This window comes from Pristimantibacillus sp. Z349TD_6 (genome assembly GCF_056173205.1).
Window position 1 is genome coordinate 130,343 of the sequence record NZ_CM149662.1, and the last position, 57,671, is coordinate 188,013.

General features: G+C 45.9%; 53 protein-coding genes and 1 riboswitch (1 of these 54 cut by a window edge). Of the genes, 30 read left to right on the forward strand and 23 right to left on the reverse strand.

What is annotated here, in order from left to right:
- A protein-coding gene (locus AC0VYE_RS00640; protein WP_076271553.1) for an organic hydroperoxide resistance protein crosses the window boundary here: on the forward strand, positions 1 to 207 show its 3' portion. Its footprint begins 207 nt before the window's first position; the window shows 207 of its 414 coding nt (coding positions 208–414); its start codon lies off the left edge, out of view; the stop codon is at positions 205 to 207.
- Between the two features lie 68 nt (positions 208 to 275).
- Here AC0VYE_RS00640 and AC0VYE_RS00645 read toward each other — a convergent pair whose 3' ends face one another.
- From AC0VYE_RS00645 to AC0VYE_RS00665, 5 genes are all read right to left on the reverse strand, one after another.
- On the reverse strand, positions 276 to 989 hold the full coding sequence (locus AC0VYE_RS00645; protein WP_339205949.1) for an aspartate/glutamate racemase family protein: 714 nt from the start codon (positions 987 to 989) through the stop codon (positions 276 to 278).
- A gap of 45 nt (positions 990 to 1,034) precedes the next feature.
- Positions 1,035 to 2,099, reverse strand: coding sequence for a C39 family peptidase (locus AC0VYE_RS00650; RefSeq protein WP_076271555.1), 1,065 nt, complete (start codon positions 2,097 to 2,099; stop codon positions 1,035 to 1,037).
- Between the two features lie 82 nt (positions 2,100 to 2,181).
- Positions 2,182 to 4,029 (reverse strand): asparagine synthase (glutamine-hydrolyzing), encoded by a 1,848-nt coding sequence (gene asnB, locus AC0VYE_RS00655; protein ID WP_475445418.1) that lies wholly within the window; start codon positions 4,027 to 4,029, stop codon positions 2,182 to 2,184.
- A gap of 39 nt (positions 4,030 to 4,068) precedes the next feature.
- Positions 4,069 to 5,538, reverse strand: a complete 1,470-nt coding sequence (locus AC0VYE_RS00660; RefSeq protein WP_475445420.1) for a UDP-N-acetylmuramoyl-L-alanyl-D-glutamate--2,6-diaminopimelate ligase — start codon at positions 5,536 to 5,538, stop codon at positions 4,069 to 4,071.
- Between the two features lie 41 nt (positions 5,539 to 5,579).
- Complete coding sequence (locus AC0VYE_RS00665) at positions 5,580 to 6,767, reverse strand: carboxylate--amine ligase (RefSeq protein WP_076271558.1); 1,188 nt, start codon at positions 6,765 to 6,767, stop codon at positions 5,580 to 5,582.
- Between the two features lie 550 nt (positions 6,768 to 7,317).
- Between AC0VYE_RS00665 and AC0VYE_RS00670 the strand changes: the two genes are divergently transcribed.
- Positions 7,318 to 7,512, forward strand: a complete 195-nt coding sequence (locus AC0VYE_RS00670; RefSeq protein WP_076271559.1) for an aspartyl-phosphate phosphatase Spo0E family protein — start codon at positions 7,318 to 7,320, stop codon at positions 7,510 to 7,512.
- A 6-nt stretch (positions 7,513 to 7,518) separates the two neighbouring features.
- On the opposite strand, the gene tadA is transcribed toward AC0VYE_RS00670, so the two are convergent.
- The gene (tadA, locus tag AC0VYE_RS00675) at positions 7,519 to 7,983 is read right to left on the reverse strand and encodes a tRNA adenosine(34) deaminase TadA (RefSeq protein WP_076271560.1); all 465 of its coding nucleotides are present in this window, start codon (positions 7,981 to 7,983) and stop codon (positions 7,519 to 7,521) included.
- A 200-nt stretch (positions 7,984 to 8,183) separates the two neighbouring features.
- Between tadA and AC0VYE_RS00680 the strand changes: the two genes are divergently transcribed.
- The 3 genes from AC0VYE_RS00680 to rluF are packed head-to-tail and all read left to right on the forward strand — an operon-like array spanning position 8,184 to position 11,541.
- Positions 8,184 to 10,010: an ATP-binding protein gene (locus AC0VYE_RS00680; RefSeq protein ID WP_475445423.1), complete on the forward strand. Its 1,827-nt coding sequence runs from the start codon at positions 8,184 to 8,186 to the stop codon at positions 10,008 to 10,010.
- A gap of 45 nt (positions 10,011 to 10,055) precedes the next feature.
- Complete coding sequence (locus AC0VYE_RS00685) at positions 10,056 to 10,832, forward strand: NAD(P)H-binding protein (protein WP_475445425.1); 777 nt, start codon at positions 10,056 to 10,058, stop codon at positions 10,830 to 10,832.
- 7 nt (positions 10,833 to 10,839) lie between these two features.
- Positions 10,840 to 11,541, forward strand: a complete 702-nt coding sequence (gene rluF, locus AC0VYE_RS00690; RefSeq protein WP_076271562.1) for a 23S rRNA pseudouridine(2604) synthase RluF — start codon at positions 10,840 to 10,842, stop codon at positions 11,539 to 11,541.
- A gap of 76 nt (positions 11,542 to 11,617) precedes the next feature.
- Here rluF and AC0VYE_RS00695 read toward each other — a convergent pair whose 3' ends face one another.
- A complete protein-coding gene (locus tag AC0VYE_RS00695) occupies positions 11,618 to 12,451 on the reverse strand; it encodes a flagellar motor protein MotB (RefSeq protein WP_076271563.1) in 834 nt (277 codons plus the stop codon).
- Positions 12,435 to 13,235 carry a flagellar motor stator protein MotA gene (gene motA, locus AC0VYE_RS00700; RefSeq protein WP_054027115.1) on the reverse strand — a complete coding sequence of 267 codons (801 nt, stop codon included), beginning with the start codon at positions 13,233 to 13,235 and terminating at the stop codon, positions 12,435 to 12,437. Before motA ends, AC0VYE_RS00695 begins: the two co-directional genes overlap by 17 nt.
- A 181-nt stretch (positions 13,236 to 13,416) precedes the next feature.
- Between motA and AC0VYE_RS00705 the strand changes: the two genes are divergently transcribed.
- Together AC0VYE_RS00705 and AC0VYE_RS00710 are read left to right on the forward strand one after the other, a co-directional pair.
- On the forward strand, positions 13,417 to 13,710 hold the full coding sequence (locus tag AC0VYE_RS00705) for a hypothetical protein (protein WP_076271564.1): 294 nt from the start codon (positions 13,417 to 13,419) through the stop codon (positions 13,708 to 13,710).
- A 131-nt stretch (positions 13,711 to 13,841) separates the two neighbouring features.
- The gene (locus AC0VYE_RS00710) at positions 13,842 to 15,080 is read left to right on the forward strand and encodes an EAL domain-containing protein (protein WP_475445427.1); all 1,239 of its coding nucleotides are present in this window, start codon (positions 13,842 to 13,844) and stop codon (positions 15,078 to 15,080) included.
- Here AC0VYE_RS00710 and AC0VYE_RS00715 read toward each other — a convergent pair.
- Complete coding sequence (locus AC0VYE_RS00715; RefSeq protein WP_475445429.1) at positions 15,077 to 15,601, reverse strand: GNAT family N-acetyltransferase; 525 nt, start codon at positions 15,599 to 15,601, stop codon at positions 15,077 to 15,079. The two genes, AC0VYE_RS00710 and AC0VYE_RS00715, sit on opposite strands and share 4 nt — an antisense overlap.
- A 116-nt stretch (positions 15,602 to 15,717) precedes the next feature.
- Between AC0VYE_RS00715 and AC0VYE_RS00720 the strand changes: the two genes are divergently transcribed.
- Positions 15,718 to 16,953: an MFS transporter gene (locus tag AC0VYE_RS00720; protein WP_475445431.1), complete on the forward strand. Its 1,236-nt coding sequence runs from the start codon at positions 15,718 to 15,720 to the stop codon at positions 16,951 to 16,953.
- Between the two features lie 99 nt (positions 16,954 to 17,052).
- On the opposite strand, the gene AC0VYE_RS00725 is transcribed toward AC0VYE_RS00720, so the two are convergent.
- From AC0VYE_RS00725 to AC0VYE_RS00750, 6 genes are all read right to left on the reverse strand, one after another.
- On the reverse strand, positions 17,053 to 18,396 hold the full coding sequence (locus tag AC0VYE_RS00725) for an FAD-binding domain-containing protein (RefSeq protein ID WP_475445433.1): 1,344 nt from the start codon (positions 18,394 to 18,396) through the stop codon (positions 17,053 to 17,055).
- A 158-nt stretch (positions 18,397 to 18,554) separates the two neighbouring features.
- Positions 18,555 to 19,031, reverse strand: a complete 477-nt coding sequence (locus AC0VYE_RS00730; protein ID WP_076271568.1) for a C40 family peptidase — start codon at positions 19,029 to 19,031, stop codon at positions 18,555 to 18,557.
- Between the two features lie 3 nt (positions 19,032 to 19,034).
- A riboswitch (cyclic di-AMP (ydaO/yuaA leader) is annotated at positions 19,035 to 19,188 on the reverse strand.
- Between the two features lie 232 nt (positions 19,189 to 19,420).
- Positions 19,421 to 19,570 carry a hypothetical protein gene (locus tag AC0VYE_RS00735; RefSeq protein WP_179089944.1) on the reverse strand — a complete coding sequence of 50 codons (150 nt, stop codon included), beginning with the start codon at positions 19,568 to 19,570 and terminating at the stop codon, positions 19,421 to 19,423.
- Positions 19,571 to 19,604: 34 nt separating this feature from the next.
- The gene (locus AC0VYE_RS00740) at positions 19,605 to 20,189 is read right to left on the reverse strand and encodes a hypothetical protein (protein ID WP_076271569.1); all 585 of its coding nucleotides are present in this window, start codon (positions 20,187 to 20,189) and stop codon (positions 19,605 to 19,607) included.
- A gap of 166 nt (positions 20,190 to 20,355) precedes the next feature.
- Positions 20,356 to 21,171 carry a hypothetical protein gene (locus AC0VYE_RS00745; protein WP_076271570.1) on the reverse strand — a complete coding sequence of 272 codons (816 nt, stop codon included), beginning with the start codon at positions 21,169 to 21,171 and terminating at the stop codon, positions 20,356 to 20,358.
- 27 nt (positions 21,172 to 21,198) lie between these two features.
- Positions 21,199 to 23,214: a M1 family metallopeptidase gene (locus AC0VYE_RS00750; RefSeq protein ID WP_475445436.1), complete on the reverse strand. Its 2,016-nt coding sequence runs from the start codon at positions 23,212 to 23,214 to the stop codon at positions 21,199 to 21,201.
- 106 nt (positions 23,215 to 23,320) lie between these two features.
- Between AC0VYE_RS00750 and AC0VYE_RS00755 the strand changes: the two genes are divergently transcribed.
- The 5 genes from AC0VYE_RS00755 (at position 23,321) to AC0VYE_RS00775 (ending at position 27,060) form a co-directional block, all read left to right on the forward strand.
- Positions 23,321 to 23,845 carry a YwhD family protein gene (locus AC0VYE_RS00755; protein ID WP_076271572.1) on the forward strand — a complete coding sequence of 175 codons (525 nt, stop codon included), beginning with the start codon at positions 23,321 to 23,323 and terminating at the stop codon, positions 23,843 to 23,845.
- A 306-nt stretch (positions 23,846 to 24,151) separates the two neighbouring features.
- Positions 24,152 to 24,604 (forward strand): sigma-70 family RNA polymerase sigma factor, encoded by a 453-nt coding sequence (locus AC0VYE_RS00760; RefSeq protein WP_475445438.1) that lies wholly within the window; start codon positions 24,152 to 24,154, stop codon positions 24,602 to 24,604.
- Positions 24,601 to 25,164, forward strand: a complete 564-nt coding sequence (locus AC0VYE_RS00765; RefSeq protein WP_076271574.1) for a hypothetical protein — start codon at positions 24,601 to 24,603, stop codon at positions 25,162 to 25,164. The genes AC0VYE_RS00760 and AC0VYE_RS00765 overlap by 4 nt, the downstream gene beginning before the upstream one ends.
- 31 nt (positions 25,165 to 25,195) lie before the next feature.
- Positions 25,196 to 26,374 carry a hypothetical protein gene (locus AC0VYE_RS00770; protein ID WP_076271575.1) on the forward strand — a complete coding sequence of 393 codons (1,179 nt, stop codon included), beginning with the start codon at positions 25,196 to 25,198 and terminating at the stop codon, positions 26,372 to 26,374.
- Complete coding sequence (locus AC0VYE_RS00775) at positions 26,371 to 27,060, forward strand: hypothetical protein (protein ID WP_475445441.1); 690 nt, start codon at positions 26,371 to 26,373, stop codon at positions 27,058 to 27,060. Before AC0VYE_RS00770 ends, AC0VYE_RS00775 begins: the two co-directional genes overlap by 4 nt.
- 88 nt (positions 27,061 to 27,148) lie before the next feature.
- On the opposite strand, the gene AC0VYE_RS00780 is transcribed toward AC0VYE_RS00775, so the two are convergent.
- The 7 genes from AC0VYE_RS00780 to AC0VYE_RS00810 all read right to left on the reverse strand — a co-directional run bounded on the left by AC0VYE_RS00780 (position 27,149) and on the right by AC0VYE_RS00810 (position 35,210).
- Positions 27,149 to 28,165 carry a GNAT family N-acetyltransferase gene (locus tag AC0VYE_RS00780; RefSeq protein ID WP_475445442.1) on the reverse strand — a complete coding sequence of 339 codons (1,017 nt, stop codon included), beginning with the start codon at positions 28,163 to 28,165 and terminating at the stop codon, positions 27,149 to 27,151.
- 170 nt (positions 28,166 to 28,335) lie between these two features.
- Positions 28,336 to 28,674: a cytochrome o ubiquinol oxidase subunit IV gene (gene cyoD / locus AC0VYE_RS00785; protein ID WP_076271578.1), complete on the reverse strand. Its 339-nt coding sequence runs from the start codon at positions 28,672 to 28,674 to the stop codon at positions 28,336 to 28,338.
- A 1-nt stretch (position 28,675) separates the two neighbouring features.
- Positions 28,676 to 29,317 carry a cytochrome o ubiquinol oxidase subunit III gene (cyoC, locus tag AC0VYE_RS00790; protein WP_076271579.1) on the reverse strand — a complete coding sequence of 214 codons (642 nt, stop codon included), beginning with the start codon at positions 29,315 to 29,317 and terminating at the stop codon, positions 28,676 to 28,678.
- Positions 29,317 to 31,287 carry a cbb3-type cytochrome c oxidase subunit I gene (locus AC0VYE_RS00795; protein ID WP_076271580.1) on the reverse strand — a complete coding sequence of 657 codons (1,971 nt, stop codon included), beginning with the start codon at positions 31,285 to 31,287 and terminating at the stop codon, positions 29,317 to 29,319. Before AC0VYE_RS00795 ends, cyoC begins: the two co-directional genes overlap by 1 nt.
- Before the next feature lie 62 nt (positions 31,288 to 31,349).
- Entirely contained in the window at positions 31,350 to 32,348 is a 999-nt protein-coding gene (cyoA, locus tag AC0VYE_RS00800) for a ubiquinol oxidase subunit II (RefSeq protein WP_372239037.1), read from the reverse strand.
- Positions 32,349 to 32,635: 287 nt separating this feature from the next.
- A complete protein-coding gene (locus AC0VYE_RS00805) occupies positions 32,636 to 32,920 on the reverse strand; it encodes a hypothetical protein (protein WP_076271581.1) in 285 nt (94 codons plus the stop codon).
- Between the two features lie 181 nt (positions 32,921 to 33,101).
- Positions 33,102 to 35,210 carry a transglycosylase domain-containing protein gene (locus AC0VYE_RS00810; protein ID WP_475445446.1) on the reverse strand — a complete coding sequence of 703 codons (2,109 nt, stop codon included), beginning with the start codon at positions 35,208 to 35,210 and terminating at the stop codon, positions 33,102 to 33,104.
- A 510-nt stretch (positions 35,211 to 35,720) separates the two neighbouring features.
- Between AC0VYE_RS00810 and AC0VYE_RS00815 the strand changes: the two genes are divergently transcribed.
- The 8 genes from AC0VYE_RS00815 (at position 35,721) to argS (ending at position 47,212) form a co-directional block, all read left to right on the forward strand.
- The gene (locus tag AC0VYE_RS00815; protein WP_475445448.1) at positions 35,721 to 38,684 is read left to right on the forward strand and encodes a carbohydrate-binding protein; all 2,964 of its coding nucleotides are present in this window, start codon (positions 35,721 to 35,723) and stop codon (positions 38,682 to 38,684) included.
- A 164-nt stretch (positions 38,685 to 38,848) separates the two neighbouring features.
- A complete protein-coding gene (locus AC0VYE_RS00820; RefSeq protein WP_076271605.1) occupies positions 38,849 to 39,892 on the forward strand; it encodes a LacI family DNA-binding transcriptional regulator in 1,044 nt (347 codons plus the stop codon).
- 242 nt (positions 39,893 to 40,134) lie between these two features.
- Positions 40,135 to 40,962: a polyamine aminopropyltransferase gene (gene speE / locus AC0VYE_RS00825; RefSeq protein ID WP_054025894.1), complete on the forward strand. Its 828-nt coding sequence runs from the start codon at positions 40,135 to 40,137 to the stop codon at positions 40,960 to 40,962.
- A 38-nt stretch (positions 40,963 to 41,000) separates the two neighbouring features.
- Positions 41,001 to 41,870, forward strand: a complete 870-nt coding sequence (speB, locus tag AC0VYE_RS00830) for an agmatinase (protein ID WP_076271583.1) — start codon at positions 41,001 to 41,003, stop codon at positions 41,868 to 41,870.
- Positions 41,871 to 42,080: 210 nt separating this feature from the next.
- Positions 42,081 to 44,315: a bifunctional 2',3'-cyclic-nucleotide 2'-phosphodiesterase/3'-nucleotidase gene (locus AC0VYE_RS00835; protein ID WP_475445451.1), complete on the forward strand. Its 2,235-nt coding sequence runs from the start codon at positions 42,081 to 42,083 to the stop codon at positions 44,313 to 44,315.
- A gap of 158 nt (positions 44,316 to 44,473) precedes the next feature.
- Positions 44,474 to 44,983: a DNA-deoxyinosine glycosylase gene (locus tag AC0VYE_RS00840; RefSeq protein WP_076271584.1), complete on the forward strand. Its 510-nt coding sequence runs from the start codon at positions 44,474 to 44,476 to the stop codon at positions 44,981 to 44,983.
- Between the two features lie 79 nt (positions 44,984 to 45,062).
- Positions 45,063 to 45,533 (forward strand): YwiB family protein, encoded by a 471-nt coding sequence (locus AC0VYE_RS00845; protein WP_475445453.1) that lies wholly within the window; start codon positions 45,063 to 45,065, stop codon positions 45,531 to 45,533.
- On the forward strand, positions 45,533 to 47,212 hold the full coding sequence (gene argS / locus AC0VYE_RS00850; protein WP_076271586.1) for an arginine--tRNA ligase: 1,680 nt from the start codon (positions 45,533 to 45,535) through the stop codon (positions 47,210 to 47,212). The genes AC0VYE_RS00845 and argS overlap by 1 nt, the downstream gene beginning before the upstream one ends.
- A gap of 29 nt (positions 47,213 to 47,241) precedes the next feature.
- On the opposite strand, the gene AC0VYE_RS00855 is transcribed toward argS, so the two are convergent.
- Positions 47,242 to 48,378, reverse strand: coding sequence for a S8 family peptidase (locus AC0VYE_RS00855; RefSeq protein ID WP_076271587.1), 1,137 nt, complete (start codon positions 48,376 to 48,378; stop codon positions 47,242 to 47,244).
- 460 nt (positions 48,379 to 48,838) lie between these two features.
- Between AC0VYE_RS00855 and rpoE the strand changes: the two genes are divergently transcribed.
- The 9 genes from rpoE to AC0VYE_RS00900 all read left to right on the forward strand — a co-directional run bounded on the left by rpoE (position 48,839) and on the right by AC0VYE_RS00900 (position 57,625).
- Positions 48,839 to 49,411 (forward strand): DNA-directed RNA polymerase subunit delta, encoded by a 573-nt coding sequence (gene rpoE / locus AC0VYE_RS00860; RefSeq protein WP_076271588.1) that lies wholly within the window; start codon positions 48,839 to 48,841, stop codon positions 49,409 to 49,411.
- A gap of 489 nt (positions 49,412 to 49,900) precedes the next feature.
- Positions 49,901 to 51,502, forward strand: a complete 1,602-nt coding sequence (locus tag AC0VYE_RS00865) for a CTP synthase (RefSeq protein WP_076271589.1) — start codon at positions 49,901 to 49,903, stop codon at positions 51,500 to 51,502.
- A 156-nt stretch (positions 51,503 to 51,658) separates the two neighbouring features.
- Complete coding sequence (locus tag AC0VYE_RS00870; protein WP_076271590.1) at positions 51,659 to 52,057, forward strand: response regulator; 399 nt, start codon at positions 51,659 to 51,661, stop codon at positions 52,055 to 52,057.
- Between the two features lie 198 nt (positions 52,058 to 52,255).
- Positions 52,256 to 52,468 carry a class II fructose-bisphosphate aldolase gene (locus AC0VYE_RS00875; RefSeq protein ID WP_076271591.1) on the forward strand — a complete coding sequence of 71 codons (213 nt, stop codon included), beginning with the start codon at positions 52,256 to 52,258 and terminating at the stop codon, positions 52,466 to 52,468.
- A gap of 307 nt (positions 52,469 to 52,775) precedes the next feature.
- Positions 52,776 to 54,038, forward strand: coding sequence for a UDP-N-acetylglucosamine 1-carboxyvinyltransferase (locus tag AC0VYE_RS00880; RefSeq protein WP_076271592.1), 1,263 nt, complete (start codon positions 52,776 to 52,778; stop codon positions 54,036 to 54,038).
- A gap of 123 nt (positions 54,039 to 54,161) precedes the next feature.
- Entirely contained in the window at positions 54,162 to 55,496 is a 1,335-nt protein-coding gene (gene rho / locus AC0VYE_RS00885; RefSeq protein WP_339205993.1) for a transcription termination factor Rho, read from the forward strand.
- A 21-nt stretch (positions 55,497 to 55,517) separates the two neighbouring features.
- Positions 55,518 to 56,771, forward strand: coding sequence for a radical SAM family protein (locus AC0VYE_RS00890; RefSeq protein WP_076271594.1), 1,254 nt, complete (start codon positions 55,518 to 55,520; stop codon positions 56,769 to 56,771).
- A 144-nt stretch (positions 56,772 to 56,915) separates the two neighbouring features.
- A complete protein-coding gene (rpmE, locus tag AC0VYE_RS00895; protein WP_076271595.1) occupies positions 56,916 to 57,113 on the forward strand; it encodes a 50S ribosomal protein L31 in 198 nt (65 codons plus the stop codon).
- 83 nt (positions 57,114 to 57,196) lie between these two features.
- Positions 57,197 to 57,625, forward strand: a complete 429-nt coding sequence (locus AC0VYE_RS00900; protein WP_475445459.1) for a hypothetical protein — start codon at positions 57,197 to 57,199, stop codon at positions 57,623 to 57,625.
- The last annotated feature ends 46 nt before the right edge of the window (positions 57,626 to 57,671 follow it).

Sequence of the window (57,671 nt, forward strand, 5' to 3'; positions counted from 1 at the left end):
ATTAAAGTGGAGAAAACCGAAGTAACCGCTCATGTTACGCTTGGCAAGGATGCAGACGGCGGATATGAGCTGGCTGTGAAGCTGGATATTGCGCTTGAGGGCGTTGAAGCAGACGTTGCGAAGGAATTGGTCGAAGCCGCTCATCAGGTATGTCCGTATTCTAGAGCCACTAGAGGCAACATTAATGTAGAACTCAATCTTCTTTAATCTAAAATAATACAAGCCCAAAGCACAAAAAAATCCGGAGAATGATCTCCGGATTTTTTGTGATGCTCTTATTTCGCGATGGTTTGTTTGCCCGACAGCTCGATAGATCTTTGTACAAGCACCGTCATTGCATCTACACAAAAAGCTGCGACGTCTTTTTGGATCGGTATGCAGGATAATTCCGTGCATGCGATGATCACACACTGGCACTCATCCTGCACGAGCAAGTGGTTAATGATGCCTTCAAACTCGGAAGGCTCAACAGGCAAATTGCGTTTGACCTTGTTGTAGATAATGTCCATCACATGCTCCTGAATGGCTTCTTCAGGCTCGTGAAGGTGCATATTATACTGATTGCAGCCATGACGATACACGCCGCTGCTAACCGTTCCGTTTGTAGCCAGAATACCAATCTTGCAGTGTTCTCCAAAGGTGTCATGGATCTTTTTCAGCGTCTCATCCACCATGTTGATTATATTTATGCTTGTCATTTGCTGCATATCATTATAGAAATAATGCGACGTATTGCAAGGAATCGCAATATTAGATACGCCTGCTGCCTCAAGGATTTTAAAATCTTTAGCAACCGCTTTGAGAAACAACTCGCCTTTGTTTTCTAATATGACACCTGTTCGATCTGGCAAAGTGGCATGATTGAGAATGACGATATCAATATGCTCTTGATCACGGTCTGCTGCCGTTTGCTCGATAATCATATCGAAAAATACGGATGTTGCTTTTGGGCCCATCCCGCCTATGATGCCTAAGCTTTTAGCTTCCATTGCCTCAACCTACTTTTGATGAAGTGTTTAATTGAAATGATTTAGTTATTCAACGATCATAGCATGGCTTCCCATTGCGTCATAGCTGTTAAAAAAAGTGTCTGCATCGTAAGTAACTTGTCCTTTTAACGGATTCATTACATGTACTTTACCATCCTCATATCCATTTAGGACAACCACGTGCAAATTAATAGGTGCTGAATAATATTCACCAGTATCACTGAAATACCAAGCGTAATTCATTTTTGGCGGCGTGAGATCCAGCGTGATCCAAGTTACGACAGGAATCCCTTTATTAAGCTGCTCGATAATTTCCTCTCGCGTGCTGCCGCTAATATCTGAAGTACTGTTGCTGCGCCCTGCGACATCAAAATACAAGTTAGCCGCCTCCACGATAGGAGGAGCAAAGCTGAAAAATCCGCCCTTTAATGACCTAGGTTCGCCAGCGTATGATTTATAGGGATCAGGCCCATATAATTTATTGTTCTTGGTGATAAAAGCTTGCTTCGGCAAATAATTATCCGACATTTCTGTTTTGGTAACGTCGTATCCGTAATAATTGAGTACCGCGGTTAATGAAGTAATTTCACAGCCGTTAGGCAGCTCAGGCTTCTGCATGATAGTATCGACATCGATATAAACCTTCTTAATGGTTATGGAGCCATCAGCTGCCCGCTCATAATCCTTCACATATTCAAACGTTTTGTTGGTGGTTGTCAGCTCTTGTGCAGGGCCGTTAACCGCTATTTGATGCTCTTCTTCTGACAGCTGATAAGGCCTGCCGACCTTCTGTTGTTTTATCTTATAGCTGGTACCGTAATCGAGCAAAATAGATGTTGCTTTACCCATTTCGTCTGTTGTCATGGTGCCGATAACCGATCCGCTATTCGCAGCGGTTATCGTAAATACAGCATCTTTAATCGGCTTCTGCGTTGCTTCGTCTTTGCTTATTACTGTAATTGTTCCTTGCTCTATTTCTGGAGTAGGGGCAGTCGTTGGTGTAGAATCGACCTTCTCATTGAATACAGGTTTTGCATCTTCTTTCGTAAACAATGTATAAATAAAAAAAATAATACCCAATAACACCAGGAGCTTGATCATTCTTTTCATGTTGGTGGCTCCTTCGCTTTATAGCCGTAATAGTTATGCGACAGTGTATAACGAGCAGGCAGCCGGTGGCTGCCCATGCCTGTTACGCTTGTTCGAAGAACGTCTTATGCCATATAAGGAACACATACACTGTCCAAATGTATCTAGCGTAGTTCTGCTTGCCTGAATAATGCGAATCCAGATATTTCATCAGCTCATCGGTATGAAAGAACAGCTTCGCTCGGTCGGAGAGAAACATGTCCTTAACGAGCTTATAATATTTCTCTTGTCTTAGCCAGTGCCTAATAGGTACAGGAAAACCAACCTTTGGTCGATTCGCCCATTCATCGGGAAGTACTTCCTTCGCAGCTGTACGCAGCGCATACTTCGTATTGCTTGGATGCACACGAAGATCAGTAGGCAGCTTTGAAGCCAGTTCCATAACCATCTTGTCTAAAAATGGTACTCTCAGCTCAATAGAATGGGCGAGGCTCATTTTGTCTGCCTTAAGAAGAATATCTCCCGGAAGCCAAAGCTTCAGATCGAGATATTGCATTTTGGTTATATCATCTTTACCCCGCACTTGATCATATACAGTCTTCGTAATGCTTTGTACGGATGGTCCTTGCTTAAATTCGTCCTTCAATACGGCTAAGGCATCAGCTTCTTCAAACACATGCGCTTGACCGATAAAACGTTCCTCAACCCGCTGTCCGCCTTTTACGACAAAGGAGGTGATTCTGTTTTTGGACAACTTGCCGCTTAATAATGATAACGGTCGCCTGATTGCAAACGGAAGCTTCTTGTATTTTTTCATCGCTGGTGTCGTATCGTACCAATCATAACCGCCGAAAATTTCGTCTGCGCCTTCTCCAGAGAGCACCACGGTCACATGCTTGCTCGCAAGCTCTGCTAGGAAATAGAGAGGCACGGAGGAAGGGTTGGACTGTGGTTCGTCCATATGATACTGAATCGTTGGCAGCATCTTGAAGCACTCATCCGCTGAAACCAGTCGTTTATAGTTTTCGATGTTTAAAATTTCCGACAAATCCTCTGCGAGGTTCGTCTCATTAAAGTTGCCTTCATAATCCTCAAAGCCGACGGAAAATGTTTTGTTTGGTTTTAGCAAAGCGGTAATATAACTGGAATCAATGCCTCCGGACAAAAAAGACCCGACCGGCACATCGCTAATTTGGTGATAGGCGACCGATTCTTTTACTGTGCTTTTAATTTGGTTGACGTAATGGGACAGGCTGTTCGGCTCTTCTGCAAAGTTAACGTCCCAGAAAGGCTTCACTTCTAGCTTCCCTTGTTTGTAAAGCATATAGTGGCCAGGCTTCAGCTTGTACACGCCTTTAAAAAACGTTTCATCAAGCACGGAGTATTGAAAGGTCAGGTAAGGCTTGAGCGCATCTTTGTTCAGCTCTTTGCGAAAGGCAGGCTGCTTTAAGAAAGCTTTGATTTCTGAGCTGAATAAGAAGGAATTATCCGTTGTGTTTTGTGTATAATACAACGGCTTTATGCCAAAGAAATCCCTGGCGAGAAACATCGTTTCCGTATTCGTATCCCATATCGCAAAAGCAAACATGCCTCTTAGCTTCTGAAGCAGCGAGGTTCCATACTCTTCATAAGCATGAATGATAACCTCGCTGTCCGTATGGCTAACAAAGGTATGTCCGCACTGAATCAACTCTTCGCGCAGCTCTTGATAATTGTAGATTTCTCCATTAAATACAAGAACACAGCTTTTATCCTCGTTGTAAATCGGTTGGCTGGCTTCTTCAGACATATCAATAATTTTGAGGCGTCTAAACCCTAAAGTTACTTCCTCATCCGAATAGATACCGCCACTATCGGGACCTCTATGAACGATCATCTCCATCATGTCTTTAATAATGGCTACTTGATCAACGTCGGGACGACTATCTGCAAAACCTACAAAACCGCACATGTGGAATACCTTTCATTAACTATATTGTTTTAAGCGCAGTCACATCGTTTTTAATTTGATTTCCCTGACGATTTCCGATTCATTAAATGGGATTTCCGTTTTCCCAATAATTTGCGACGTTTCATGACCTTTGCCGGCAATGAGAATGACATCGTCTTTTCTGCTGATATCAATGGCAAAAGCAATAGCGTCTCTCCGGTCGATAACGGCCTCATAAGCTCCGTTATTAGCTTCGACTCCTTCAATAATTTCCCTAATTATCAGGTTATTATCCTGCTCCTTGGGATTATCAGAGGTGATTACGGAAAAATCAGCAAATGTAGCGGCTACCTTAGCCATCGCTCTACGTTTCTCTGTGCCTGATTCCCCATCAGATGCGTAAACGCCGAACACGAGAATGATTTTGCCTTTGGTAAAAGGTCTGATTGTTTTTAATGCCTTCTCTAGGCTGTCCTCTGTATGAGCAAAATCAACGATGATCTTCGTATCCTCATCTTGATAGACAACTTCCAGCCGGCCTTTAATACCCTCAACAGCCAAAATGCCGTCTGCGATTTGCTGTAGCGTAAATTGATTGCAATAAGCCGTTGCAATAGCGGCTAGACTATTATATACGTAGATCGCACCAGGCAGGTTTACTTTAATTGCGATGCTGCCCTTTGGCGTATTTACATTATAAGTTGTATAGTCGGCATAATAAGTAATGTCCGTCGCGTAAATGTCAGCTTCCTGCTCAATGCCATAAGTAACCAGCTTTGGACCTTTATGCTGCAATCGGTCAATAAGAATACGGCCAAATTTATCATCTGCATTAATAATGTTAAAGTCCGTCGTCATGTCGAACAGCAAAGCCTTCGCTTCGAAATATTCCTCCATCGTATGGTGAAGCTCCAAATGATCCGGCGTTAGATTCGTGAAAATGCCAGTTTTGAAGCTGGAATGGGCAACGCGTTTCAAATTGAGCGCATGCGAAGAAACCTCCATGACGCAATGCTTCATATGTGATTCGATCATATCGGCGAAGATTCGTTGCAAATACAGTGATTCCGGCGTCGTATTTTTATTTTGAATCAGCTTGTCGCCGATAACTGTGCCGATCGTGCCGATAATTCCGAGGGCTGTCCCCGTTTGCTCGAATATAGATTTTAGAAAATATGTGGTCGATGTCTTCCCGTTTGTTCCAGTGATGCCGAGAAGATTCATTTGCTCAGTCGGGCGATGATAGAAGTTTGCAGATACCAGGGCGAGCGCCTCACGCGTGTCGTTAACTTGCAGCACCGTTATTCCTGCTGGCACATGAACATCCTTCTCCACAATAACGACGGTCGCACCAAGTGCGATTGCTTTTTCGATGAAATGGTGTCCATCAACCGAAAAACCCGTTATCGCGACAAATACGCCATTGGCTGAAGCTTCCCTTGAATCAAAGGCAATGGAGCTTACTTCAATATGCAAATCGCCTTTCACGAGCGTGTAATTCAGATCCTTCAGTAAGGAGGTCAATAACATACGATCAGCTCCATTCTATTACCTATTACTATTTTCGCAGGCTACCTTCTTAGAAGCTTTTTCGTAAGCTTGCCACCGATGATAGCCGCATAGGAAAAGGCTGGTTTCGGGTCCTTCCAATCCCAGATCGCATAAGCTTTCGGTTTAAACAAGGATACGAATACTTGCTTCCAAGTCAATTGACCCGTCTTGATATAATCGCGAACAGCAAGCATGTCCTCATATCCGTACCAGAAAACACGGTTCGTATTCTCTTTGACGGCTTTGGGAGGCACAAGGTTGCCGCCAGTTAACTCTTGGTAAGTAATCCATGGAATATTTACCCCAACTCGGTACAGCAGGTTGTTCAGGTTGGTAATTCGGCAATTCACTTCGATTAAATAAAAACGGCCAGTTTCGGCGTCTTTTTTGAATTCAATTTCCGCGAAGCCTTTCCATTTCATCTTCTCTAGAAAAGGAGCTCCGATATCGAACAGCTCTTGTACGTATCTCTGCCCTGTATACACCGATGCGCCGAAGTTAATCGGATATTGGCGGAATTTTTGACAAGTGACCCAGTGAGTGACCTTTGAATCTTGGTTTAAATACGCGTCGAACGTATACATATGATCGTCGAAACCCGGAATGATACGCTGTACGATGACTTCCAAGCTCGCTTCCTTCGCTTTTGCCAGCGCTTGTTCGAGCTCAGCGCGGCTGTGTACCTTAAAGAGCTTCCGTCTAAACTTGGCAACGAAGGATGGAGAATCTGTAGGTTTGACGATACAAGGATACTTAATGATTTCATCGATCTTCTCAAAAAAACGATCTTCGTCTACACGGACCGTTTCGGGAACAGCTACGCCATTTTCTAGAGAAAGGCGCTGCAGCACTTCTTTATTCATCATATCCGAGTATATGCCCGGAATGTCTTGTGGTATGAGATAGTGTTCTCTAAGCTCTTCCAAATGCTCATCGATAACCTCAAGATAAGAATCGTGGCATGGAATAAGGACAGGAGGAGCGCTTTGCTTGCGGGCATATTCCTTCAAGAAACGAATGAATGCTGCCGTGTCTTCTTTATAATGAGGAGAGATTAGTCTCTCAGACGTATATTTTGAATCGGCGCCATAGGTATCTTTAGTCGAATAATCTACGGCAACCGTATGTACACCGTTAATCCCTAGGCAACGAATGGTGCTTAAACCTATATAATAATTACAACCCAAAATTACTGCTTTATTATTCACAAAGGCACATCCCGACATCCTAATTTATGTTCATTTCCCTGTATTACGACTAATGTTTTAAATAATTTTACTTCATACTTTCTTATAATACAAATGGATTTATCCTCATAATAGCTACAAAGATGTGGAGAATTTGGACCAAATCCGAGGCGCATGCTGCCGCTAAAAACAGCTTCGTTAACAGCCGTTTTTTCTGGCATTCGACACCATTACCCGTAAATCGCTGAAACCATTTATCGGAATTGTTAACATAAAAGCACTTGATGAGCGTTATTAGCATATTTGTGATTTTATTAACATTTTTCAATTATTCATATATATGTATATTTTACTATTCTGTATTTAACGCAAGTAACTTTTTCCATATATTGATCGATTTTACTAGTTAAAAAGAACTAGAAATTGGATAAAATAACTTCATTTTGTCGAATAATGCCCGAAAATTGTCTACGTTCGTCGACAAGTTTTTACAAACTCCTTATTGCTCTACGAGTATAATAGAAGCATTACCACACGAGTGCTAGATAAGGAGCGTGCCCCGAAGCGAGCTATGGACAAAAAACACTTGCTTAAACAATTGCAGTCGTTGCGGCTAAAGCTTCATGAAATAGCCGAAGCGCGCGGCAGTCTGACAGATCCGGATGTTCTAGCGATTAGCGAAGAGGCCGATCAACTAATTGTTGCGTTACAGCATATACAAAGAAACGAGCTAACACATATTACGATACGCCGCGACGATATGTAGAGAATATTATCTCTCTCGAAGCCGTCGGAAAAATTGAGTCAGCAGGTTTGAGCATTCAGGCTGTAAAATACCACTAGTGAGCTCCGTTTCATGGTTGAAACGGGGCTCTTGCAGTAAATTCATGAGCGTCCCAGCACATCCTGCCTTCGGGTCGGTTGTTCCATAAACGACACGTTTAACCCGAGATTGAACAATGGCGCCGGCGCACATTGGACAAGGCTCCAACGTGACATACAATGTACAATCTAATAATCTCCATGCGCCGATGCGATCGCAGGCGTCACGAATAGCTACCATTTCGGCATGAGCGGTTGGATCAAACCGCGTCTCACGCAAATTGTAGCCTCTTCCGATGATTTCATTGTTTCTGACGATAACAGCCCCGATAGGAACCTCTCCAATTTGCTCGGCTTTTTTGGCTTCTTCAATAGCTTCCAGCATCCATTTCTGATCTTCTTGCTCTCTTGTCATATACAATAACTCCTTTACTATTTATTCATTATACAACGAACAAATATTCCGTTGTTAACATGTCGTGGATAACATTGTGGATAACTATCATGATATGCACATAAATACTCACAATTTATTCAGAGCTGTGCACAGTAATTGTGGATATTGTGTATAAGTTGTTAATAAAAACGTTTTTGTGTAAAAGGATGTGTCATTCATTGTCAATAAAGATGAAATTCTCAGTCTTGATCACGCTTATCGTTTTGACGTTTTTTATATTCCAGCACATGCTTAGTGAGTATTCGATGATTCAAAGCATGCGAGAGCAAGCAAAACGAGCGATGCACGATACTTCCATGCATGTGGCGAGCACATTTTCCTCTTACGAGAAGAAGTCAGGTTCAGGTTATATCTTTCCGGAGAAGGATCGCTCAGGCCCTGGGCATATCTTTGATATCGTAAAAACATTAAATCCAAATATAAATGAAATTACAGTATTTGAGCAAGATACGTTAGCTGTGCGTTACGGAACCTACACGTATTTGGATTCAAATAGCGATCAATCTATTATAACCGATGTGAAGAAAACAGGTTTTGAGCTTCGAAAGATGGAGATCAACGGAAAATCCTATTTTAGAAGTTATTATTACACGAAGCAGATGGGCAACTACATTATAAGTATCGTTTATGACAGTGAGGGAATGAATGAGCTTATCGCGGAGAAGCGAAATGATTCATTGATTTATACGGGCATATCGATGGTGCTCGTCCTCTTTATTAGCTATTGGCTGGTAGGAGTAATGATTAGACCTCTAAAAGATATCTTATGGAAGGTTAACGAGGTGTCTTCTGCTCGGTTTCAACAGCCGATTCGAATTAAACGTAAGGATGAATTCGGCTTGCTGGCTCTTAAGGTCAATGCGATGTCACAAAATCTAAGTATATATATGAACAAACTGCGCAGAGCGTTTGAGGAAAACCGCCGGATGAAGGAGCATTTGGAGTCATTTATTAACCACACGAGCGATGCGATCCATCTTATTGATTTGGATGGTAAGGTTATTCAAGTAAACCGAGCTTTCGAGCTGCTCTTTGGTTATGAGGAAGAAGAAGCAATTGGTCTCATTAATCCTATTCTTCCCGACTCTCATCATGCAGAGATGAGGGATATGTTAAACCAGATCTTGTCGGGCAAAGTACTGCCAGCTCAGGAAACGATACGAATGACGAAGCTTGGAGAGCTGATACCTGTAAGTGTAACCATATCGCCAATTCGTGATTCGGATGGAACGATTCGTGCCTTTGCCAGCATTTCAAGAGACATGAGGAGTCGTAACAAAATGGAAGAGCTGCTGCGAAGGTCGGAGAAGCTGACGACAGTAGGGCAGCTAGCTGCAGGTGTAGCTCATGAAATTCGCAACCCGCTGACGACGCTGCGCGGTTTCCTGCAGCTTCAGCAGGAGAGCAAGAAGCTGGCGCTTTCCCACGTAACGCTTATGTTATCGGAGCTTGACCGGATCAATCTCATTGTTGGCGAGTTTCTCATTCTTGCGAAGCCGCAAGCGACGAGGTTTGTCACCAAGGATATACGGGATGTACTGCAAGATGTTATTGCGTTAATGAACAGTGAGGCGCTTCTTCATAATATCGAGTTTTGTGTTACTCTAACCGATGATTCTTGCTTAATTTCATGTGAAGAAAATCAATTGAAGCAAGTTTTTATTAATTTGCTGAAAAATGCGATTGAAGCGATGCCAAATGGTGGACGAATCCATATTCATATTAACCATAAACGGGAATACATTTCGATCACGATAACGGATGAAGGAATGGGCATCCCGGACGATATGATACCGAAAATTGGAGATCCCTTTTTTACAGCGAAGGAAACGGGCACAGGGCTCGGCATTATGGTTAGTCAGCGTATTATTAACAGCCACCGCGGAACGATGGATATTAAAAGCCAGGTTAATGTCGGAACAACGATACATTTGCTGCTGCCAGCTTTGAAAGAAACACGGGAGAGCGGTATACTGGAAGCATAAGCACAGATCGGGCTTCTAACGGAAATGTAAGAGGAGGGATTCTCGTTGAAGCAGGAATCTTCTGTAGATGGTTCAAAGCAAAAAGGGAACGTGCTTTATGATGCTTCAGGCTACAGCGCCTTACTCGTAGGAGCTACTGGTTTGATCGGAGCAGCTTTGCTCCGTCAGCTGCTTCGTGATCCGCTGGTGACGATGGTAACCGTTATTGTAAGACGGCCGCTAGAGACGAATACTTTGGGCAGCGCAAATGAGCTCTCCAAACTGAATATGATCGTCACCGCCTTTGATGATTTGGATAAAACGCTGGAGCAGGTGCATGCAGACGTTGTATTTTGTACGCTTGGCACGACGATCAAGGTTGCGAAGACGCAAGAAGCCTTTCGCAAAGTAGATTATGAATATCCGCTCACGCTTGCCCGGTTTGCAGAACGCACGAATGCTTCTTTATTTTCTATCGTGACGGCTATGGGGGCTTCCTCCAGCTCAAAAATATTTTACAGCAGAGTGAAAGGGGAACTGCAGGATGCGATTGCTAAGCTGAGCATTCCGCTAGTTCAAGTGTTTCAACCCTCGCTTCTGCTTGGAGAAAGACCGCAGGCTCGACCTGGTGAAGCGTTTGGAGCTGTCGTTTCGAAAGGGCTGCAATTTGCAATGGTTGGTCCGCTGCGCAAGTATCGGCCGATTAAGGGCGAGGATGTAGCTTTGGCAATGAGAAGAGCGGCGGGACAAGCTGGACAAATGAAGGCAGCAAGCAAGCCATCGATGATTCAGTATTATTCATCGGACAAAATTGCCGACTTGGCATTACATACAACGGGGTGAAGCAGCTTTGAGAATCAATAAGTTTATTAGTGAAACCGGTTATTGCTCCAGACGTGAGGCGGATAAGCTCGTAGACAGCGGACGTGTTACGATCAATGGAGAAAAGGCACAGCTCGGCAGCCAAGCTGAAATAGGTGACGATGTGCGTGTCGATGGTCGCAAAATCGGCGAGCAAAAAAATCATGTTTATATTGCGCTTAATAAGCCGGTAGGCATTACCTGTACGACCGAGCTTCATATTAAAGGCAATATTGTTGATTTTGTTGGTCATGAGGAGCGTATCTTCCCGATAGGGAGGCTGGACAAGGATTCGGAGGGATTAATACTCCTCACGAATGACGGTGATATCGTCAATCCGATTCTACGCTCGGAGGGTAAGCATGAGAAAGAATATTTGGTCACAGTAGATAAACCGATGACAGAAGCGTTTTTAAAAGGAATGGCAAGCGGAGTTCATATTCTAGGCAGCATGACATTGCCATGTGTCGTGACAAGAGTAACGGACCGCGTATTCCGTATTATTTTAACGGAAGGCCGAAATCGTCAAATTCGTAGAATGTGCGAAGCATTCGGTTATCATGTTCGGAGACTGCAGCGGCAGCGTATTATGAACATCCAGCTCGGCGGTCTTCACGTTGGCAAATGGCGTGATTTGAGCGAAGCTGAGAAGGCGACTTTGTTCGAGACATTAAGTTATGAGCCTGTCTAAGCAGGAAACATTCATTAGTATACCGACAAAAAAACCTGAATCACACGCCTAGGGCGAGTTGATTCAGGTTTTCTTATTATGGTTTTTTTACATTTAACTGCTGGGCATTCGTGACATCGGCGTACGTATGAATGATCGAAACCTCTACACGGCGGTTTTTGGATTTGCCTGCAACCGTTTCGTTGTCGGCAACAGGGCGATACTCTCCGTAGCCGATAGCGCTAAAGCGCTCGGGTTTCAGTTGTTTATTTTCGAGCAAGACGTCCAAGAAACGAATCGCCCTCATAGAGCTCAAATCCCAGTTTGATTTAAATTGGTAAGTCGAGATTGGTGTTGTATCGGTATGGCCGGAAACGATGACCTCGTAATCAGGGTACTGCTGCAGCATTTTGCTGATTGCAACGGCAAGCTCCTTCGACTCAGGCTTAACAGTTGCTTGTGCCGGTGCAAATAATGCGTTGTCGCTAATCGTAATCATCAGCTGTGAGAGGTTTAGCTTCGTCTCAAGATCAGATGTCAGGCCGTTTTTCTTAATATAGGCATCTACTTTTTTCTTTAGATCCTCGAGATCCTTCTGCTCCTGCTTAATAAGTTCCTCACGAGCTTTCTCTTCAGCAGATTGATTTTTGTTTACATCCTTGTCGGGAAGCTTGCCGCCTTCTTCTTTTTGCTTCTTCCCGTCATCCTCGCCGCTTTTCACTGCGGACGTTTCGGTTAGAATACCGCTGCCAGTGCTAAGTGCTAAACTAAATGCTTTCGACATTTCTTCAAACTTCTTTACGTCGACGGAGTTCATGGAGTACAACACGATAAAGAGTGCTAGCAGCAGGGTAAGCAAATCGGCGTAAGGAATGAGCCATGATTCATCCACATGCTCCTCGTGTTCTTCGTGTCTATGCTTTCTGCTCAACGGCGCCTTCCTCCTTTTCCCTCATCTTCAATCTTTCTGTAGGTGTAAGGAAAACAGATAGCTTCTGATTAATAGCGATCGTTGATACGCCGGATTGAATAGAAAGAAGGCCTTCCACCATCATAAGACGGATTTGAATTTCTTTCTTAGACATGCGCTTCAGTTTATTAGCAATAGGATGCCATAATACATAACCTGTAAAGATACCAAGAAGTGTTGCGATAAAAGCTCCTGCGATGGCATGTGCGAGTTTTCCCATATCGCTCATATCAGCAAGTGCGGCAACGAGGCCTACAACTGCTCCGAGTACCCCAAGTGTAGGGGCATATGTACCTGCTTGCGTAAAAATAAGTGCCCCCGCTTTGTGGCGGTCTTCTGTTGCGGCAATATCCTCAAGTAAAACATCACGTACAAAGTCTTGGTCATTTCCGTCAATAATCATACGCATGCCGTTACGAAGAAATGTATCTTCAATCTCGTCAACTTTTGCTTCAAGAGCAAGCAAACCCTCGCGACGTGTAATAGAAGCCCATTCCATGAAGCGCTGAATCAGCTCATCACGCATAGGCAGCTTTTGTTCAGTGAACACCATTTTGAATAGTTTACCGACTTTGGATAGCTCGGACATCGGGAAGGCGATCATGACGGAGGCTATAGTTCCCAAAATAATAATCATAAAAGCAGCTGGATTTGCAAGAGAGGACAGGTGTGCTCCCTTTAAAACCATGCCTCCAAGTACAGCGACTAATCCTAGCACCAAACCAATAATTGTTGAATTTTTCATCATACACCCCGTCCAATACATTTTCGACATTTCTCTACTTCTTATATTATCGACAAATGGGTATTCTGAAGTTAGAGTATATGGAATGATTTCAGGCGAATGCGTTAAAAAATGATAAAATGCGGTAGAATAGTAGAGAGATATGTACAAAAAATGACGATAGCAAAGGTGGTATACGCAAATGGGCGTAAGACATGCAAGAGAATATTCAGATATATTGAAGGATTTTACAGCAGCTGTGGCTGAAATTGAGAATAGCTATACTTTTTTTGAAATGGAACCTGATGAATGGGCTCAGCTGCCTGTAAGCGATCGGCATGAAGTGATGGAGGCTTTGGCGGATGATGTTTTCTTTGGGCTAGGAGAGAATCCGGTCATTGAGGTAGGCAGCGGTGTCATTACGTATAATAGCAAACATCACATCATAGAGGTTTCACAGGACGATAAGGTGACACAAATCATTAGATTGATATAAGTATTCGACATAAAACTTCATATAAGTCGTGCTCTTGTCGGATCTTTACATTTAATGTCGACTCTATTACAATGTTATTCAATACAATATGACATATAATTTGACATTGATCTAACATAGAGGAGAACGACATGAATGAGTGCTCATCATCGTTGCTGTTGCCGAAAGCGCTTGAATTAGATGGTGAAACATTGGCAGCGTTTTATCAGCCTATTATAGCGATGGATACAAGACGCATTATGGGTTACGAGGTGCTTGCTCGAGCTGTAAAGGGTGATTCCGTGCGGAGTCTTGGACCTTTCTTCTGCAATGAACAAATTCCAGAAGAGGACCACATTATAGTGGACCGGGTACTTCGGGAGCAGGCGTTCTCGAAGCTTGCTTTAATGGAAGAAGAACAGCCCATGTTATTCATTAATTTGAAGCCGTCTTGGATTTATCGGTATGAGGAGATCGGCGAGCTCTACACGTTGTCGCTGCTTGATAAGTACGGAATCGACCCGAAACGAATTGTCATAGAGATAACGGAGGAAAGCTTCCAAGGTTCCATGGATAGGCTTCGTTCTGTTGTCGACATATACCGGGCAAGGGGCTGTTTAATTGCAATCGATGATGTAGGCAGTGGTTTTAGCAATACGGATCGAATTGCTCACATTCAGCCCAACCTGCTCAAAATCGATATTCATATGATTAAGAAAAGCGCGACTCATGACGGTTATTTCGGCGTGCTGCGATCCTTCTCTGATTTAGCAGAGCAAATTGGAGCTTCGCTGCTCGTCGAGGGAGTGGAGACAAGGGAAGATTTGGCCCGCGCAATTCAGGCAGGCGCCCGTTACGTTCAAGGCTATATGTTTGCAAAGGCAGAGCCGGAGTTTCGTGAGCCTGCTTGTTTTGCATCTCTAATTGAAGCGGAGCTTGATCAGCATCTGCTGCATTTCGTTGGAACTGAACGCTATTGGCAGCGGCAATCAGAGAAGCTGGTAGAGCAGTGGGTTGCGCTTGTTCAAGAGACGCGTTACCTGGATCATGAGGATGAATGGATAGAGGGCCTGCTTCCCGAACTTTATGACCATTGCATTCGGGTTTATTTGTGCAATGAGAGCGGCATTCAGCTCTCATCCAACTATTATCGCGATGCGGACAAGGCTTGGAGGCGAGAGGAGCAATACCGCGGTGCCAACTGGTGTTGGCGTCCCTATTTTGTTCCTAATCTCGTCCAGCTCAATGAGCATCGACGTGCAATCGTTTCGCGCGCCTATACCGATCTCGATTCACACGCGTGGATTAGAACCGTATCTGTTCTAGCAGCGCCAGGTCTTATTTTACTTATGGATTTGAAGGATTCTGAGCGAGGAGCTCAGCGTCTTTAATGTGCAGCTGCTGGCTCATAAACCATACAATGGCATTCGGCAAAGCCGGTGGGTGTAGACCGCGCATAGGTGTCTGTAATATGGAAGCCGGCTTGTTCATAAACGCGCATCGCACGAGTGTTCCAAGTAAGTACCTCCAAATCAATTTCGTTTTGAGGGGTGCGCCTTATTGCCTCTGCGACAATGAGACGTGTGAAGGCAAGGCCGAGGCCTTTACCGCAAAGATCAGGCCGCAATCCAAGACCAAGCCGCGTTACGCCTGTTAAAGGAAAAAACTGCGCGAACCCAATGAGCGCAGACTGAGCGTCTAGGACAGCCATATATTGGGCAGCACGAAGGACGGAATCGCCAAATTCGATTTCGTCTTTTTTCATTTGCTCCCAAGCCGGCCAGTTATAAACATCAAATGGAGCCTCGTAGCGCCAGCCGCATAGTTGCTGTGCATGAACGGTTTCGAGCGGGCATATGGTCATATCGCCTTCATCTCGATTATAATGAATAGAGCTTTGATGGCTTGTCATTTGTTTTTACCTCCGCTTGAAAAAAAGTAGCTGAATAGAGCGAATGTCGAATGAAATAGGTTTATTATAACAGATAGGCGTGCGTTGATCGCGCGTAAATAAGGAGAAGCATCAAAATGAAGAAGTTGATCTGGCTTGGCTGCTTGTCATATTTAGTCATCGGCGTTGCCCATGTTGTGGGCGGATCTATCTTGGAACAGCTCATTGCTCATTATGGTTTAACCTATAAAGATGGCGGGCAATGGATTATGAATCAATTCCTCGGGTTCCTGGTGGGTGTTCTGTTAGCGCCTTCTATTACTTCGAGAGTTGGAAAAAGAGGCGCAGTACTGATTGCGATGGGCGTACTGACACTGAGTGAGGCGGCCTACAGTTTGCTGCTGCCATGGGGCTGGATGCTCGCGATTGCTCCGCTTGCGGGTCTTGGCTTTGGGATGACGGAAGCGGTCGTCGGCGCAATGATTATTGATATGGCGAAAAACGGCAAGGCATCGGCGATGAGCCGATTGGAAACCTTTTTTGGTGTTGGCGCATTGTTGATTCCAATTGCAGCGGCTTATCTGATTCAGCATAGCATTTGGCAGGTTTCCTTTCCGATTCTGGCAGCGATGTCAGGCATCACCTTTGTTCTCTGGTTGACGATGTCCTTTGGAGAGCTGGATGATGAGCTTGGTATAGTTGCTCGAACACCGGAAGTGAAGGAAGGCCATTCGAATGAGTTGGTAGGATTGCAAACCACTCGCGGATCTTTCTTTTTTGGCTATCCGCGCAAAGCACTTCCATTTCTCTTGTTATCGGCTTTATTTTTTATGCTTTATGTAGGAATGGAAATGAGCTTCTCCAATTATCTGCCTTCTATTCTCATCGTTCGTTCAGGTGTAGGAGAATCCAGTGCGGCAGCGGTGCTCAGCTTGTTCTGGGGAACGATGGTGCTAGGGCGTCTATTTGCGGGGCTGCTGGCTGATCGAATGGGTTATTCGCGTTACTTGCTTATTGCTACAGCGGGCGCCTCGGTCGTTTTTGTTTTAATGGCTGTTATGGGTCAGCTTAACTGGATGCTTGCCTTTGTCGCTCTTAGCGGATTGTTCTTCTCGGGTATATTCGGTATCGCTCTTGTTTATGCCAATGAGCTCATTCCGGGAATGACGGAGAGGACAACGAGTTTGCTTGTAGCATTCGGCGGGCTTGGAGGAGCGATTTTCCCTCGTGTGACTGGCTGGATAATGGATCAGTACAACGTGCAATCTACGTTATGGTATATAAGCAGCTTAGTTATACTGATGCTGCTTCTGCTAGCGGCGATGCTCCTGCTCGGAAGAAAACAAGTTCACAGCGTAAGATCCAAAGCTTAAATGAACTGGAAATTATAATAAAAACCTCCACATTCGCTGTTTCAAAGCGGGTGTGGAGGTTTATTTATTATTAAACGTGTTATTCTAAAATGCTTTCAGCTATTTAAGAATGGTTTTGTATACCTCTATGGCGCGCGCGCGCGATGCTTTCAAGTCGACGATGGCACCGCTTTGCGGCTGATGAATCTCTTTGTCTGTCAGATGATTCAAATGAGGCAGCCAGCGCCTAATATAGCTGCCGCTAGGATCATGCGTCTGCGACTGAGTTGCGGGATTCATGATGCGGAAGTAAGGCGCTGCGTCATACCCTAGTGAAGAGCACCACAGCCAGCCGCCGCGATTAAGCGTGTTGTCATAATCGCTTAAGTGAAGGCGGAAATATTGTTCGCCAAGCGTGAAGGGACATAGCAGATTTTTAGTTAAAAACATGGCTGTTACCATTCGCAAGCGGTTGGGCAGCTCACCTGTACGATTGAGCTGCGTCATGGCCGCATCAATGATTGGAATGCCGGTGGCGGCTGCAGCCCATGCTTCTAGATGAGCATCTGAGAGCTTGGACATATCAGCAAGCTGCTCGTAACGAAAGAAATCATCATGATACATCGCTTGATATAAATAAAAGTCACGCCATGCCAGCTGCCGTACCCATGATTCAGACCCCGGAAGCCCTTGGGTCATTTCGTAGGCTTGGCGAGCGGAGATGGCGCCCGTATTCAGGAAACGTGCGAGCTGGCTTGTATGATCATCGGCATAAGCGTCCCTGCTCTCGGAATAAGAGGCAAGGCGTTCTCGTACGAACCGTTCCAGCTTGGATAATCCTTTGGATGATCCTTGCACGTTCGTGCCGCCTAGGGCGCACGAAATGGATTCAGGCAAAGCGAAGGATTGCGCAACCTTGGCATTGATTTCGCTTAAGGTAGCAAGCTCATGAATCGTCGTTTCACTCATTGGGCTGTAGCACTCCAGCATAAAGCTGCTCCACTTGCGATAAAAGGGTGTGAAAACCTTGTATGGCTCCATTTTTCGAGCAAATGCCGGGAAAGCATCTAGATCAGCAAGAGGTGAATCGGCGATAGACATCCAGCGGCGGCCAAGGCTGCGTGTGGTTAGCCCAAGCTGCTCATCTCGCTGCCGTGAGTAAGGCGTGTAGTCTGTATGAACAATAACCTCATCAATCGGGTGCGCATGCAGCAGAGCTTCGGTGATCGCAGCAGGATTACCATAAAGCACATGCAGTTCCTTTCCTGCATTAGAATAGCTGTGCAGAAGTGAGGCGGCTTGCGCCATGAAATTCCGACCGCTATGACTAGTTAAACGGCCATCTCCTGTAATAACGGGATCTATGATTAGCAAATGAATGCCTTGTTTCTCTTTTTTCTTCAAATAATCAAAAGCGCGCAAATCTGAAATACGCAAATCCTTGCGGTGAATAAACAAATACATCAGTGATAGCTCCTTCCATAAGCGCAACATTGAACGGCCGCATTCCAGCTGGAATGAAACAGCAAAGCCGCAAGTCATTTGTCGTCAGAGGACAAAAAACTGCGGCTTTGCTAGATGAGTCTACCCGTTCAACCCTCAAGAAGAGGGACTAGGTTGCTCTATTTTACGTCAACGTTGGCTTGGTATGAATCAGCATCCATGATACGACGAGCAGTTACATATCGTCCCTCATAGTACTCGGAGTTAAGTTTGTCAGTTACAACGCCTCTGCTCGAGGATGAATGTACAAACTTTCCATCTCCAATGTAAATGCCAACATGGGAAATGGCGCTATTATTGCCGCCAACTGTGTCGAAGAACACAAGATCTCCCGCAATGAGGTCAGCCTTAGCGACCTTTGTACCTTCTTTTGCTTGCGAACCAGAAGTACGTGAAAGCTCAATGCCCATTTTCTCGAACACATAGCTCGTGAAGCCGGAGCAATCAAAGCCTTTCGACGACGTTCCGCCGCTTTTGTACGGAGTGCCAATAAGATCATTAACAATTCCGTTCAATTTTGAGTCAGCGAAAGCGCTTCCCGCTTGAAAAGCGAGCACGAGAACGAGACCCAGGATTAATGCGGTAATCTTCTTCAATTGTGAAACTCCTTCCAATGCCGACGAGGTTAGCTGTGGGGTTCGGTTGAAGGCTCCCTATGATTCCTCGGGCGTTTGAAGAAAACTCAAACGTCGGAATCAATTCACCCAAAGTGGTTCCCCCGTATCCCAATAGGGAATTAGGCAGTTTTTTTATTGCTTTGAGAAATATTCGATTATTTTCAATGATCTCCTGCCTTTAGTGGCAATTTCTAATAATTCTCATGTAACCTTTTGACAATTTGCTTCGTTAAACCGTTCTTTCTGTAATATAAACACGCCATAGTAGTGCTTTCTAACTAAATACATGGAGTCAATTTCATTAATTATGTGGATGTTGTGTAAAATATACCGATTTGTCCTTTAGGCGCTATATCGCAAGGACTAGCTTAAAGTGCCGTAAATGGCGGTATTTCACCATTTTGCTCCTCATAAATTAGAAAAATCTCATCTATATCACTCGTGAATAAGAGTAGATTCAGACAGCCTAGCTGCTGCTCCAGATAGAGCGGCAGAAATAGACAAAGGAGGCTGTTCATGAGAACAGCCCCCTTTGGGCAATCGAAAAAAGATTTATTTTGCAGTAACGATTTTTTCTGAAATGAGCTGTGGATCGTTGTTTTTTTGCTGCATCCAAAACTGTACCTTGTATTTCCCAGCATTTTTAAAATCGTAGGAAATGAGCTTGGAGCTGAACCAAAAGGTGTCTTTTTCGACGAACTCTTTAAAATCATCATCGTCTTGGCTGCGGCTGTCGATTGTCGTTTCCTTATCATTAGGATCAACGATGGTCACTTTGAACTCTGAAATCGCCATATTCAAATTATCGATTTGCGCTTGCACTAAAAATTTCTGAACACTGCCTTTATCAACCTGTCCGAACATAGCTCGCTTCTCGTTCATTAGAAACATATGCACATTGGGCTTCTGAATAATGAGCTTCTTATCATTGCTCTTCCATTGGACGAAGGCTTGAAGGCTGTCGCTTAAAGAACGAATACTAATATAAACCTTATCGTCCACAACGACAGCATCGTCAGTGGATTGCTTATTATTATAAAGGAGCGTTACCTTCTGAAATAGTTTGTCTGCTGCAACCAATGAACCGCCCGATAAGAGCAATACCATGGATATAATAACTAGTTTTTTACGCATCATTTGTGAATATCCCCCATTTTTGATTTTCTTTCAGTTATTTATACAGAACTGCCATCATTTAGTTGCGGTTAGTTGTAAAAAAAACCTCCACACCACAGCAAAGCGTGGAATGAAGGTTTATTTTGGCTTCAGCATCCAGAGGACGCTGAAGGCTTTTTTTGGTTTGCTACATTCTTTTCGTTTCCAAAAAGTCATATTGTGCGGCAATCGTCCAAACCTTCATCAGTGTTTGAATGAGATAGTAGCCTTGATGCAGAATGAGTGCAAACAGCCCGGCCCACAGCATGGAGAGGCTTGTCACTACAAGTCCAGCGGCTGCTCCGATCCCCCACATGATGAGCGACACAGCTGCATAGGTGAGGAAATTTCGGAGAGCGTGCCATAAGGAACGGAATATGCTTCCTCCTGATGCAGCGCTGAATTGCATGGCTAGAAACAGCAGATGCAGCACCGTGCCCCATAGGAGCCATAGAAGGGCGCCAGGCAGCACCGTTTGCAGCAGCTCTGGAATAGAGCCGCTCTCTAGAAGCGCATCCAGTGAGCGCGGCAGCACATACCAAGCAGGAGCCACAGATAAAATAACCTCGATCCAGTAAAGCAGAACTACAGGCTTCCAAGCTTTGCGAATACCTTCTAGAAATCGTGTCCCCCCATTCGATCTGGTCTGATTTAACGAATAGAATAATCCGGCATTGAATAAGGGAGTGATCAGCATTCGGGCAACTAGGAGACCGCCCAGCGTCCAGACGTAAGGATTAATGAGATCGGTCTTGAACAGCTGGAATTGTGCTTCGGTCATGAATAGCTGAACGGCTGCTTCTGAAGGAGCGGAGCTTGGATATCGCCGCAGCAGCGGAGCTACGACCGAATCAATGAAACGGTAAAGGAAGAACCCCCAGATCAGCTGATAAAGAAATAATAAAACAACAATGTAAAAATGTTTCACCGCTAACCGCCAGCCTTGCTTCAAATGTATTTTCATCGATTATCGCTCCTTGAACGCAATTACTTACCAGCTCAGCGACCCGAGCAGTCCTTCAATTAGTTGGACAACGCCGAGGCTCCATCTCGTGCGTTTATCCTCTGGCAGCTGAGCCTGCATGTAGTTGTTAATGAGCTTATTATCAAGCACATTGCTGTTGTTTGGGTCAACGACTGCCCATTCAAGCGGAGCGGAATGCAGCTGTTTATATTGCATATGGGATTCTTGAGTATCCCAAATTTTTGTTATTTTGGTGCCGTCAGTAAACTTCATCAACACTTTTATCTCGCCATTGCTGCCGCCGTTTTTCTTAACGAGTACAACAGATTCATACATCTCAGCACCATCTTGAGTGATTGGGCGTACATGAATCGATTCGATCGAAAAGTCGGCCATTTTGTTGCCGTAGACATATTGGCTGAAATAATCATTCCATTTCGTTTTTGTTACCTGTTCGACTACACGCTGGAAGTCTGCTGTCGATGGATGCTTGAACTTATACTTCTGAAAGTAGGTTCGCAATATTTTTTGCATCGTTCTGGAGCCGACCTGATTCTCGATGCCAATGAGCACCAGCTTTGCCCTCAGATATACATTCTCAGCATATTGCGAGTGGCTGGTGTATGACCAAGATTGCTGCTTGAGCGGAGCAGGGTTGGTCATATAGCTCGCTTCCATGCGTAAATTCGGCTCCAAGCCGTATGCCGTCTCCATTACTTTATCCTCGGCATAGGACGTAAACCCCTCGTCCAGCCATGCCTCCTCGAATTCATTAGAGGCGACCATTCCGTACCAATATTGATGGCCAATCTCATGCACGACTGTACGTTCAAGATCGTAGCCTGGGTTATCATTTTCTGCAGCGAAAGCGGTTATGAGTGTTGGATACTCCATGCCGCCAGCACCGTTCGCTCCTTTGGGCGGAACGACGATCGACAGCGTACTGTAAGGATATTCACCATACCACTTGGCGTAGCTTGAGAGTGCGGACTTGGCTGCATGCATGTAGCGATCCTTAAGGTCAGCATGCGCAGGATCAAGATACAGCTTAATGCGTACACCGGGAATGCCGGTATCGGAGTAGGCAGTCTCTTCATAAACGAAGTCAGGTGAGGCCGACCAAGCAAAATCATGAATATCATCAGCATAAAACTGGTAAATCTTTGTTGCTTCCTTGATCTCGATAGGCTTTGTTTGGAAGCCCGTAGCAGCGACGGTGTAGTTCTCAGGCACATTAATCCGAACGCTGTATATGCCGAAGTCGCTGTAGAACTCAGAATTGCCATGATACTGATGGACATTCCAGCCCTCAGCTGTACGTCCGCGCATGCCGGCTGTCTCATATACAGCGAGCTTTGGAAACCACTGCCCAGCCATCACGAAGTTGCCGGAATAGCCCATTCTTGCGAATACCTCTGGGAGCTTCACCTCGTAGCTCATTCGCAGCGTTACGGAGGTGCCTGGAGCGATAGGCTCCGGCAAGCGGATTTTGGCCAATGTAAAGTCATTGGCATTGTCATCGTCAGGTTGTACATATTGAAGACGTGGCAGAAGGCTCTCGCCGTTCAGTGTTTCTAGCGTAAGCAGGTTCATATAGCCTTGGCTATTGGTTGTTGCTTTGTCCTGGCGCAGCTTGCCGCCGGATTCTTTCATAAACGTGGTTTTGCTCGATTGAAAGGCGTTCGGGTACAGATGGAAATAGAGCTCGGACACTGTTTTTTTGCCAGGGTTAGTCCAAGTTACGGTTTGCTCACCGTTCAGCTGCTTTGCATCATTCGTTAAATGCACGTTGATATGGTACTCAACGACACGTTTGCTCAGCTCTTGCGGTTTAGGTGTGATGACCGTATTCGGCTCCTGCACGGCAGGCGGCTTGACCGACTTTTGGGCAGGCGCTAGTGCTTGCTTGGCGTTAGCGGCGGGGGCGAAAGCATAAGTATATTGGGATTGCCAAGCAGTCCCGAAGTCATGCTGCATCGATATACCGAGCAGCGCGACTGCGAGTATTACGAGTAAAATTCGTTTGAAATAGCGTGGAGTCATTGAACGTTTCCCTCCCGTTGACAAGCATCTACAGCATGTATATGTTTGCTTTTCGATGATTATTAGCTAAAATGGAATTATTGTATCGGGGAAGGTGTGAATACGAATGACGGAAGAACAAGGACAGCCGGCTGAGCCGGTAAAGAAAGAAAAGAAATCACTGTCGCTCAACGTAGTGAGCAGCAAACAACATAAAGGTTTTGGGGCAGGAACGATCGATTTGAGCGCGGTATCCTGTGTTATTATTGATGATGGCGTTGCTTATATCGATGTTGGCGCTATGCATGCAAAGAGTAAAGTAGAGCGTGGCATTAAGTTTTCGCCTAACAAAGAGGATACTCCGAACGGTCGTCAATGCTGGATCGTATGGGTAGCGGTTGACCGCAATGAAGAAGGCTCCTATTATGCGGGCGCTACGGCATGCGAGATGCTGATTGATTCCGAGGCGCGTCGCGGGTGGAAGCTTCTCCCTGATCACGTGAACAAGCTGGATCAATCACTCAAACGCCGCTATAACTTGTCCGAGCTTGGCGATGTCGATAAATCGGCGCTTCGCAAGCTGCTTGTGGAACATAATCTTGAGTGGTGGGATCGCTCCCCAGATGAGCTTAAGCAAGCTTTGAACGTATAACAGCTGGCGTTATTAGCAGCAGATTGAGTTTATTGTGAATTTTGGATGAGAACCTCATCGTTCGTAGGCTAGTCCTATCGAATGATGAGGTTTTCCGCGTTGATAGAGGCTGTTAAAGCATTAGAAAAAACTTTTTTGGCAGCAAGTGCAGGGTATGTGGGACAAGCCGGCGTCTATTAGATTGGGAAGGAGGGGAGCGACATTCAAGACGAGGATTGGATCAGAGAGGTACAGAAGGGCGGGCCCGAGCATTTTGGTCCTTTTGTACAGGCATATGGTCCTTATATATATAGAACAGTCTTCGCAGTGCTTCGTTCACCGCATGATGCGGAGGATATTACACAGGAAGTGCTGCTGCAAATTTATCGCTCCCTTCCGGATTGTCGATTGGATGGGCTCAAAACATGGATTACCCGTATTGCCATCAATCGAGCGATCGATTTCAAACGCAGCCGTGCACGAAAGCCAGAGGAGCTAATGGATAGCGAAGCGATGTCTGAAAGAGTACATGAAGAACTTGTGTCTGCTCCTGCTGCAGAAACATTAGCCATCGAACAGGCGGATAGGCAGCAGATTCGAGAGCGAGTTGATGAAATGCCGGAAAACTATCGTGAAGTCATAACCGCTTATTATATGGAAGACAAGTCATATGAACAAATCGCAGCCGAAACTGGACTTGAACGCAAAAGCGTAGAGTCCCGGCTGTACCGTGCAAGAGGCTGGATGAAGCGCCATTTTCGGAAGGAGGACTTCGAATGATGATTGAGCATATCTCTTCAGATCAAATGTCCCGTTACGTAAACGACAGACTGGTTGAGGCTGAGCGTATACCGATTGAGCAGCATTTGGCTGCTTGCGACTTCTGTTTGCAGCTGTTCGTCATTGCGATTGAAACAGCTGAGGGCGAGATGCAGCGATCAGATTCGCATTTAACGACACAACTACCTAATATGGAGCAAATAGAGAAGCGTGTCGTGGAGCAATTGATGATGGAGCAGGAACATGATCATGAAGAAGCCGGGCCACATGTTGTGACGAGTACTATACAAGAGAAGCCTCGCCGTCTGCGGACATGGCTGCAGCATCCGGTAACGCATTACACCATAGCTGCTTCGATTACGCTGCTGCTGCTTGCCAGCGGTACTTTTGCCTCCTTCTCACAGAAGCTGGCTCAGCTTGATATGAATGAGAATAAACAGCAGGATATAAGGCCAAATCCGCCAGCGGCGGCAGGTGGACATTCCGAATCTTGGTCAGACAGAATGGTTGATCAAACGGGGTCGTGGCTCGATGGCTTAAAAGCATCTCGATTTAGATAAATGAAAAACGATGATAGAAGGGAATGAATCAATGATGAATAAAAGCCCGTTAGCGGCGTTCTTTCTTTCTTTTTTACCTGGCGTAGGACATGCCTATGCTGGTCGCCCAGTACGTGCGGTTTTGTACGGGGGAGCTTTCTTTGGTTCGATAGGATTGTGTATGCTATTTGGATTAATGGGCGGGTATATGGAGGATACAGTTTATATCTTTTTGTTCTTTATAGCTGCGATGGCGGGAATCATTAATATGATTGATATGGTCATCTTCCTGCTGCTAGGCAAGGGATTGCCGTCAGGCGCTGCGAACCAGCATCCATTCGAGCATCCTGCGGATCATTTCTCGCCAGGCTTTGTTCCTTTGGAGCAGGAGCGCCAGCGCGAGAAGTCGCGGACGATCATGTTCTCGCTGATTCCGGGTCTAGGGCATATGAATATGGGGCTTATGCAGCGGGGCATTACCTTCCTCATTTCCTTCATTGGCTGGTTTGCGATTATCGTCTTCTTAGGCACGATAACGCACAGGGCAGAGCTGCTCGTGTTTCTTTTGGCGCTTCCTGTTATTTGGATATACAGCATGTTTGACGCAATCAGCCAGCTGCATGCCAAGCAGCGCGGGGAGCATGTGGCGGACCGTGCTATATTTGAGGATATGGAATCGTATATCGCCTCTGGGCGTAAAAGCAAAGTGCTGGCTATCGCGTTAGCTATTTTTCCAGGTGCAGGACATCTGTATCTAGGTTTGCAAAAACGCGGCCTGCAGCTAATGGGTGGTTTTCTTCTCGCCGTCTATATTATGGACAATTTGCGCTTGTCGCTGTTTTTTTTCCTGCTTCCGCTGTTCTGGTGCTTTGCTTTCTTCGATGCGCTGCAGCAGACGTCTCGTTATGAGCGTCAGGTGCTGACCGATGAACCGGTATTGACGCAGCTTGTCCCTTATCAGCGCTGGTTTGGTTTTGGGCTGCTGGGATTCGGTGTTTATTACTTGCTCGATCGTGTAGCTGTAGAGGTTACTTCTCATTTCTCAAGGGAGCTTTATTCCCAATACATGCAAATTAAATATATGATACCAACGGCTGTTGTCGCATTTATTATGATTATTGTAGGCATGCGTCTAGCTTTCGGAAGCAAGGCATCTCCGGTAATGAGCAAAGGTAAACCGCCAGAGCTTCATAAGCCGGTGCCAAGAAAGTACGAGGAGGATTCGCATTGAACACCAACACGGTAAATATGGCTGAATCGTCTGTCAATCAACCATCAGGCGTTCGCACTTGGCGCGTCGGCTCATTATCGATGGGCGTGACACTGATTCTCGTGGGGACAGCATTAGCTGTCTCTCTATGGCAGGACATGGAAGCCTTCGAGATGCTTGTTTGGGTCGCGCCAGTCGTTTTCATTATGCTCGGAGCGGAGCTGCTGCTTTACTTGAAGTTTTCTAGCAGTGCGCGTACTATCGTTCGTTATGATTGGATGAGTGTCTTTTTTGTAGGAATGGTTGGAACCGCCAGTCTAGGGCTTGCTCTGCTCATGTCAACGGGCTTATTCGATGAGCTGCAGCGAGGGCTGCAAATGTCGCAGCGATCAGCCTTCGTGGAAACGAAGAAAATAGGGGTGCCTGCTGATATTAAGAAGATTGTTGTGCACACCTTGGATGGCGTGACGCTTGAGCATACGGAAACACGCGAGCTTAAGCTGTTTGGCCAAATTCGTTATTGGTCATCCGAGAAGTATGAGCGATTGGACAATAAAATGCTGAAAACTGATGTTGTTGGCTCAACAATGTATGTCATGGTTGGTTCCGTCGATCACCGGAACGGCGGCCTCATCTCAGACACGGTCAGCCCGGAGCTGACATTAATTGTACCGAAGGATGTAGAGGTCGTGAAACAGGGGCGTTAGTAGTGGAATTGGAAAAGCAGCTTGAAGCGGGATGTTCTCGCTTCAAGCTGCTTTTTTTAATAGAGGGGATATGAGGAGATGTCGTTCGTTACTGTACTTCGATGGGCAACTTACTCAACACCTCTTGAAGAGGAGCTAGGACACGATAGGAGCCGCGAAGAGGAACATAACCTAACTTGCGATTAATGCTGAGAATAGGTGCATTTGTTGAGTCATTATCTGTACGGATATATGCGGCTTGATGCTTCTGAGCAAGCTCAATCGCTTTGAGTTTTAAAGCAAAAGCAATCTTCCTGCCGCGATAAGCTCTGCTTACGCCGGTATATTCATGATACATCCCGTTTGTTTGTGGATTAAGCAGGACATTAGTAACCCCCACGAAGCGGTCGCCGTCAGCAGCGATAATCACTTGCTCAGGCGCATAGCCGTCTACTTTCAAATTCCATTTGCGCCATTCGACGAAATCAGGAACTTCGCCAAGATAACCGGGGATGTCCACCAGTGTTTCTTTATAGATCTCATACAGCTTCTGTTCGCTTTCTTCACCGGGTTCATCGGCAAGCGTTAGGAAGCGCAGCGCCCCAAGGTCTGGCATGATTGGAAATTGCGGTTGTTGCGCTCCATCATGTTCACCAAGTGTAAGGACGGACTGGAAGGCATGGCGTTCAATTACAAAAGCATGTCGCTTTGCAAACTGAATCGCGTCCTCATTATCGTCCCATACTTCAGTAATGAGCGTAGAAGCGCCGATTTTCAGAGCCCATTTACCAATGTGAGCTAATAGCAATTGGCCGATTCCCTGCTTGCGATAAGGCTCTGATACGACAAGCGTATTGCATAAATAGCCAGGCTCTGTCCAAGGCGCCCGCCACGTCCAGGCGTAGCCGACAATATCGCCTTGCTCATTTACTGCAACCTGCCGCTCGCGATCGTATCCAGCAAGCAGTCCGTTCTCATCCATCCATGTATGTCCAATCTCATAAAGCTTCTTATCTGCATCATGCAGGTTCTCAGCAGTCGTTGGTTCTGACCACACTTGATTAAGCAATTGTGCAAGCTGCTCGTAGTCCTCTGGCAGCTGCAAGGGGCGTAGTGTAATGGACATGGCGTCCCACCTCATCTTTCGTTTCGGTATTCATATAAGATGATTATGGCACGGATGAAGCAGCCCTAGATAGGGAGAGTTTGACTATAAGCATTAAATAACAAACGAAAAAAAGCTGCGCCAAAGTCTGATAGACTTTAGCACAGCTTTATATTTATTCATATTGCCGATTATGAAGCGACGGCAACGGCATTGTAAGTCATAATCCATACAGAACCTGCGACGATCGTTAGCAATATAACGAGGCCGAATATAAGCGCCATCAGGTTGAAGCGAGGTTTCTCCTCATCCCGTATGTGCATAAAGAAGATAAGCTGAACAGCAAATTGCAGAACCGCCGTCACAAGGATGAGCAGGGTTGCAGCTTTTTTGCTGAGCAGGTCATTCATTACCACGACAAGCGGAATGATTGTCAGAATGATGGAGAATAGGAAGCCGATCACATAAGACTTCATCGATCCGCCGTGGGACCCGTGTGCGTCCTGCGAATGTGTGTTATGGTTTTCCATCCTACATCACCCCCATCAAATAAACGATTGAGAATACGAAAATCCATACGACGTCCAAGAAATGCCAGTACAAGCTGATGATGCCTACTTTGCGCTTCGTAACGGGTGTAATGCCGCGGCGTCTAATCTGAAGAATTAGTGCAATCATCCAGACTAAGCCGAGCGATACGTGAAGTCCGTGTGTGCCGACGAGAACGAAGAAGGCTGACCAGTAGGCACTTGTTCCAATATTAGCGCCTTCGTGCACCAAATGCATGAACTCATTTACTTCAAGATAGATAAATGAAGCGCCGAGCACTGCTGTAATGGCGAGCCAAAGAATAAGGCCGCGCTTGTTGCCTTTGTTCATTTCAAGAACGGCAATACCGCTTGTAAAGCTGCTTGTCAGTAGAATGAAGGTCGAAATAATAATACCGTTCATCTCAAGCAATTCGGCACCTGTCGGTCCGCCGTCTGTGTTGAGACGGAGGACGACATAGGTTGCAAATAACGTACCGAACAAAATAACGTCGGTTATAAGAAACAGCCAGAAGCCGAACATTTTCATCGATTCTTGATCGTGATGATCGTCATGGTGACCGCCGCCGTGTCCAGCGCCGTGTCCGCCATGCGCTCCAGCTGGAGTGGAAACTGCATGTGCCATTATTTTGTCCCCCTTAACGCTGCTTCCGTGCGTTCAATCTCATCCACCGGAATGTAATAATCGGTATCGTAAGAGAACGAACGAACAAGCATACATACGGCTACGCCGACTAGACCTGGTATGGCCATCCATAGCCAATCCCATACGAAGCCGAAGCCTGCAATAAACCAGCAGATCGACATAATGAATGGAATACCTGAGTTTTTCGGCATATGAATCGGTTCAAGCGGCGCAAGTGGTTTAGCAGGCTGACCATTCGCAATGCGCTGCTTTTCTTCCCACCACTCGTCTTGGCTAGTAACCTGTGGCAAGCGAGCAAAGTTATAGAGCGGCGCAGGTGACGGAATCGACCATTCGAGCGTACGGCCATCCCATGCATCGCCATCCTTTTCTTTCTTGAAAAACTTGATGCTGTGAGCGATTTGCCATACTTGGAAAATAAACGCGATACCCATCAAGAATGCTCCAACAGTAGAGACGACGTTCAAAGGCTGCCAGCCCATATCGAAGTCATATTCGTTGAAACGACGCGTCATACCCATTAAGCCAAGTGCGTATTGCGGCATGAAACAAACATAGAATCCGATGTTCCAGAACCAGAATGCCCATTTGCCAAGACCTTCATGCAAACGGAAGCCGAACATTTTTGGCCACCAGTAGTAAAGGCCTGCGAAGTAACCGAACACGACGCCGCCGATAAGCACCTGATGGAAATGCGCGATCAGGAAGTAACTGTTATGGAACTGGAAGTCAGCAGGTGCGACAGACAAGAGCACCCCGGTCATCCCGCCGACAACGAAGCAGGGAATAAATGCTACCGTCCACATCATCGGAGTCGTAAACCTAATTCGGCCTCGATACATCGTAAACAGCCAGTTGAATATTTTAACCCCGGTCGGTATTGCGATAATCATCGTCGTCAAAGCGAAGAAAGCATTGACGTTGGCGCCTGAACCCATTGTGAAGAAGTGATGCGCCCATGTAAAGAAGGAGAAGAAGCTGATCGACATAAGCGCGAATACCATTGACTTATAACCGAACAATTTTTTCTTCGAGAAAGCCGAAACAATTTCAGAGAAAATACCAAAAGCAGGCAAGATAACAATATATACTTCAGGATGTCCCCACATCCAGATGAGGTTGATATACATCATCGGGTTGCCCCCGCCGTCGAGCGTAAAGAAGTGAGCGCCCAGATAACGGTCGATGAACAATAGGAACAAGGTAACAGTCAAAATTGGGAATGCGAAGATAATAGTTACACATGACGACAAAACAGACCATACGAACATCGGCATTTGCATGAGCTTCATGCCTGGTGCGCGCATTTTTAGAATCGTAACGATAAAGTTAATACCTGTAGCCAATGAACCGATACCTGAGATTTGAATACCCCATATATAGAAGTCCTGTCCGAGTCCCGGACTTCCTGACAGCTCAGAGAGCGGCGGATAAGCGAGCCATCCTGCATCAGGTGAACCGCCGATAATGAAAGATACGTTAAACAGCATGGCACCGAAGAAGAACATCCAGAAGCTAAGGGAGTTCAAGAACGGGAATGCAACGTCGCGGGCACCAATTTGCAGTGGAACGACGATATTGAATAAACCGAACATAAGCGGCATCGCCATGAACAAGATCATGATTACGCCGTGCGTCGTAAAGATTTGGTTGTAGTGATCCGGCTGCAAAAACTCCACTTCAGGAGCTGCGAGCTGAACACGCATGAGCAGCGCATCAACGCCGCCGCGGAACAGCATAAGAATAGATGCGATGATATACATAATACCGATCTTCTTATGATCGACGCTGGTCAGCCATTCCGTCCAAAGCCAGCGCCATTTTTTGAAAAAGGTAAGCGTGAATATAATCGCCACAACCGACAGGCCGATGGATACTTGAGCCCCTAAAATAAGCGGATCGCCTGTGACGAAAAATTCGGACGCAAAATCTTTAATTTTGTCTAACATGAGGGGTCCTCCTAAAAGTTTGTGGCACAAACTCGCCTCTTAAGCATTTGCTTGAAAGCGGGTTAATGACCCGCATGAATATGAGCATTTAAATCTGGTTTGCTTTTCGTTTCTTTTTGCGTCGCAGACGTATCCGCTGTAATGGATTCTTTATCCGTTTCTGCGGCGGGCTCTGTTGCGCCTCCACCATGATGCTGGTGAGCGCTGCCGTCGCCTTTTACATATTGCGTTACAATTTTATTGAACAATCCTTCAGGGAAGCTGGAGAACAGCTGCACATTAGAAGGACCTGGTTCAGTAAGCTTCTCGAACCCTTCCATTGTCAGTTCAGGCGACGATGCTTTAACCTCGCTTATCCAAGCTTTATAGTCCTCTTCGGACGTAGCATCCACCTTGAATGTCATTTTGGCAAAATCTTTTCCTGTGAAGTTAGCACCGGAGCCATAGTAGCTGCCTTGCTCATCAGCCTGTAGGAATAAGGTCATTGCCATCCCTGACATGGAATAAATTTGTCCGCCGAGTTGTGGAACCCAGAAGGAGTTCATCGCCGTATCCGATGTTAACTGGAATCTAATCGGCGTATCTTCAGGAATCTTCAAATAGTTGACGGTCGCAATATCCTCTTCTGGATATTTAAACAACCATTTCCAATCAAGTGAAGTAACCTGAATCGTAATTGGCGCCTTAGCCGACTCTATCGGTTTGGAAGGCTCGAGCGCATACGTGTATTTGACGGTGACTATAGCAAGAACAAGGATCGCTACAATCGGAATGCTCCACCAGGTAATCTCTAGCTTCGTACTGTGCTCCCAGTTAGGCTTATAGGAAGCTTTACTGCCGGGCCTATCACGGTACCGCCAGACGATAATAGCTGTCAGGATAAGTACGGGCACGATAATAACCGCACACAGAATGGTTGAAAAATAAATCAAATCTTTCTGAGACTCGCCGATTGGCCCTTTCGGATCGAGCACGATGAATTGCTCGCCGCAGCCGGAAAGCATAACGGCCATTAGCATAATCAGTGCGGGTGTCAGCATACGAAGAAACGGTCTCATCATCAGTTCAACTCCTCAAAATTACTGCTTACGACTACAATAGCAGATCCACAAGGTAATAACTGCGGGGTTAACAATTACGTCAATAATTCGTCTTTATTCTGTAATAGAAAGTTCACGGCTTAGACAACTGTTAGATTTAGGAGCATTCGAACAGTGAATTGTTCGTGCATATAGTAGCTTTACCCAAATAAAAATGTTTTGTCCCACTACAAACCAATAGACAGCCCCATTTGGTCATTGACCGAATGTGACTGTCTATTGGTTAAGAGTGATGAAGTTAATTTTAATTATTGAGGCTCGTTAAAATCCTTTGACGACTGCTCTTGGTTAAGGCGTGCATGAACAAGTCCGATCGCTGTACCAATAACATAAATATGAACGCTGCCGATTAGGAATCCGATGCCGACCATAAGTCCAACATTTTTATCGCTGAAATGGCTTAAGTTAATGAGGCTTAATAAAACGCCAATAGATAAAACGATCCAAGAGATGGCAGTCATTGCCTTTACGAGGCGCTTGACATCTGATTTAGAAGGCTGAATGTTGCTGATTGTTGCGGTTTTTGTTGTCATATTTAACACTCCCGATCAATTGTAAGTGTTTTCTTATCCATACTATACCACAACTTTATGGTTTTGTTCAAAGAAAATTCACTTTTTGATCATAAGTTGGACAAAAATGCGCAAAGATCACGGTTGGTTCATTATTGAAAGGAACAAGAGCCCTCCTCATTAAAGGAAGGCTGCTGTTAGTTTAGTCTGTCCACCAGCGTTTCAAGTCATTCCACCAAGAGCGTCGTCCTGCTGTACCAGATCCATTATGAGTGGCGTCATTGTCGTTATTTCCTGCATCCGCAGGCTCGCCGCATACGTCAGTCGGCTCCGTTCCGCTGATGAAGGTTTCTAATCGTCTGTGAGGACAGCTGCTTTCTGCAAGCTTGCCGCTTGTCGGATCGATATACACGTTCACGATGCCTTCCGGAATCGGGAAAATCTTCGGCGGTATAGCAGACAGCGCTTGCTCAGTAAATTTGGCGAAAATCGGAGCAGCGCGGTAAGCCTCGGCAACGGTTAATTTGCGATCCTTATCGTAACCTACCCACACTGCTGTCGCTAGTTCAGGCGTATACCCGACAAGCCATGCATCTGTTGGGGTCGTACCCGTCTTGCCTGCTATCGGCCGCTTAATAATAGAAGATACACGGAAAGCTGTTCCGCCTTCTTCAAATACACTCTCCATTAAACTGGTCATAACATAGGCTTCGGCTGGGGTGATGGCTTGTACTGATTTTTGTTTCGCTTCATATAATACCTGTCCCTTGCGGTCCTCTATGCGGAGAATCGCAACCGGCTCCATGTGAATGCCGCCGTTTGCGAAAGTACCAAATGCAGAAGCCATTTCGAATGGGCTAATTGGAAAGGTGCCAAGCGCAAGTGAAGGGACCGGCTTCATCGGACTTTCAATTCCCAGCTTCTTTGCCGTTTCAATAACTTTATCAGCGCCGACGGTCATGATGGTGTTAACCGCATAAATATTATCCGAGCTGGCCAGCGCCTGTCTCATATCAATCAGCTCATTCAAATACTTGTCACCGTAGTTGCGTGGCTCATACGTCTTCCGTCCCTCATCATAAGTGAATACAGTGGGTTCACTCTTATAACGGGTAACAGGCGACATAAAACCGCTTTGCAAAGCGGTTAAATATAAGAAAGGCTTAAAGGAGGAGCCGGGTTGGCGCGTCTTTGCAAACACTCGATTATATTGGTTGTTCTTATAATTTCTTCCGCCAACCATCGCTTTGATATATCCGGTGCGCGGATCTATAGCAATGAGCGCCGCCTGCTGCTCGGAATTTTCGGGAAAGCCCTTTGCAATAACCTCTTCAGCCGTTGCTTGCGCGGACGGATCAAGCGTTGTATAGATGGTAATTCCGCCCTCATTCAGCAAATGTTCATTAATACCTAGCTTGTCGACAGCAACATATCTGATGTAATCGCGAAAATAAGGCGCAAACCCTTCTTGGTCGCCAGAGCCAAGTGTCTGGAAGCTCAGCATTTCCTTATAAGCGGCATCAGCCTGCTCGGATGTAATTGAGCCGCCTTCAAGCATCGCCTGCAAAATAGTAAGCTGGCGGTCCTTTGCATTTTTCATGTTAAGGTACGGCGAATAATACTTAGGACCCTTCGGAATGCCGGCAAGCATCGCGCTTTCTGCAAGCGTGAGCTCGGAAGCGTGTTTATTGAAGTACATCATCGCAGCTGCTTCAATACCATAGGAGCCATGGCCATAATAAATTTGATTCAAATACATGCCCAGAATTTCGTCTTTGGAGTAATTCATTTCAAGCTGAACCGTATACATCGCTTCCTTCAGTTTGCGCTGCCAGGTTCGCTCATGCGTTAAATATAGATTACGTGCGAGCTGCTGAGTAAGCGTGCTTGCGCCTTGGCGTGCCGAGAAGCTTTGAACGTTAACCATAACGGCTCGCGCCATTCCCTTCATATCGAAACCGCGATGATCGTAGAAGCGGCGATCCTCTATAGCTAAGGTTGCTTCAATTACATAATGCGAAATGTCGGATAGCTGCACAGAACGGCGGTTCTCTCCTGCATGAAACGTATCGATGACATTGCCATGCAAATCAAGCATTTGAGAGGTTTGGCTTATTGCGGTGACTGGCAGCGATTGCGTACGTAAAAAGATAAGTGTACCTGCCAAGATGAGTATGAAAAGGGTGAATGCGGCAGCTGCCCATCTGAACCATTTCTTCATTTTCAGAAATTGGGGAAGGAACCTCTCGGTTATAAATGGAAAAGCAGGTCTGCGGCGCAGCTTACCCTGCTGGTTGGAATGTTTTTTCATGGAGCAGGCTCCCTTCAGTGCAAAACTTCGCTTTTCCTTAGTATGGAAAAACGAAGAACACCCTATTCACGAAGAGGAGCGTAATCGTAAATATTTGTAGAAGGAGACTAAATAGTATTCTTTTTATAGATCGATATTCATGCTCCAGTCAGTAGCTTTGCATAACAAATAGCAGCCTGCAAAACAAGAATAATCGGCTTGAAATTAGGATGTTGACGATAAGGAAAACCCATGATAATCTCTGATTAAAGGTTTAACCATGAATGACGAGCGTTACCTGGTTAAACGTTTAATTAGTTATCATAATCGTAAAATAAGGCATGGTATTATGCAAAGATCCATGAACCTTCCTTACTATGCTGCTAATGGATCAAAAAATGTTCTATTGAAAGGTGGTGCTGCCTGACATAGTGGATATCGATTTATGAATGCGTTTACATTGTAATTGCACTTATTCAAATCAACGCAGGTAAATGAGCTTCTATTATATGAAAAGGATCGTGATGATTAATGACGATTAATCTTAAGAAACGTCTATCCGTACTCATTATTATGAGTATGGTGCTCACATTCTTCGCGCAGGCACAAACCAGCTATGCAGCTTCTTACGAGGCGGAGTCGGCTTCACTCTCTGGGGGAGCCGTATATGCGAATGATCATACGGGCTATTCCGGGTCTGGCTTCGTTGGCGGTTTTACAGACGGCAATAAGGGAAATGCAGCTGCTCAGTTTACGGTAAGCGCGGCAGCAGCTGGGGTTCATAACGTAACCGTGCGGTACGCGAATGGGAATGGCAGTGCGAAGACGTTGAGCCTATACGTAAATGGCGTCAAAATTAAGCAAACGACGCTGAATGCAACTGCGAATTGGGACAGCTGGACGACCAGCACGGAAGCATTGACACTCGCAGCAGGCAGCAATACGATCCGCTACAAATTCGATACGACAGACACAGGAAACGTAAACTTAGACAAAATTGATGTTGAAGCAGCGCCAGCTGCGCCAAACACCCTTGAAGCAGAAGCGGCGACTCTTACGGGAGGAGCAACTATAGCTAATGATCATACGGGCTATACGGGAACCGGATTTGTCGGTGGATTCACGGATGGCAACAAAGGAAGCGCGGCGGTACAATTTGCTGTTACGCCAGCCGCAGCCGGAAGCCGTGAGCTGACGTTCCGATATGCAAATGGAACAGGCAGCGATAAAACATTAAGCCTTTATCTGAATGGAACAAAGCTTCGTCAGGTTACGCTTCCAGCGACATCGAATTGGGACACATGGGGCACCAAGCTGGAAGTCGTTACTCTGAATGCAGGCAGTAATGCCGTTCGGCTTCAATTTGATACGACGGATTCTGGAAATATCAATTTGGATAACCTCGTTGTAGGTGCTCTTACAACAACGCCGACACCAACCCCTACAACAGCTCCAACACCAACACCAACCGTGACACCAACGCCTACGCCTACTGTAACACCAACACCAACGCCGGGCACGGGATTTGTGTATCAAGCGGAGGATCAATTTTTCTCAGGTGGAGTAACCAAAGCATCGACCTATTTGCAGAACTTTACAAGCGTCGGTGCGAGAGCTATTTTCACCGTTAACCGGACTGCGGAAGGGAACTCGGCCGTTGAGCTTCGCTACGCTAATGGAACAGGGACGAGCAAGACGATAAATATTTACGTGAACGGGGTGTTTGTTAAAACAACAACGCTCTCAGCAACTGGAGGAGCAACCACTTGGGGCAGTCAAAGCGAGACGCTGAGCCTTCGCAAAGGTTTAAATACAATTACGTATCAATATGACAGCGGAAATAGCGGCGGAATAGCGATCGATTACATTTCTGCAGCAGGTGGAATCGGCTTGGCGGCGCGGGGAGCAACCGTACCTTATCAAGAATTGGAAGCAGAGAGCGGCACGACGAACGCTCAGGTGCTTACAGCAAACCGTACTTACTTGACTGTTGAATCAGAGTCGTCGGGAAGACGCGCTGTGAAGCTGACATCCACGGGACACTATGTGCAGTGGACAGCGCCACAAGCTGCTAACTCTGTTGTTGTCAGATATAGTATGCCTGATTCAGCAGGGGGCGGGGGTACGAATGGAACACTTAGCCTTTATGTGAACGGAGCTAAAACACAGACACTTAGCCTGTCGTCACGTTATGCATGGACGTATGGCGCTTATCCGTACAACGATAATGCCGCGAACGGCGAAGGACATCGCTTCTATGATGAGAGCCGCTTCCTTGTCGGAAACATTCCTGCTGGGGCTACGGTAAAGCTGCAGAAGGATTCTGGCGATACAGCTTCTTACTATACGATTGATCTTATTAACTTGGAACAAGTGGATGCCGCCTACACAATGCCTGCTAATTTCGTGAGCATTACCTCCTTCGGAGCTGTTGCGGGCGATGCAGGTGATGATACGCAGGCTATTCGCGACGCTATCGCTAATGCGAAATCGACAGGCAAAGCAGGCGTGTGGATTCCATCAGGCACCTTCCGAATGAATGACCGAGTGAATGTAAACGGTATTCATATTCGAGGCGCTGGCATGTGGTACTCTAATTTGCAAGGCACTAACGGGAAAGGCGGCTTTTATGGCGTAGGCGGAAATGTAACGATTACCGATCTTGCGATTACGGGAGATTCGCTGTATCGGAACGATGGTGCGGACCACGCTGCTTTCGAAGGAAACTTTGGAACAGGCTCGCTTATTCAAAATGTATGGATCGAGCATACGAAGGTGGGCTTCTGGCTGCAGTCTGGAACGGACGGTTTGTATGTAGTCGGAGGTAAAATTCGCAACACATGGGCGGATGGAGTAAACCTTCACGGCGGTGTTAAAAATACAACGATCAGCCATTTCAGTGTACGCAATACAGGAGACGACGCCTTCGCGATGTGGTCGGACGGCTCACCGAATGAGAACAGCATGTTCCGCTATAATATCGCCCAGGTTCCTGTTCTTGCAAATACTTACGCCCTTTACGGCGGCAAAGACAACAAGATATGGGATAACATCGGTGCAGACACGGTGACGGCTTCTGCGGGTATCGTGGTCAGCACGAGGTTCAATGCGGTGGCATTTAGCGGCACGACTGAAGTGAAACGAAATACGCTGAACCGTACAGGCGGCTGGGAACGCAACTGGAATACGAGCTTCGGCGGTTTATGGATCTATGCAGAAAACCAGAGCATTTCGGCTCCAATCGTTGTCGATAATGTTCAAATTAATGACAGCACCTATGAAGCTGTGAAATTCAGCTACAATCAATCGATAACAAGCGTAAGCTTTAATCAAGTGAATATCAGCGGTGCCGGCACCTATGGGATATTGTTCGATTCCGTTACTGGATCAGGGACGTTTAGCAATGTAACGGTCACAGGGGCTGCATCGGGAGGCCTATCGAATCCGAATAATCAATTTGTAATAACTAGAGGTGCAGGCAACAGCGGCTGGTAGTATGCAATATAGGGGAAGCAGGCTGGCTCGCTTGAGCCGGTTTGCTTCTTTTTTTATATTTTCGGAGTACAAATTTTAGTGCCTCCACAAATAAGCTATACTATGATAAAACGTTTAACTCAAGGAGCCGGATGGGCTTTGAGACGAAAGAGAGCGATAAGAGGATGAAAAATGAAGTAAGCATCGTAGACGTTGCCAAGGTGGCTGGTGTATCGATTGCGACGGTATCTAACGTTATTAACGGCAAGGGGAGGGTATCGGGCACAACGAAAGAAAATATCGAGCGGGTAATTATCGAGCTTGGCTACACGCCAAATCTGCCTGCAAGAAATCTAAAGACTCGTCGTACGCATCTTGTTGGACTCGTCGTACCGATGATGCAGCCTGGGAGGCTGCAGGACAACCCTTTTTATTGGGACCTGCTTACAGGTGTAGAAGAAGGGGCGCGTGATCGCCAATTTCATATTATTTTATCAGGTATTGATGAGAGCACAGAAACATTCACATTCGCCAAGGAGCGTCGATTGGACGGGTTAATCGTGATGGGGACGAATGAGGGCTCGCAGGCAGTTGATCGAATTGTAAACTTAGGCATGCCTGCCGTCTTTATTGATAGCTACTTGAAGCGGGAGGATCTATATCAAGTTAATTTAGAGGACAGAAAAGGAAGCTATCGCGCGATTCGTTATTTAATCGACCAAGGACATCGACGAATTGCGCTTTTAATTGGAGATATTCCGCTTGAGCGCATCACATATTACGGTGTTTTGCATGAGCGATGGTTAGGCTATAAGGATGCGCTGGCAGAAGCGGGTATTCCATACGATCAAACCTTAATGATCAGGCTCCCGACATCGCTTGATGGTGGTTATCGGGCTGCGGACCAGCTCATCAAGCTTGCGGACGTGACGGCGATCTTCTCGTTTTCGGATGTAAGTGCGATGGGTTTGCTTAAACGGCTGCGAGAACTAGGCAAAAAGGTGCCGGAGGACTATTCGGTAATCGGCTTTGACAATTTGTCCATCTCTAGCTTTACTTCGCCTGCGCTAACGACCGTCTCTCAAAATATTTTGGAGAAAGGGCAGGAAGCGATCCGCATGCTGCTCGATCAGATTGATGGCAACCCTGTTCAGGAGAGGTGCAAGGCTTTGCCGGTAGAGCTGATCATTCGTGAGACGACAGGCTGCGTGAAGCCGGCAAATGGTTGAGAAGGAAATTATACAAAAGAACAGGTATGCCTTTCTCAATATGAATAAAGGCTGTCCCATGTTATGTGGGACAGCCTTTATTGTGAAACAGCATCTACATATCGTACGGAAAATCAGGATATTATACTTAATAAAATCTTTGAAAAACGTTAATGCACGGATTGTCTAGAGTACTTGTAGTGATTTAATAATTTTACTATAATACAGGTTGAACGATTGAAGGAAAGAAGGGATTTAACACCATGGAATTGTGGTATACGGAAAAACAAACAGATAGCTTCGGCATAACGGCGAAGATCACTAAGACTTACGTTAATGAACAAACAGATTTTCAACAGCTTGATATGATCGAAACGGAAGAGTTTGGAACGATGCTTGTTCTCGACGGTATGGTTATGACCACGGTTAAGGATGAGTTCGTTTACCACGAAATGGTTGCGCATCCTGTACTTTTCACGCATCCGAATCCGGAGTACGTGCTTGTTGTTGGCGGCGGAGACGGCGGCGTTATTCGTGAAGTAATGAAACATCCGAAGGTGAAGAAGGCAGTGCTTGTCGACATCGACGGTAAAGTAATCGAGTACTCCAAAAAATACTTGCCATCCATCGCTGGCGAGCTCGACAACCCGCGTGTTGAAGTGCTTGTAAACGACGGCTTTATGCATATTCATGATCATAAAAACACTTATGACGTTATTATGGTTGATTCCACTGAACCGGTTGGCCCTGCGGCAAACCTATTTACGAAGGGCTTCTACCAAGGCATCTACGAAGCATTGAAAGAAGACGGAATCTTCGTTGCTCAAACGGACAACCCATGGTTTAAAGCGGACCTGATCCAAAGCGTAAACAAAGACGTGAAGGAAGTATTCCCGATCGTTCGTGTATATGGTGCGAACATTCCTACTTACCCAAGCGGTCTGTGGACGTTCACAATGGGCAGCAAAAAACACGATCCGCTTGCTGTTGATGAGACAGCAATTCCAGAAATTGATACAAAATATTACACGCCTCGTCTTCACAAGGCAGCATTCGTGCTTCCGAAATTTGTTGAAGATCTTGTGAAGTAACAAGCGGCTACGCTTCAGGAAAGAGAGGGACATACCTCATGAAATTGGATCAAAAATATTCAGGCAATGTCTTCATTTTGAGTTCTGACAACTACGAAGCTTCCAAAGCGGTTATCTACGGCATGCCGATGGATTTCACGGTTAGCTTCCGTCCAGGCTCCCGTTTCGGCCCTCCTCGCATTCGCGAAGTGTCGATTGGACTTGAAGAATACAGCCCTTACCTAGATCGCAGCCTCGAGGATATTGAATATTTCGATGCTGGTGATTTGCTGCTCCCTTTCGGAAACGCAGCGCGCAGTCTGGAAATCATCGGCGAATTCGTTCGCGGTGTGCTAGACGACGGTAAAATTCCTGTTGGTCTCGGCGGCGAACATCTTGTTTCTTGGCCGATCTTCCAAGAGGTGTACAAAAAGTACCCTGATCTTGCGATCATTCACTTCGACGCTCACGCTGATTTGCGCGAATCGTATGAAGGCGAGCCGTTGTCACACTCTACGCCGCTGCGCAAAGCAGCTGGTCTTATGGGCGGACAGAACATTTACCAGTTCGGTATCCGTTCAGGATCGCGCGAAGAGTGGCAATATGCACGCGAGAACATCAACTTCCATCCGTTCGAAGTTTTGGAGCCGCTTAAGAAGGTGCTTCCTGAGCTCGAAGGACGTCCGGTTTATTTAACGATCGACATCGATGTGCTTGATCCATCTGCAGCACCAGGTACAGGTACAGCGGAAGCGGGCGGCATTACGTCGAAGGAGCTTATTGAATCCGTTCATGCCATTGCGCGTTCCGGCGTGAACATTGTGGGCTTCGATCTCGTTGAGGTTGCGCCAGCTTATGATCCGACGGAGCAAACGCAAATTGTTGCGGCGAAGGTTATTCGCGAGATGCTTCTAGGCTTTTTGAAATAGTCATTAAATAGAGTGAAGGCTTCACTGCCAGCGGTCATTTATCCGCGTGGCGTGAAGCCTTTTTTTTATTGTAAAAGGGCAATTTAGATTAACAAAATAAATAAATGACAATTCAGAATATTTAAATTAATATATTGTAGGAAAACATTATTTCATCTTGTGCTTGCAGCAGAGCATCTTATTAATAGAAAGAGAATGAAGGAGGCGTTTTTGTTGGTTAACAAATCGGTGTGGAAGGGTGCTTTAGCTGCTGCTATTACCGTTAGTCTAGGGGCTATGCCGTTCACGGCAATGGCTGATGCGGGTGCAGGGAATACAGTGCAGCTGCGAATTATGGAAACGTCGGACCTGCACGTGAACATGATGAACTATGACTATTTTGCGGACAAGCCTACTGATGAATATGGGTTCGCGAAGACGGCTACGCTCATCAAGAAAGCGCGGGAGGAAGCTCCGAACAGTCTATTATTTGATAATGGCGATTTGATTCAAGGAAATCCCCTAGGTGATTATGTCGCTACGGTTGATAAGCTGAAGCAGGGCGAGACGCATCCGGTGTATAAAGCTATGAATTTGCTTAACTACGATGCAGGCAACTTAGGCAATCATGAATTCAATTATGGCTTATCGTTTCTGGACACCTCGCTCGCGGGCGCAGACTTTCCTTATGTAAATGCAAACATTTATAAAGTAGATGGAGACAAGGATGAGACGAATGATGTTAATTTGTTTAAGCCTTATCTCATTATTGATAAAGAGGTAACAGACAGCAAGGGTGCGAAGCATAAACTGAAGGTGGGCGTGATTGGATTTGTGCCTCCGCAAATTACAACATGGGACAAAGCTCATCTAGAAGGCAAGGTAATCGTAAAGGATGTTGTCAAAACGGCAGAAAAGTTTGTACCGGAAATGAAAGCGAAGGGAGCGGATATCATTGTTGCGATTCCGCACTCGGGCTTTGAAGATATTCCGCAATCAGAGCTCATGGAAAATTCGGTGCTCTATTTAAGCAAAGTTGCTGGCATTAATGCGATTTTGTTCGGACATGCGCATAAAGTATTTCCTGACAAATCGTTTGAAGGAAAAACGGGTGTCGATCTCGCCAAAGGAACGATTAACGGAGTGCCTGCGGTTGAACCGGGCTTCTGGGGAAATAATCTTGGCATTATTGATCTAACACTGGAGAACAAGGATGGGAAATGGGCCGTTGTCGATTCGAAAAGCACGGTTAAGCCTATCTTTGACTCGGTAAATAAGGTACCTCTTGTAGAAGCTGACAAAGCTGTTGTCGATGCGGTGAAAGAGGATCATGAGCATACGCTGGCGTATGTGCGAGGGCCTGTCGGCAAGACGACAGCGTCAATCAACAGCTGGTTTGCTCTTGTTCAAGATGATCCATCCATTCAGATCGTTACGAATGCACAAAAATGGTATGTAGAGAAGCAGCTGCAGGGAACGGAATATGAAGGGCTTCCTGTTCTTTCGGCAGGAGCGCCGTTTAAAGCTGGCGGCCGCCAAGGTCCGAACTATTATACAAATATTCAGGCGGGCGATATTGCCATCAAGAATGTTGCCGATTTGTATTTGTACTCGAATACTGTGAATGCAGTACTCGTCACAGGGGCGGAGATTAAAGAATGGCTCGAGTGGTCGGCTGGTCAATTCAAGCAGATCGATGCAGCGAGCACAGAGAAGCAAGAGCTGATCAATTATGATTTTCCAACGTACAACTTCGATGTCATTGACGGTGTGACTTATCAGATCGATGTTGCTCAGCCGACGAAGTATGAAGCTGGCGGCGCGCTCAAAGACGGAAGCGCAAAGCGGATCGTTAATTTGCAGTTTGAAGGAAAACCTATTAAGGCGGATCAGAAATTTGTTGTTGCAACGAACAATTATCGCGCATCTTCCAGCAAATTCGCTAACCCGGACGGCAAACGTATTATCCTTGCTTCCCCGGATGAGAACCGCCAGGTTGTCATTGACTACATTCGCTCCTTCAAGACGATTGATCCGGCAGCGGACGGCAACTGGTCGCTAGCGGCAATTAATGACAAAGTGAATGTGACAATTAAGACATCACCGGAAGCAAAGAGTGCAGCAGAGACGAATAAACTGACTTCCTACACAGGTGATACAGCTGATGGCTATGCAGAGTTTAAGCTTAATCTAAGTGCGAAGTCAGTAGTGGTGCCGGTAGAGCCAACAAAACCGACAACACCAACAACACCGACGAAGCCGACAGAGCCAGCTAAACCTGAGAAGCCAACAACTTCTGTTCCAACGACTCCTCAAGTGTCGGTGTATACGGTTAAAGCAGGGGACACTCTCTATGCGATAGCTTTGGAGCACGGAACGACGTGGCAGAAATTAGCCAGCTACAATAAGCTAAAGAACCCGAATAGAATCTATCCGGGTCAAAGCATAAAGATTCCGGCCAAATAATCGATACGCATTGATAAAAAGACGTTTTCCGCGTAATCTTAGCGGAAAGCGTCTTTTTCTAATACAAACGGAGAATGCGATCGTATGATCAAGGCTAGAATGGGCTTATAATAAGACGTTATTGCTGTTTTTAAAAATAGATTAGGGGGCTATACGACATGCGCATTTATTCGTTTCCGCCTGTTATCGATGAGCGATCACGCGTGCTGATTCTTGGGACAGCACCAAGCGTAAAATCGCTTGAGCATAAGCAATTTTATGGACACCCGCAAAATTTTATGTGGAAAATTATATATCGTTTATTTAATGAGTCAGACCCGGACCCTGTGTATGACAACCGTCTCGCATTTTTAAAGGAGCATCGCTTAGCGCTATGGGATGTTATCGAATCATGCGAGCGCGAAGGCAGCTTGGATGTGAACATACGTGGAATCGTACCGCAGAAGCTGCCGGAGCTTGTAGCCAAATATCCAGAGCTGCGCTGCTTTGCATTTAACGGAAGCAAGGCATACGATACCTTTCAGAAATTTTATAAAGGGCATGAAAGCTTTCGAAGCATCACGTTACTCAAGCTGCCTTCCTCCAGTCCGATTCCAACTCCGCGTATGCGAACGCTCGAGGATCGTGTGGAGGCATGGCGTGAAATCGTACCGTTTGCAACAAGTTAACCGGGCTCTAGCGTTGAAATTCGGAGCCTACCTGTATATAGTAGTTACATAAGATTAGACTGATAACAGGAGCAAGATGATGGCAGACAGCAGGAAAGTGCGAATTACATTGGAGAGTGTGCAGGATGGAAGCTCGCATACTCATGCTTACAAAGGGGATTGGTTCCGCAAGGAGAAATCCATATTTATCCGCTACATCGAGCCGGCAGTGGAAGGCGATACAGAAGCTGGTGAAATACGGACGCTTATTCGATTCCGGCCGGAAGAAATGTCAGTTGTGCGGCGCGGCGCTATAGAATCGGAGCAGCTTTTTGTTCCTGGACATAGGAGAGCTGGCAGCTATCAATCACAAATGACATCTTTATCGCTTGAAGCAGAAACGCTGCAGCTGCGGCTTCATGCGCTGGGTGAAGATGGTGTAATGAAAGCGATGGACACATTGCCCGATCAGCTGCCTTTTACACTTGAATGGGAATATGAATTGTACGTTGGTGATCAAATGTCGGGTCGGTTTCATATCCGGCTCCATATACAGGAGGAACAAAATTAATGAATGCAAATGTATTAGAGAAGATGTATGAACAAGTCAAAGCAGCGATCGCTGATGCAGCGGTAGCGGCTGGTTTGGCAGCGCGGGAAGAGCTTCCGGCGTTTGTGCTTGAAGTTCCTAAGGATAAATCGCACGGTGATTTGGCGACAAATGCAGCGATGCAGCTGACGAAGCTGGCGAAGAAAAATCCTCGTCAAATCGCTGAGGCAATTATTGCGCATTTGGATACGAAGCAAGCTTCTATTCAAGCAGCGGAAATTGCAGGCCCGGGCTTTATTAACTTCCGTATGGATAACAGCTATCTCTATCCGGTTGTGGCTGCAGCGCTTGAAGCGGGAGAAAACTATGGACGTACTTCGGATGGTTCCGGCAAAAGTGTACAGGTCGAATTCGTGAGCGCGAATCCTACGGGCAGCCTGCATCTTGGACATGCTCGCGGTGCCGCAGTTGGCGATGCATTGTGCAATGTACTTGATTATGCGGGATATGATGTTACGCGCGAATATTATATTAATGATGCGGGCAAGCAGGTGGAGAACCTAGCTGTATCCATTGAAGCTCGTTACCGTCAAGCGCTTGGTCAAGCGGCGGAAATGCCGGAGGATGGTTATTACGGCGAGGACATCATTGGTTTTGCAAAGCTTCTTGTCGAGCAAGAAGGCGATAAGCTGCTGGAATTGCCGGATCAAGAACGGTTTACGTTTTTCCGCCAGTTTGGCCTTGAGCGGGAGCTTGATAAAATTAAACGCGACCTCGGAAGATTCCGCGTTGGTTTTGACGTTTGGTACAGTGAAACGGCATTATACGAGAGCGGACAAGTAGAGCAAGGTCTTGCAACGCTGAAGGCGACAGGGCATGTCTATGAAGAAGAAGGAGCGACATGGCTGTCTACCATGACTTTTGGCGACGACAAAAACCGCGTGCTCGTGAAAAATGACGGCTCATATACCTATTTGACGCCGGATATCGCATATCATATGGATAAATACGGACGCGGCTTCGATCAGATGATCAACATTTGGGGTGCCGATCACCATGGCTACATTCCGCGTGTGAAAGCAGCGATGGAGGCACTAGGCAACGATCCGAAGAAACTAACCGTGTTAATTGCACAGATGGTCAGCTTGTTCCAGAACGGCGAGAAAATGAAAATGTCGAAGCGTACGGGCAAAGCGGTAACTATGCAGGATCTGATGGATGAGGTAGGCATCGATGCAATTCGTTACTTCTTCTCCATGCGGAGTATGGATTCGCATCTTGATTTCGATATGGATTTGGCGATCTCTACTTCAAATGAGAACCCTGTGTTCTATGTTCAGTATGCGCATGCTCGGATTTGCAGTATTTTCAGACAAGCGGAGGAACAAGGCATCGTTCTTAAATCCACGGACACTATCGATTTCAGCAAGCTGACTGCCGAGGGCGAGTTCGATCTTCTTCGTAAAGTTGGTGAGCTGCCGCAGGAGATCTCTGAGGCTGCAGTACAATATGCGCCTCATCGTCTTATTCGTTATGTATACGAGCTGGCTTCCCAGTTCCACAGCTATTATAGAGCGGAGCGCGTCATTACAGAAGATGCTGAGCAATCGCAAGCACGCTTAGCCTTGCTTGGAGCCGTACGTATCGCTATTGCGAACGTGCTTCGTTTGGTCGGCGTTTCTGCTCCAGAACGCATGTAAGCTTTGTTTCATAAAAACAAACCGTGGACTCATACTTTATCCACGGTTTGCATCATACGCATCACGTCAAGCTCGCCGATCGTTCGGCGGGCTTTACTGCCTCTAAGGGGCTGAACGGATCGTTTAATAATTGTCTTGATTTCGGTAGGCGTAAGTCCCGGCTTATGTGCGAGCAGAAGCGCGATTGCTCCGCTGACATGCGAGGTGGCCATGGAGGTTCCACTCATTTCATTGTATTTGCCGCGCAGCCATGCGGATACGATTTTGTCGCCAGGCGCGTAAACGTCAATATAGGAGCCTCGATTGCTGAAAGGTGCAACGCGGCGGAGTTTATTCGTAGCGCCAACAGCAATCGTTTGAGGGTAGCGTGCCGGATAATCAACGGAACGGCGCTTCCCGTCATTGCCGGAGGAAGCAACGATAATGACGCCTGCATTGTGAGCGTTAATGACAGCTCCAAGCAGCGCTTTGCTTTTTGTCTTCATACCGAAGCTCATGTTGATGACGTTCATGCGATTGCGGATACACCATTCAATACCGAGAATAATGTCGGATACGAAGGCGCTCCCATTATGGTCAAAAGCTTTGACAGGCGAGATTAACGCCCGCGGGGCTACGCCAATCATGCCCTGTAATTGATTTGCTGCGGCGATGGTACCTGCAATATGTGTACCATGACCGTTATCATCATGAGGGAGCATGCTGCGATTGAGAAGATTGATGCCCCTAGAGAGTGATTGGCGAAGATCTGGATGGCTGAAATCAGCTCCTGTATCGATGACGCCGACTTTGACCCGGTGACCGGTTGTCGTGCTCCAAGCCAGCGGGGCTTTAATCTGGTTTACACCCCAGGGGATGCCCTTATCTACAATAATCGACTTTTGTGGAGAAGCATGCACGCTGATTTTACAATCTTTCTCAATCCAAACACGCCCGGCGAATCGCTCTAATGATTCCTCGGCCGGCAATGTGCAGGCTATTCCAAGAATGCTGGGCATTTGTCTAATGCTTTTTTGCGGTAAAGATGATGAAGTGACTTTAGGCAATTGCTGTAGGAAGTATCGGTAGTCGCTCGCACGCTGAAAGCGAATGATACGCTTTACAGTCGTTGTGTCCGTGCGAGCCATCGTATCCTGCAACATACGGATAAAAGCGACGGTGTCCAAACTTGGCTTCCCCTCCCGACGGACCATGCTGAACTATTGTATGAACGAGCGCTCTATAACGCATGAGCAACTTGCCTTTTTTCACATAATTAGGCTGAAAACCGTGTCAAAAATCGACTGGGGACATACGATGAACAAAGAGTTCTCAGGGGCTCTTACGACCAAGGTGCGTTGCCTCGTGTCATGGCCGGATGGATACAGTCAAAGCGGAAGGACTATCCTTTCGCTTTTTGCATAGAAGTCCAAGCTATACTGCAGCAGCGTGGTCCGCTTGCTTTTTTGCAGGAAATAGGTTTTACTATACTGTGACTAGCGTAAACGACGGGTGCGAGCCTCTGGCAGTTACCGATCGTTTTGCGATTAAATGTGAGCGGTGTATAAGAGAATAACGTACACGATCCTTGCATTTTATAGGTAAGAACGAGTACATAAATTGAATGGCAAGAGAGGATGTGTCCATATGAGCAGCAGCAATTTCACGTTAAAGCTGGATCCTGAACGTATGAAGGAAATGCCTATGGTCGATTTGGCCTTTGAAGTGCTGAAAGCGGCTAATACGCCTTACTACTATCGCGATCTAATGATGGAGATCGCTAAAATACGCGGTCTTTCCGCAGACGGAATCAACCAGTTCATCGCCCAAGTGTATACAGAAATCAACATTGATGGACGTTTCGCTTGCGTTGGCAGCAACATGTGGGGACTGAAACGCTGGTATCCAGTTGAGCGTTCTGAAGATCCTGTAGGTAATGCGAAGCGTACGCGTATCATTAACGATGATGATGATCTCGAAGATGATGATGTATTTGCGGACGAAGAAGAGGATACTTACGCAGAGGCTGAAGAAGACTACGATGTATTCGACGAGGACCGCGAGGACTTCGAAGAGGCAGAAGAGGAAGCTGAAGTCGATGAGGAAGTTGGAATCGACGACGAGGAACTGGACGAGGAAGAAGTCGACGGTGAACTCGATGCGGATGATGATGAGTCGGATGATGAGGAATTTGAAGACGACGACGAGTCTGACAAGTAAATGTTTGCTGAAAGTATAAGGCGGTTTAAGCACCCAGCTTATCCTCCTTCTTATACTTTTCTGCGGTACGAGCTCTGCTCTATACAGATGGCTTAGTCGTTTGAACTGGCGTGAGGAATATCCAGTCAGTTTCGCTTGACAGTTGCTACGAGCGCAGAGTAAACTATCTCATGGGCTTAAGATTCGGTTAACAAATAACGCATACAAGCGCAAACGACTCGATTTCGTCTTTTGACGAGAAGGTCAAGTTTCGCGGTGAAATAGAAGTGGAGCATAACGCATTGCTGATGCTTGCTTGTATTTTTATATATGCCAAAAAGGAAAAGTGCCCCGTTGCTACGGGTGTCACTTTTTTTGTTTGTGAGGGATGGGTCTGTAGGATGCATTCCCACAAATTGGATGGATAGGCGGAGTGTATCCGCATCCATGTTTATCGAGTAAATGGGCAAACCTAAACATTAACCATAGGGCTTGGAGGGTATCATCACAGTGACCAAATATATTTTTGTAACCGGCGGCGTAGTGTCGTCCTTGGGCAAAGGGATAACAGCAGCCTCGCTTGGCCGATTGCTGAAGAACAGGGGCCTCAAAGTAACGATTCAGAAGTTTGATCCATACATCAACGTCGACCCAGGAACGATGAGTCCATATCAGCACGGAGAAGTATTCGTTACCGATGATGGTGCAGAAACAGATTTGGATCTTGGTCACTATGAACGGTTTATCGACATTAACTTGTCGAAGAACAACAATGTGACGTCCGGCAAAATCTATTCCAACGTAATTACCAAAGAGCGCCGCGGCGACTACTTGGGTGGAACTGTTCAGGTAATCCCGCATATTACGAACGAAATTAAAGACCGTGTATTCCGTGCGGGCAAAGAAGCGGGTTCTGATGTTGTTATTACAGAAATCGGCGGTACGGTTGGTGATATCGAAAGCTTGCCTTTCCTTGAAGCTATTCGTCAAATCAAAAGTGATATCGGGCGCGACAATGTAATGTACATCCACGTAACGCTTATTCCTTACATCAAAGCGGCAGGTGAAGTGAAAACAAAACCGACGCAGCATAGTGTTAAGGAATTGCGCAGCATCGGTATTCAACCAAACGTAATCGTATGCCGTACAGAGCATCCGCTTGCTGAAGATTTGAAACGTAAAATTGGCTTGTTCTGCGATATCGATGCGAATGCAGTCGTGGAATGCCGCGATGCGTCCACTTTGTATGAAGTGCCATTGATGCTTCGTGAGGAAGGCCTCGACGAGATCGTTGTTAATCATCTGAAGCTTAAGACGGAACAACCGGATATGCGCGAATGGGAAAGCCTTGTTCAGCGTGTGAAGTCGCTTCATAAGAAAACGGAAATTGCAATTGTTGGTAAGTATGTCTCATTGCACGATGCGTATCTCAGTATTGTAGAGTCGCTTGAGCATGCGGGTATTGCTTCCGATTCAGAAGTGAAAATTCGTTGGCTGCATGCAGATGAGCTTACGGAAGAGAATGTCGAGCAACAGCTTAGAGGCGTTAACGGTATTCTTGTACCAGGCGGCTTTGGCGATCGCGGTATTGAAGGCAAGATTACAGCGATTAAATACGCACGTGAAAACAAAATTCCGTTTTTCGGTATTTGTCTTGGCATGCAGGTAGCTGTCATTGAGTATGCTCGCAATGTGGCGGGACTAGCTGGTGCGAATAGCTCTGAAATTAATTCATCCACTCCATATCCGGTTATTGATTTGCTGCCGGATCAGAAGGATGTTGAAGATATGGGTGGCACGATGCGTCTTGGTCTCTACCCTTGCAAACTTAAGCCAGGTACGCTTGCTGAGCGTGAATATGGCGACGAGCTCGTTTATGAGCGTCACCGTCACCGGTATGAATTTAACAATGAGTACCGTGAAGCGATTGAATCTGTTGGTCTTACTATTTCTGGAACTTCCCCAGACGGCCGTCTTGTTGAGGTTGTGGAAATGGCTGATCATCCTTGGTTCTTGGCTGTTCAATTCCACCCGGAATTCAAGTCCAGACCGAACCGTCCGCAGCCTTTGTTCCGCGGATTTGTACAAGCAGCGCTTAACCATTCTGAGTAATATATTGCATTTCTGATCAATGGCAGATTCTTTAACAACAACAGATAAGTTTTTCTCTTAACGAGAAGGATTATATACCCACTTTAGCGAATATATTAACGATTATGGAAGAGTTGGCCATTTTCTGGGTAAACTCATTTGCGGGGGGATTTGGAGTTGGATAAGAAGAAAGTGTTGATCGTTGATGATCAGAACGGTATTCGCGTATTGCTTATGGAAGTTTTCAGCAGCGAGGGCTATAATACGTTCCAAGCGTCTAATGGCAAGCTGGCTTTGGAAATCGTCAAGAACGATGCTCCTGATCTTGTTCTGTTGGATATGAAAATTCCCGGCATGGATGGTCTGGAAATTTTAAAGCATGTGAAAGCTATCGACCGAAACATTAAAGTCATCATGATGACCGCATATGGTGAATTGGATATGATTAAAGAAGCGACGGATCTCGGGGCATTAATGCACTTTACGAAACCGTTCGACATCGATGAGATGCGAATTGCCGTTAATATGCAGCTGCGAGGCGGCAACTCCACAAGTCGTTTTGCAATAGGCTCTTGATTTAGCAAATAAACGGCATCGTCTCTTACTTGAAGGCGATGTCGTTTTTTTCATTTATTGGCAATAGCAAAACAAGCTTTACTATTCCAAGGCTCATTATGTTATAATGTCTCAGAATGACAAGTCGGACCGAGCTGGAGGAAGAAAGATAACATTTACGAGGAAGACAGCGATCTTGTTAGTTCCTATGAATGAATTTTGCCAGGCGCTTATAGCAAGCGAGAAACAGTAGTCCAGTTCAACACAGACATCAGGGTAATTACACAAACGATTGTTGAAGCTGCTAAGGAAGAAAAATCACCGTTTATTTGCAAGGTCAGCGAAAGCGCCTTGAAATATATGGGCATTCCATTCACTGCTGCAATGGCGTGTGCCGGGGCCAAAAAAAATCTAGTCTTCCAATCGATTTGATCTTGATCATGATATTAATCTCAGTTGCAGTATACCTTTGAGAGAAACATGTTGCTTTTACAAATACAATTTCAAGAAAACAAATAGCTAACGCTGATTCATTGGAACTACGCCAATACATGACAGCTGTGCGAATTGAGAAGCTGGCTGTTACTAACAAAAATCCGTTTGTTCGGAAGTAACAACTAAGTGTAATAACAGGAGCAAAGGAATAAACCGCCTCATAACGGCAAGTGGGTTTAACACTCGCTTGCTTTGGCGGTTTTTCCTTTATTCTCTTCCAATCTACGGGAGGAACTATAATTAGATGGAGAAATTGATGATACGCGGTGGACGGCCGCTTCGCGGTACCGTTCAAATCAGCGGAGCCAAGAACAGCGCGGTGGCTCTTGTACCTGCTGCTATTTTAGCAGAATCAGAAGTTGTGTTGGATAATTTGCCTATTATAAGTGATGTAGCTGTATATAGTGAAATTTTGCAGGAGCTTGGAGCTGTCGTAAAGCGTGACGGCGATATGATGCGCATTGATCCTTCCGCGCTTGTCTCCAAACCGATGCCAAACGGCAAAGTGAAATTGCTGCGCGCATCCTATTATTTGATGGGGGCAATGCTTGGTAGGTTTGGTGAAGCGACAATCGGAATGCCAGGGGGCTGCAACTTTGAGCCTAGACCAATTGATCAGCATATTAAAGGGTTTGAAGCACTTGGTGCCACGGTAACTAATGATCATGGATCTATTCGAATTCATGCTGAGCAATTACGAGGCGCAAAGATTTACCTTGACGTTTCAAGTGTTGGAGCAACGATTAACATCATGCTAGCTGCCTCGCGGGCCAAAGGAATAACGATTATTGAAAATGCGGCAAAAGAGCCTGAAATTATAGATGTAGCTACTCTCCTTAATGCCATGGGCGCAAAAATCAAAGGTGCCGGGACTGAGACGATTCGTATTGAAGGCGTCGATCAGATGCATGGCTGCCGCCATTCCATTATTCCCGATCGAATTCAAGCCGGTACGTATATGATTGCAGCTGCAGCAACGCGCGGCGATGTCCTTATTGATAATGTTATTCCGAAGCACTTGGAAGCGATGAGCGCTAAGCTTGAAGAGATGGGTGTTCAAGTTATTGAGATGGATGAATCCATCCGAATTATTGGCGGACCTAATTATTCGTCCATTGATGTAAAGGCACTTGTGTACCCTGGTTTCCCTACGGACTTGCAATCTCCAATGACAACCTTGCTTACACAAGCGAATGGAGTCAGTATTTTAACTGATTATGTATACGGTACTAGATTTAAGCATGTTCCTGAGCTCACTCGCATGGGAGCGGATATTCGTGTTGAGGGCCGTTCAGCTGTTATTGAAGGCGGCAAGCTAAGTGCTGCAAAAGTTAAGGCTGCTGATTTACGCGCAGGGGCTGCACTTGTTGTCGCTGCTTTGACTGTTGAAGAAGGCGTTACTGAAATTTCGGGTGTTGAATATATTGACCGAGGTTATGATAATCTAGTAGAAAACTTATGCCGCCTGGGTGCGGAAGTATGGCGCGAAACGGAAGCCACTTCATAAGGAATAGGACGATGCAGACGCTGTGGAATAGACGGCGTCTAATTCGGCAATGATGGATAATCAATCCTATGATTTTACTAGATATACAAAATCATAATGAAAATTAAATAAAGTGGTGAGAACATGACAGACCTTCAGATCGCAGATCTAGAAGAGATGAAATTGACCGACCTTTATAAATTGGCGAAGCAATTTCAAGTTCCCTATTACGGAACACTTAAGAAGAAGGAATTAATTTTTGCAATTCTTCGAGCGCAAGCAGAGAAGAGCGGCCTTATGTTCATGGAAGGCGTCCTCGATATTTTGTCAGAAGGCTTCGGATTTTTACGGCCTATTAACTATTTGCCGAGCAAGGAAGATATTTATATTTCAGCATCACAAATTCGCAGATTTGATTTGAGAAGCGGCGATCTTGTTTCAGGTAAATGCCGTCCGCCGAAAGAGAATGAGCGTTATTTTGGTCTATTGCAAGTAAATGCTGTTAACGGCGAAAATCCGGAAACGGCTTCCGAACGATTGCACTTTCCTGCGCTTACTCCTCTTTATCCAGAAAAGAAGCTAGTGCTTGAGACGACACAGTCGAAGCTTTCCACTCGAATGATGGATTTGCTTGCTCCTGTAGGACTTGGCCAACGCGGTCTAATTGTTGCTCCTCCGAAGACAGGTAAAACCTTGCTTCTTAAAGAAATCGCCCACAGCATTTCCGAAAATCGTCCCGATATCAAATTGTTCGTTCTGCTTATTGATGAGCGTCCAGAGGAAGTTACTGATATGCAGCGCTCTGTTAAGGGTGAAGTTATCGCCTCCACATTTGATGAGCTGCCCGAGAACCATATCAAAGTAGCAGAGCTTGTACTTGAGCGAGCGCTTCGTCTTGTTGAACATAAGAAGGACGTTGTCATCTTGATGGATAGTATCACCCGTCTTGCTAGGGCGTATAACTTGGTTATTCCTCCATCTGGTCGTACGCTTAGCGGCGGTATTGATCCAGCTGCGTTCCACCGTCCAAAACGGTTTTTTGGTTCGGCTCGAAACGTGGAAGAGGGCGGAAGCTTGACTATACTTGCGACTGCGTTGATCGAAACAGGCTCGCGTATGGATGACATCATTTATGAAGAATTTAAAGGTACGGGCAATATGGAGCTCCATCTAGATCGTAAGCTTTCTGAGCGTCGTATTTTCCCTGCGCTAGATTTGCGCAGATCTGGAACTAGACGTGAGGAAATGCTGCTTACGAAGGAAGAGTTGGAGAAGGTTTGGGCCATCCGCAGAGGTATGACGGATACGCCTGATTATGTAGATAATTTCTTGAAGAAACTTAAAGATAGTGAGAACAACGAACAGTTCCTCATGTCTCTTGATACAACAGTTGAAGCGAAGCCGGAGCGGTCCGGTATAAAGAGCAGTACTACAGCGACCAGCAGGCGTCCTACGCCTAGAACTACGCACGGATCGTAAGACCGCAGGAGGGAGAACAACATGAATCTCGTATATGCGGATAAAAACGGAAATGTATTTGACCATCCCGACTTTATAGCTTTGGGAAGAAGCGGCGATATGATTGTCGAAATTATGGAGGAGGAATTAATTCCACTTCCTAATGGAGCAACTCTTGTTAGCCTGCCTTTCACTAGACCCATAGGTCTTAATCCGAGCACGGGCGAAATGCAGGCATTGCAAGGCGGAGCTCAAGCAGTCGGCGCCTTACTTCCGCAAGGATTTACTCGTCTATGCTTGCCGGGCTACGTGAAAGCGGACAAGAACGAGAAGCTGCCATTGTTCGGTTATACAGCTGTCGTATGGAAAGATGGTAACTTTTATGTAACGGCTGAGCAAAGTGACGATCCTGAAAGATGGGATCCGCTTAATTGCGACCGTGGCGAACTAGGCATTCAAGTAGAGCGCATTCTTGCTAAATATCCGGATAATCGTCTTTATAAGCATCTGTCGAACTGTGCTCTAGGTTATGAGTGCTTGACCTCTTCCAACACGTTTCTAGGAAGATGGGAAGGAGCAGTTCCTGTATCCTACTCATGCAATGCAGGCTGCTTTGGATGTATTTCGGAACAACCAGATGATAGCGGTTTTGTCGCTCCGCAAACTCGGATGAATTTTAAGCCGACTGTCGATGAAATTGTTGAAATTATGATGGAGCACTTGCGCGAGCCGGAATCCATCATTAGCTTCGGTCAAGGCTGTGAAGGCGAACCGTCAACACAAGCGAAAATTATTGTTGAGGCCATGAAGCGTGTTCGCAGTCAAAACTCGCTTGGCTACATTAACATTAATACGAACGCCGGACTAACTGATTTCATGCGAGCGATTGTTGATGCAGGACTTAATCTAATGCGCGTGAGTACGATCAGTGCACTTGATGATCACTATAATGCTTACTACAAGCCTCGCGGCTATAACTTAAAAAATGTTGAGAAGTCATTGAAATATGCTTCTGACAATGGTGTATATACGTCGATCAACTATTTGATTTTCCCAGGGGTCACAGACCGTGAGGAAGAAATAGAAGCGATGATTGGATTCGTTAAGCGTACTGGACTCAAGCTCATTCAAATGCGCAACCTAAATATCGATCCTGAAAGCTACTTGGCGATTATTCCAAAGGCACAAGGCGAGATTTACGGGATGAAGCAAATGCTTGAAATTTTCCGTGAAGAGCTGCCCGATGTAGTTATTGGCTCTTATACACATGTTCCACCAGCCGCATTACGTCGATAAGTACCTATTGAGTAGTAAATCCGGCTAATATTAACCAAATCACTGATTATTCATTGCAACTGCAAATAAGTTCATGCTATAATCCGAGATGTGCGATTTAACTCTGAGTCCGCATGCGATTCAGGGCAGAAAGAGGTGAACGAGATGAAACAAGCTATTCATCCGACATACCACGTCATTACAGCAACTTGCGCTTGTGGAAATTCCTTCGAGACTGGTTCGGTTAAACCGAGTCTTCGCGTAGAGGTTTGTTCCCAATGCCACCCATTCTACACGGGTAAGCAAAAGTTCCTGGATGCTGGCGGCCGCGTCGATCGTTTCAAGAAGAAATACGGTATTTAATCCTACAAATCGTTCCGCCTTTATTTGGCAGAATACAAGAGCCTCCCTCAGCCATCCTATTGGATAGAAGGGAGGTTTTTTGATTGAATAAACAAACATTCGGTTTGAGTAAACGATTAGGTTTATTTCAAGTGGCAGCCTTACTCGCTTGTTTATTTCTGTTAGCCATGACGCTCTCAGGATGTGGAAATGGAAGAAGCAAGCAAGAAAACAGGCTGAAAACCTACGGTCATGATGGATACATGGGTTATTCCAACAGCAATCCCAATTTACCGAATCGTTATCAGTATCTTAATTATAATGCAGATGGAAAATTCATTGAGCAGGTGTTGAAGCCGATTTCCGGCATCGAGCACACGCAAATTTATTTTAACGGTACCGATCTTCATGTGAATGTAAAAGCAAATAAAGCACTGTCCGACGTTCAAGTCGAAGAGCTGCGAGCAAAGGCCCAGTCGGTTGTGCAGTACAATATGCCTCGGTATAAGGTTCATGTAGAAGCCAAAAGGTAGCCTTGTTATTCGTCCAATTTCAACCGCGAGTTGCGCTTTAGGACGG

Coding starts and splice junctions, on each gene's coding strand:
- AC0VYE_RS00645 (WP_339205949.1), bottom strand. CDS start 989: ATGGAAGCTAAAAGCTTAGGCATCATAGGCGGGATGGGCCCAAAAGCA.
- AC0VYE_RS00650 (WP_076271555.1), bottom strand. CDS start 2,099: ATGAAAAGAATGATCAAGCTCCTGGTGTTATTGGGTATTATTTTTTTT.
- asnB (WP_475445418.1), bottom strand. CDS start 4,029: ATGTGCGGTTTTGTAGGTTTTGCAGATAGTCGTCCCGACGTTGATCAA.
- AC0VYE_RS00660 (WP_475445420.1), bottom strand. CDS start 5,538: ATGTTATTGACCTCCTTACTGAAGGATCTGAATTACACGCTCGTGAAA.
- AC0VYE_RS00670 (WP_076271559.1), top strand. CDS start 7,318: ATGGACAAAAAACACTTGCTTAAACAATTGCAGTCGTTGCGGCTAAAG.
- tadA (WP_076271560.1), bottom strand. CDS start 7,983: ATGACAAGAGAGCAAGAAGATCAGAAATGGATGCTGGAAGCTATTGAA.
- motA (WP_054027115.1), bottom strand. CDS start 13,235: ATGAAAAATTCAACAATTATTGGTTTGGTGCTAGGATTAGTCGCTGTA.
- AC0VYE_RS00705 (WP_076271564.1), top strand. CDS start 13,417: ATGGGCGTAAGACATGCAAGAGAATATTCAGATATATTGAAGGATTTT.
- AC0VYE_RS00710 (WP_475445427.1), top strand. CDS start 13,842: ATGAATGAGTGCTCATCATCGTTGCTGTTGCCGAAAGCGCTTGAATTA.
- AC0VYE_RS00715 (WP_475445429.1), bottom strand. CDS start 15,601: ATGACAAGCCATCAAAGCTCTATTCATTATAATCGAGATGAAGGCGAT.
- AC0VYE_RS00720 (WP_475445431.1), top strand. CDS start 15,718: ATGAAGAAGTTGATCTGGCTTGGCTGCTTGTCATATTTAGTCATCGGC.
- AC0VYE_RS00725 (WP_475445433.1), bottom strand. CDS start 18,396: ATGTATTTGTTTATTCACCGCAAGGATTTGCGTATTTCAGATTTGCGC.
- AC0VYE_RS00735 (WP_179089944.1), bottom strand. CDS start 19,570: ATGAACAGCCTCCTTTGTCTATTTCTGCCGCTCTATCTGGAGCAGCAG.
- AC0VYE_RS00740 (WP_076271569.1), bottom strand. CDS start 20,189: ATGATGCGTAAAAAACTAGTTATTATATCCATGGTATTGCTCTTATCG.
- AC0VYE_RS00745 (WP_076271570.1), bottom strand. CDS start 21,171: ATGAAAATACATTTGAAGCAAGGCTGGCGGTTAGCGGTGAAACATTTT.
- AC0VYE_RS00750 (WP_475445436.1), bottom strand. CDS start 23,214: ATGACTCCACGCTATTTCAAACGAATTTTACTCGTAATACTCGCAGTC.
- AC0VYE_RS00755 (WP_076271572.1), top strand. CDS start 23,321: ATGACGGAAGAACAAGGACAGCCGGCTGAGCCGGTAAAGAAAGAAAAG.
- AC0VYE_RS00765 (WP_076271574.1), top strand. CDS start 24,601: ATGATGATTGAGCATATCTCTTCAGATCAAATGTCCCGTTACGTAAAC.
- AC0VYE_RS00770 (WP_076271575.1), top strand. CDS start 25,196: ATGATGAATAAAAGCCCGTTAGCGGCGTTCTTTCTTTCTTTTTTACCT.
- AC0VYE_RS00780 (WP_475445442.1), bottom strand. CDS start 28,165: ATGTCCATTACACTACGCCCCTTGCAGCTGCCAGAGGACTACGAGCAG.
- cyoD (WP_076271578.1), bottom strand. CDS start 28,674: ATGGAAAACCATAACACACATTCGCAGGACGCACACGGGTCCCACGGC.
- cyoC (WP_076271579.1), bottom strand. CDS start 29,317: ATGGCACATGCAGTTTCCACTCCAGCTGGAGCGCATGGCGGACACGGC.
- AC0VYE_RS00795 (WP_076271580.1), bottom strand. CDS start 31,287: ATGTTAGACAAAATTAAAGATTTTGCGTCCGAATTTTTCGTCACAGGC.
- cyoA (WP_372239037.1), bottom strand. CDS start 32,348: ATGATGAGACCGTTTCTTCGTATGCTGACACCCGCACTGATTATGCTA.
- AC0VYE_RS00805 (WP_076271581.1), bottom strand. CDS start 32,920: ATGACAACAAAAACCGCAACAATCAGCAACATTCAGCCTTCTAAATCA.
- AC0VYE_RS00810 (WP_475445446.1), bottom strand. CDS start 35,210: ATGAAAAAACATTCCAACCAGCAGGGTAAGCTGCGCCGCAGACCTGCT.
- AC0VYE_RS00815 (WP_475445448.1), top strand. CDS start 35,721: ATGACGATTAATCTTAAGAAACGTCTATCCGTACTCATTATTATGAGT.
- AC0VYE_RS00820 (WP_076271605.1), top strand. CDS start 38,849: ATGAAAAATGAAGTAAGCATCGTAGACGTTGCCAAGGTGGCTGGTGTA.
- speE (WP_054025894.1), top strand. CDS start 40,135: ATGGAATTGTGGTATACGGAAAAACAAACAGATAGCTTCGGCATAACG.
- speB (WP_076271583.1), top strand. CDS start 41,001: ATGAAATTGGATCAAAAATATTCAGGCAATGTCTTCATTTTGAGTTCT.
- AC0VYE_RS00840 (WP_076271584.1), top strand. CDS start 44,474: ATGCGCATTTATTCGTTTCCGCCTGTTATCGATGAGCGATCACGCGTG.
- AC0VYE_RS00845 (WP_475445453.1), top strand. CDS start 45,063: ATGGCAGACAGCAGGAAAGTGCGAATTACATTGGAGAGTGTGCAGGAT.
- argS (WP_076271586.1), top strand. CDS start 45,533: ATGAATGCAAATGTATTAGAGAAGATGTATGAACAAGTCAAAGCAGCG.
- rpoE (WP_076271588.1), top strand. CDS start 48,839: ATGAGCAGCAGCAATTTCACGTTAAAGCTGGATCCTGAACGTATGAAG.
- AC0VYE_RS00880 (WP_076271592.1), top strand. CDS start 52,776: ATGGAGAAATTGATGATACGCGGTGGACGGCCGCTTCGCGGTACCGTT.
- rho (WP_339205993.1), top strand. CDS start 54,162: ATGACAGACCTTCAGATCGCAGATCTAGAAGAGATGAAATTGACCGAC.
- AC0VYE_RS00890 (WP_076271594.1), top strand. CDS start 55,518: ATGAATCTCGTATATGCGGATAAAAACGGAAATGTATTTGACCATCCC.
- rpmE (WP_076271595.1), top strand. CDS start 56,916: ATGAAACAAGCTATTCATCCGACATACCACGTCATTACAGCAACTTGC.